This is a genomic window from Mesorhizobium sp. WSM4976 (assembly GCF_029625685.1).
Taxonomy (GTDB): domain Bacteria; phylum Pseudomonadota; class Alphaproteobacteria; order Rhizobiales; family Rhizobiaceae; genus Mesorhizobium.
This window is the reverse complement of record NZ_JARTVT010000024.1, coordinates 1-55,793: the sequence shown is the minus strand read 5'-3', so window position 1 is coordinate 55,793 and position 55,793 is coordinate 1. Positions and strand designations below refer to the sequence as shown.

Annotated in this window: 57 protein-coding genes and 1 pseudogene (1 of these 58 running past the window's edge); 34 read left to right on the top strand and 24 right to left on the bottom strand. The window is 64.0% G+C overall.

The annotated features are described in order from the left end of the window. Nucleotides 1-719, top strand: partial view of a phenylalanine 4-monooxygenase gene (gene phhA / locus P9272_RS26155; RefSeq protein WP_278162773.1) — the 3' portion only. 118 nt of this gene lie to the left of the window's left edge; the window shows 719 of its 837 coding nt (coding positions 119-837); its start codon lies beyond the left edge, outside the window; the stop codon is at nt 717-719. Between the two features lie 156 nt (nt 720-875). Here the strand turns inward: phhA and P9272_RS26150 are convergent, their stop codons facing one another. After that, a complete protein-coding gene (locus tag P9272_RS26150; protein ID WP_278162771.1) occupies nt 876-1,637 on the bottom strand; it encodes a GGDEF domain-containing protein in 762 nt (253 codons plus the stop codon). A gap of 150 nt (nt 1,638-1,787) precedes the next feature. Here P9272_RS26150 and P9272_RS26145 point away from each other — a divergent pair, with 150 nt between their 5' ends. Then, nucleotides 1,788-2,495, top strand: a complete 708-nt coding sequence (locus P9272_RS26145; RefSeq protein ID WP_128258636.1) for a pyrimidine 5'-nucleotidase — start codon at nt 1,788-1,790, stop codon at nt 2,493-2,495. A 227-nt stretch (nt 2,496-2,722) separates the two neighbouring features. Here P9272_RS26145 and P9272_RS26140 read toward each other — a convergent pair whose 3' ends face one another. After that, nucleotides 2,723-2,968: a hypothetical protein gene (locus P9272_RS26140; RefSeq protein WP_278162770.1), complete on the bottom strand. Its 246-nt coding sequence runs from the start codon at nt 2,966-2,968 to the stop codon at nt 2,723-2,725. Between the two features lie 136 nt (nt 2,969-3,104). Then, nucleotides 3,105-3,944 carry an LOG family protein gene (locus P9272_RS26135; RefSeq protein WP_128258638.1) on the bottom strand — a complete coding sequence of 280 codons (840 nt, stop codon included), beginning with the start codon at nt 3,942-3,944 and terminating at the stop codon, nt 3,105-3,107. 144 nt (nt 3,945-4,088) lie between these two features. Between P9272_RS26135 and dapD the strand changes: the two genes are divergently transcribed. The 3 genes from dapD (at nt 4,089) to P9272_RS26120 (ending at nt 6,151) form a co-directional block, all read left to right on the top strand. Then, complete coding sequence (gene dapD, locus P9272_RS26130) at nt 4,089-4,943, top strand: 2,3,4,5-tetrahydropyridine-2,6-dicarboxylate N-succinyltransferase (protein WP_128258639.1); 855 nt, start codon at nt 4,089-4,091, stop codon at nt 4,941-4,943. A gap of 127 nt (nt 4,944-5,070) precedes the next feature. After that, nucleotides 5,071-5,442, top strand: coding sequence for a DUF805 domain-containing protein (locus tag P9272_RS26125; protein WP_128258640.1), 372 nt, complete (start codon nt 5,071-5,073; stop codon nt 5,440-5,442). Nucleotides 5,443-5,449: 7 nt separating this feature from the next. Then, entirely contained in the window at nt 5,450-6,151 is a 702-nt protein-coding gene (locus P9272_RS26120) for a hypothetical protein (protein WP_278162769.1), read from the top strand. On the opposite strand, the gene P9272_RS26115 is transcribed toward P9272_RS26120, so the two are convergent. Continuing rightward, nucleotides 6,126-7,190 carry a 2-dehydropantoate 2-reductase gene (locus tag P9272_RS26115; RefSeq protein WP_278162768.1) on the bottom strand — a complete coding sequence of 355 codons (1,065 nt, stop codon included), beginning with the start codon at nt 7,188-7,190 and terminating at the stop codon, nt 6,126-6,128. The two genes, P9272_RS26120 and P9272_RS26115, sit on opposite strands and share 26 nt — an antisense overlap. A gap of 170 nt (nt 7,191-7,360) precedes the next feature. On the opposite strand from P9272_RS26115, the gene dapE reads away from it, so the two are divergent. From dapE to P9272_RS26090, 5 genes are all read left to right on the top strand, one after another. Further along, nucleotides 7,361-8,560: a succinyl-diaminopimelate desuccinylase gene (gene dapE / locus P9272_RS26110; protein WP_278162767.1), complete on the top strand. Its 1,200-nt coding sequence runs from the start codon at nt 7,361-7,363 to the stop codon at nt 8,558-8,560. Nucleotides 8,561-8,562: 2 nt separating this feature from the next. After that, the gene (locus tag P9272_RS26105; protein ID WP_128258715.1) at nt 8,563-9,168 is read left to right on the top strand and encodes a transporter; all 606 of its coding nucleotides are present in this window, start codon (nt 8,563-8,565) and stop codon (nt 9,166-9,168) included. A 419-nt stretch (nt 9,169-9,587) separates the two neighbouring features. After that, complete coding sequence (locus tag P9272_RS26100; protein ID WP_278162766.1) at nt 9,588-10,781, top strand: hypothetical protein; 1,194 nt, start codon at nt 9,588-9,590, stop codon at nt 10,779-10,781. A 298-nt stretch (nt 10,782-11,079) separates the two neighbouring features. After that, nucleotides 11,080-11,547 carry a DUF47 family protein gene (locus tag P9272_RS26095; protein ID WP_347404068.1) on the top strand — a complete coding sequence of 156 codons (468 nt, stop codon included), beginning with the start codon at nt 11,080-11,082 and terminating at the stop codon, nt 11,545-11,547. After that, on the top strand, nt 11,544-13,148 hold the full coding sequence (locus P9272_RS26090) for a PEP/pyruvate-binding domain-containing protein (protein ID WP_278162765.1): 1,605 nt from the start codon (nt 11,544-11,546) through the stop codon (nt 13,146-13,148). The genes P9272_RS26095 and P9272_RS26090 overlap by 4 nt, the downstream gene beginning before the upstream one ends. Before the next feature lie 106 nt (nt 13,149-13,254). Here P9272_RS26090 and truA read toward each other — a convergent pair whose 3' ends face one another. The 4 genes from truA to def form a co-directional block, all read right to left on the bottom strand. Next, nucleotides 13,255-14,016, bottom strand: a complete 762-nt coding sequence (gene truA, locus P9272_RS26085) for a tRNA pseudouridine(38-40) synthase TruA (protein WP_278162764.1) — start codon at nt 14,014-14,016, stop codon at nt 13,255-13,257. A gap of 95 nt (nt 14,017-14,111) precedes the next feature. Then, a complete protein-coding gene (locus P9272_RS26080; RefSeq protein ID WP_128258646.1) occupies nt 14,112-14,618 on the bottom strand; it encodes an N-acetyltransferase in 507 nt (168 codons plus the stop codon). Next, a complete protein-coding gene (gene fmt, locus P9272_RS26075; protein ID WP_128258647.1) occupies nt 14,615-15,550 on the bottom strand; it encodes a methionyl-tRNA formyltransferase in 936 nt (311 codons plus the stop codon). Before fmt ends, P9272_RS26080 begins: the two co-directional genes overlap by 4 nt. A gap of 59 nt (nt 15,551-15,609) precedes the next feature. Next, nucleotides 15,610-16,140: a peptide deformylase gene (gene def / locus P9272_RS26070; RefSeq protein WP_278162763.1), complete on the bottom strand. Its 531-nt coding sequence runs from the start codon at nt 16,138-16,140 to the stop codon at nt 15,610-15,612. Between the two features lie 103 nt (nt 16,141-16,243). Between def and P9272_RS26065 the strand changes: the two genes are divergently transcribed. Next, nucleotides 16,244-17,491 (top strand): DNA recombination protein RmuC, encoded by a 1,248-nt coding sequence (locus P9272_RS26065; protein ID WP_278162762.1) that lies wholly within the window; start codon nt 16,244-16,246, stop codon nt 17,489-17,491. 3 nt (nt 17,492-17,494) lie between these two features. On the opposite strand, the gene P9272_RS26060 is transcribed toward P9272_RS26065, so the two are convergent. Both P9272_RS26060 and P9272_RS26055 read right to left on the bottom strand, forming a co-directional pair. Continuing rightward, a complete protein-coding gene (locus tag P9272_RS26060; protein WP_128258650.1) occupies nt 17,495-17,899 on the bottom strand; it encodes a GFA family protein in 405 nt (134 codons plus the stop codon). A gap of 40 nt (nt 17,900-17,939) precedes the next feature. Continuing rightward, nucleotides 17,940-18,899 (bottom strand): cation diffusion facilitator family transporter, encoded by a 960-nt coding sequence (locus P9272_RS26055; RefSeq protein WP_128258651.1) that lies wholly within the window; start codon nt 18,897-18,899, stop codon nt 17,940-17,942. Nucleotides 18,900-19,112: 213 nt separating this feature from the next. On the opposite strand from P9272_RS26055, the gene P9272_RS26050 reads away from it, so the two are divergent. Then, the gene (locus P9272_RS26050; RefSeq protein WP_095819016.1) at nt 19,113-19,238 is read left to right on the top strand and encodes a hypothetical protein; all 126 of its coding nucleotides are present in this window, start codon (nt 19,113-19,115) and stop codon (nt 19,236-19,238) included. Between the two features lie 195 nt (nt 19,239-19,433). Further along, nucleotides 19,434-19,748, top strand: coding sequence for a quaternary ammonium compound efflux SMR transporter SugE (sugE, locus tag P9272_RS26045; RefSeq protein WP_128258652.1), 315 nt, complete (start codon nt 19,434-19,436; stop codon nt 19,746-19,748). A gap of 71 nt (nt 19,749-19,819) precedes the next feature. Here the strand turns inward: sugE and P9272_RS26040 are convergent, their stop codons facing one another. After that, the gene (locus P9272_RS26040) at nt 19,820-20,248 is read right to left on the bottom strand and encodes a DUF6481 family protein (protein ID WP_128258653.1); all 429 of its coding nucleotides are present in this window, start codon (nt 20,246-20,248) and stop codon (nt 19,820-19,822) included. Nucleotides 20,249-20,581: 333 nt separating this feature from the next. Here P9272_RS26040 and P9272_RS26035 point away from each other — a divergent pair, with 333 nt between their 5' ends. The 5 genes from P9272_RS26035 (at nt 20,582) to P9272_RS26015 (ending at nt 25,770) form a co-directional block, all read left to right on the top strand. Beyond that, nucleotides 20,582-21,634 (top strand): LLM class flavin-dependent oxidoreductase, encoded by a 1,053-nt coding sequence (locus tag P9272_RS26035; RefSeq protein WP_278162761.1) that lies wholly within the window; start codon nt 20,582-20,584, stop codon nt 21,632-21,634. Nucleotides 21,635-21,765: 131 nt separating this feature from the next. Further along, complete coding sequence (locus P9272_RS26030; protein ID WP_278162760.1) at nt 21,766-22,935, top strand: AI-2E family transporter; 1,170 nt, start codon at nt 21,766-21,768, stop codon at nt 22,933-22,935. Between the two features lie 87 nt (nt 22,936-23,022). Then, nucleotides 23,023-23,844, top strand: a complete 822-nt coding sequence (locus tag P9272_RS26025; RefSeq protein WP_278162759.1) for an arylamine N-acetyltransferase — start codon at nt 23,023-23,025, stop codon at nt 23,842-23,844. A 3-nt stretch (nt 23,845-23,847) separates the two neighbouring features. Next, complete coding sequence (locus P9272_RS26020) at nt 23,848-24,846, top strand: LLM class flavin-dependent oxidoreductase (protein ID WP_128258656.1); 999 nt, start codon at nt 23,848-23,850, stop codon at nt 24,844-24,846. A 123-nt stretch (nt 24,847-24,969) separates the two neighbouring features. Continuing rightward, entirely contained in the window at nt 24,970-25,770 is an 801-nt protein-coding gene (locus tag P9272_RS26015) for an inositol monophosphatase family protein (protein WP_278162758.1), read from the top strand. Here the strand turns inward: P9272_RS26015 and P9272_RS26010 are convergent. After that, a complete protein-coding gene (locus tag P9272_RS26010) occupies nt 25,760-26,779 on the bottom strand; it encodes a LacI family DNA-binding transcriptional regulator (protein ID WP_278162757.1) in 1,020 nt (339 codons plus the stop codon). The genes P9272_RS26015 and P9272_RS26010 overlap by 11 nt on opposite strands. Nucleotides 26,780-26,996: 217 nt before the next feature. On the opposite strand from P9272_RS26010, the gene P9272_RS26005 reads away from it, so the two are divergent. The 9 genes from P9272_RS26005 to P9272_RS25965 all read left to right on the top strand — a co-directional run bounded on the left by P9272_RS26005 (nt 26,997) and on the right by P9272_RS25965 (nt 37,076). After that, on the top strand, nt 26,997-28,577 hold the full coding sequence (locus P9272_RS26005) for a sugar ABC transporter ATP-binding protein (protein WP_278162756.1): 1,581 nt from the start codon (nt 26,997-26,999) through the stop codon (nt 28,575-28,577). Then, nucleotides 28,574-29,869 (top strand): ABC transporter permease, encoded by a 1,296-nt coding sequence (locus tag P9272_RS26000; RefSeq protein WP_128258660.1) that lies wholly within the window; start codon nt 28,574-28,576, stop codon nt 29,867-29,869. The genes P9272_RS26005 and P9272_RS26000 overlap by 4 nt, the downstream gene beginning before the upstream one ends. 18 nt (nt 29,870-29,887) lie before the next feature. After that, complete coding sequence (locus P9272_RS25995) at nt 29,888-30,856, top strand: substrate-binding domain-containing protein (RefSeq protein ID WP_278162755.1); 969 nt, start codon at nt 29,888-29,890, stop codon at nt 30,854-30,856. A gap of 463 nt (nt 30,857-31,319) precedes the next feature. Further along, nucleotides 31,320-33,236, top strand: a complete 1,917-nt coding sequence (gene dnaK / locus P9272_RS25990; RefSeq protein WP_128258662.1) for a molecular chaperone DnaK — start codon at nt 31,320-31,322, stop codon at nt 33,234-33,236. Nucleotides 33,237-33,436: 200 nt separating this feature from the next. Beyond that, a complete protein-coding gene (gene dnaJ, locus P9272_RS25985) occupies nt 33,437-34,564 on the top strand; it encodes a molecular chaperone DnaJ (protein ID WP_128258663.1) in 1,128 nt (375 codons plus the stop codon). A gap of 148 nt (nt 34,565-34,712) precedes the next feature. Next, nucleotides 34,713-35,318 carry a phospholipid N-methyltransferase PmtA gene (pmtA, locus tag P9272_RS25980; protein ID WP_128258664.1) on the top strand — a complete coding sequence of 202 codons (606 nt, stop codon included), beginning with the start codon at nt 34,713-34,715 and terminating at the stop codon, nt 35,316-35,318. A 115-nt stretch (nt 35,319-35,433) separates the two neighbouring features. Beyond that, nucleotides 35,434-36,030 (top strand): NADPH-dependent FMN reductase, encoded by a 597-nt coding sequence (locus P9272_RS25975; protein WP_278162754.1) that lies wholly within the window; start codon nt 35,434-35,436, stop codon nt 36,028-36,030. A 23-nt stretch (nt 36,031-36,053) separates the two neighbouring features. Then, entirely contained in the window at nt 36,054-36,752 is a 699-nt protein-coding gene (pyrF, locus tag P9272_RS25970; protein WP_278162814.1) for an orotidine-5'-phosphate decarboxylase, read from the top strand. A gap of 36 nt (nt 36,753-36,788) precedes the next feature. Further along, nucleotides 36,789-37,076, top strand: a complete 288-nt coding sequence (locus P9272_RS25965; RefSeq protein ID WP_128258666.1) for a DUF1330 domain-containing protein — start codon at nt 36,789-36,791, stop codon at nt 37,074-37,076. On the opposite strand, the gene P9272_RS25960 is transcribed toward P9272_RS25965, so the two are convergent. The 6 genes from P9272_RS25960 to P9272_RS25935 form a co-directional block, all read right to left on the bottom strand. Next, nucleotides 37,073-38,125, bottom strand: a complete 1,053-nt coding sequence (locus P9272_RS25960) for a D-alanine:D-lactate ligase-like protein (RefSeq protein ID WP_278162753.1) — start codon at nt 38,123-38,125, stop codon at nt 37,073-37,075. The genes P9272_RS25965 and P9272_RS25960 overlap by 4 nt on opposite strands. Before the next feature lie 108 nt (nt 38,126-38,233). Beyond that, on the bottom strand, nt 38,234-39,112 hold the full coding sequence (locus P9272_RS25955) for an SMP-30/gluconolactonase/LRE family protein (RefSeq protein ID WP_278162752.1): 879 nt from the start codon (nt 39,110-39,112) through the stop codon (nt 38,234-38,236). Next, nucleotides 39,109-39,744, bottom strand: coding sequence for a 2-dehydro-3-deoxy-6-phosphogalactonate aldolase (locus P9272_RS25950; protein WP_128258669.1), 636 nt, complete (start codon nt 39,742-39,744; stop codon nt 39,109-39,111). Before P9272_RS25950 ends, P9272_RS25955 begins: the two co-directional genes overlap by 4 nt. After that, nucleotides 39,744-40,676, bottom strand: coding sequence for a 2-dehydro-3-deoxygalactonokinase (locus P9272_RS25945; protein WP_128258670.1), 933 nt, complete (start codon nt 40,674-40,676; stop codon nt 39,744-39,746). The genes P9272_RS25950 and P9272_RS25945 overlap by 1 nt, the downstream gene beginning before the upstream one ends. After that, nucleotides 40,673-41,440 carry an SDR family oxidoreductase gene (locus tag P9272_RS25940; protein ID WP_278162751.1) on the bottom strand — a complete coding sequence of 256 codons (768 nt, stop codon included), beginning with the start codon at nt 41,438-41,440 and terminating at the stop codon, nt 40,673-40,675. The genes P9272_RS25945 and P9272_RS25940 overlap by 4 nt, the downstream gene beginning before the upstream one ends. A 140-nt stretch (nt 41,441-41,580) precedes the next feature. Continuing rightward, a complete protein-coding gene (locus P9272_RS25935; protein WP_128258718.1) occupies nt 41,581-42,930 on the bottom strand; it encodes an EAL domain-containing protein in 1,350 nt (449 codons plus the stop codon). On the opposite strand from P9272_RS25935, the gene P9272_RS25930 reads away from it, so the two are divergent. After that, nucleotides 42,844-43,047, top strand: coding sequence for a hypothetical protein (locus tag P9272_RS25930; protein ID WP_278162824.1), 204 nt, complete (start codon nt 42,844-42,846; stop codon nt 43,045-43,047). The two genes, P9272_RS25935 and P9272_RS25930, sit on opposite strands and share 87 nt — an antisense overlap. A gap of 150 nt (nt 43,048-43,197) precedes the next feature. Here the strand turns inward: P9272_RS25930 and P9272_RS25925 are convergent, their stop codons facing one another. After that, nucleotides 43,198-44,997: a GtrA family protein gene (locus P9272_RS25925; protein ID WP_278162750.1), complete on the bottom strand. Its 1,800-nt coding sequence runs from the start codon at nt 44,995-44,997 to the stop codon at nt 43,198-43,200. 127 nt (nt 44,998-45,124) lie between these two features. Here P9272_RS25925 and P9272_RS25920 point away from each other — a divergent pair, with 127 nt between their 5' ends. From P9272_RS25920 to gshB, 3 genes are all read left to right on the top strand, one after another. Continuing rightward, the gene (locus P9272_RS25920; RefSeq protein ID WP_128258673.1) at nt 45,125-46,129 is read left to right on the top strand and encodes a glycosyltransferase; all 1,005 of its coding nucleotides are present in this window, start codon (nt 45,125-45,127) and stop codon (nt 46,127-46,129) included. After that, the gene (locus P9272_RS25915) at nt 46,129-46,503 is read left to right on the top strand and encodes a GtrA family protein (protein WP_278162749.1); all 375 of its coding nucleotides are present in this window, start codon (nt 46,129-46,131) and stop codon (nt 46,501-46,503) included. The genes P9272_RS25920 and P9272_RS25915 overlap by 1 nt, the downstream gene beginning before the upstream one ends. A 134-nt stretch (nt 46,504-46,637) precedes the next feature. After that, a complete protein-coding gene (gene gshB / locus P9272_RS25910) occupies nt 46,638-47,582 on the top strand; it encodes a glutathione synthase (RefSeq protein WP_278162748.1) in 945 nt (314 codons plus the stop codon). 67 nt (nt 47,583-47,649) lie between these two features. Here gshB and P9272_RS25905 read toward each other — a convergent pair whose 3' ends face one another. From P9272_RS25905 to P9272_RS25895, 3 genes are all read right to left on the bottom strand, one after another. Next, on the bottom strand, nt 47,650-48,255 hold the full coding sequence (locus P9272_RS25905; RefSeq protein ID WP_278162747.1) for a TetR/AcrR family transcriptional regulator: 606 nt from the start codon (nt 48,253-48,255) through the stop codon (nt 47,650-47,652). 12 nt (nt 48,256-48,267) lie between these two features. Further along, entirely contained in the window at nt 48,268-48,687 is a 420-nt protein-coding gene (locus tag P9272_RS25900) for an ester cyclase (RefSeq protein ID WP_278162746.1), read from the bottom strand. A 75-nt stretch (nt 48,688-48,762) separates the two neighbouring features. Further along, nucleotides 48,763-49,173, bottom strand: coding sequence for a hypothetical protein (locus P9272_RS25895; RefSeq protein ID WP_278162745.1), 411 nt, complete (start codon nt 49,171-49,173; stop codon nt 48,763-48,765). Nucleotides 49,174-49,561: 388 nt separating this feature from the next. Between P9272_RS25895 and P9272_RS25890 the strand changes: the two are divergent. After that, nucleotides 49,562-50,203: pseudogene (locus tag P9272_RS25890) on the top strand (magnesium chelatase domain-containing protein); the annotation flags it as partial. Nucleotides 50,204-50,510: 307 nt separating this feature from the next. Here P9272_RS25890 and P9272_RS25885 read toward each other — a convergent pair. Beyond that, entirely contained in the window at nt 50,511-51,305 is a 795-nt protein-coding gene (locus tag P9272_RS25885) for an FkbM family methyltransferase (RefSeq protein ID WP_278162744.1), read from the bottom strand. Between the two features lie 754 nt (nt 51,306-52,059). Here P9272_RS25885 and P9272_RS25880 point away from each other — a divergent pair. Beyond that, entirely contained in the window at nt 52,060-52,983 is a 924-nt protein-coding gene (locus P9272_RS25880) for a sulfotransferase domain-containing protein (RefSeq protein WP_278162743.1), read from the top strand. Between the two features lie 149 nt (nt 52,984-53,132). Further along, the gene (locus P9272_RS25875; RefSeq protein ID WP_278162742.1) at nt 53,133-54,167 is read left to right on the top strand and encodes a methyltransferase; all 1,035 of its coding nucleotides are present in this window, start codon (nt 53,133-53,135) and stop codon (nt 54,165-54,167) included. 160 nt (nt 54,168-54,327) lie between these two features. Here the strand turns inward: P9272_RS25875 and P9272_RS25870 are convergent, their stop codons facing one another. Next, nucleotides 54,328-55,551 (bottom strand): HipA domain-containing protein, encoded by a 1,224-nt coding sequence (locus P9272_RS25870; protein ID WP_278162741.1) that lies wholly within the window; start codon nt 55,549-55,551, stop codon nt 54,328-54,330. Nucleotides 55,552-55,793: the final 242 nt, after the last annotated feature.

The window sequence follows — 55,793 nt, the reverse complement described above, 5'->3', positions numbered from 1 at the left end:
AGGAGCAGGCGGTGTGGCGCACCCTTTGCGACCGCCAGACGAAGCTGACCCAGAAGCTCGCGCACCGTTCCTATCTCGACGGCGTCGCGGCGCTCGGGCTGCTGGACAGGATTCCGGATTTCGACGAGGTAAGCCAGAAGCTCACCAAGCTGACCGGCTGGGAGATCGTCGCCGTGCCCGGCCTGATCCCGGCCGGACCGTTCTTCGACCATCTCGCCAATCGGCGTTTTCCGGTGACCAACTGGCTGCGGACGAAGAAAGAAATCGACTACATCGTCGAGCCGGACATGTTCCACGATTTCTTTGGCCATGTGCCGATCCTGACCCAGCCGGTGTTCGCCGATTTCATGCAGATGTATGGCGAGAAGGCCGAGGACGTGATCGCGCTCGGCGGCGACGAGATGATCACGAGGCTTTACTGGTACAGCGCCGAATACGGCCTCATCCAGGAGGAAGGTCAGCCGTTGAAGGCTTTCGGCGCCGGGCTGATGTCGTCCTTCACCGAGCTGCAATTCGCGGTCGAGAGCAAGGACGCCCACCATGTGCCGTTCGACCTCGAGACAGTGATGCGCACCGGTTATGAGATCGACAAGTTCCAGCGCGCCTATTTCGTGCTGCCGTCCTTCGATGCGCTGCGTGATGCTTTCGCGAAGGGCGACCTTGCGGGCATCGTCTCACGCTTCAAAGGCGAGCCGGCGCTCGATCCTGCCACGGTCTGAGGTCGGTTTTCGCCCAACCGACATTCAGGGCGGTTCAGTTGCCGGAGGCAGCTGGGCCGCTTTGAGCTTCCGCACACATCCTGTGTCAGACGGCGATCACGTTGCCGAGGTGCTCACCCAGCCGGCAAGCGAGCGCGGTGCGCCCGCGACGCGTCCTCAAGCCGCTTCGGGAAGCTCGCGGTCGAGAATCGAAAGGTTGCGGCCGCGGTTCTTCGCCTCGTAGAGCCTGCGGTCGGCCGCGCGCATCAAATCGGAAACGGTTGCGCTCTCGCCGCAAGTTACGCCTCCGATCGAGACGGTGAGCGGCAAGGTGCGCTCGTCGCCGGGGCGGAAACGGATCAGCTCGACCTCGCGGCGGATGCGTTCGGCGACATGCTTGGCCTCACGCTCGCTGGCGCCGACCAGGAAAGCCGCGAATTCCTCGCCGCCGATGCGGCCAAGCACGTCGCCGCTGCGCACGCCACGCTCGATGGCGCCGGCGATCAGAAGCAGCGCCTCGTCCCCCGTCAGATGACCGTAGCTGTCATTGATCCTCTTGAAGTGATCGGCGTCGATGATGAGCAGCGCGCCGCGATCGCTCTTGCGTCGCGATCCGTCGAGCGCGGCAAAGAAGGTTTCGCGGTTGAGCATGCCTGTCATGTGGTCGCGGCTTGCCTTTTCGGAGAGGCGACGGTGCGCGGCGGCGAGCTGCGCGTGTGCACGGGCAAGCTCGCGATGGGCGTTCTGCAACCGGTCGCTGTGCCAGAAGCTGCCGGCGCTGGCGGCCCAGGCGAGCACGAGCGGGCAGACGGTCGACGCCAGCCAGACGGTGCGGCTCATCGGAAAGCCCATCGCCGGAACCACAATCATCGTCAACAACAGCGAGCCAGCGACCGAGGCGAACGCCACGGCAGCGGCCTTCAGGAATATGCGACTCATCACTTGCTCCCAACGGAGAGCCTCTGTGCCAGCAAGCGTTAAAGGTGACCTTTCCGAGACTTTTAAAATTTGAACCGAGAGCTCATTTTCACATTTCGTGGCGCGCATAAGTTGTGGATAAAGTCAGCGCCGGCGTGCCATAAGAAATCCATGACAACGACACCCGATCCCTCCCGCTTCGCCCATGTCACGGACTGGGTGTTCGACCTCGACAACACGCTCTATCCGCATCACTCGAACCTGTTCGCGCAGATCGACGTCAAGATGACCGCCTATGTCGGCGAGCTGCTGACGCTTTCGCGCGACGACGCGCGAAAGCTGCAGAAGGAGCTCTACCTGGAGTATGGCACGACGCTGAACGGGCTGATGAAGCGACACGGGATCGATCCCGACGATTTCCTCGAGAAGGTGCACGACATCGATTATTCGAGGCTGGTGCCGGATCCGGTGCTGGGCGCTGCGATCCGCCAACTTCCGGGGCGCAAATTCATCTTCACCAATGGCGACCGCAGGCATGCCGAGCGCACCGCGCGTCAGCTTGGCATATTGGAGCATTTCGACGCCATCTTCGACATCGTCGCGGCGGGGCTAAATCCCAAGCCGGAGCGCCAGAGTTATGAACGCTTCGCCGAACTGCACTCGGTGACCGGGCACAATGCGGTCATGTTCGAGGATCTGGCGCGCAATCTGGCCGTGCCGAAATCGCTCGGCATGACGACCGTGCTGGTGGTGCCGCGCAATTTCGAACCGACCTTTTCGGAAATCTGGGAACGCGACCCGGCGAATGATGACGACGTCGATTTCGTCACCGACGACCTCTCCGGTTTCCTGACCGCGATCATCGACGTAGCGGCCTGACCAACTCCAGATTGCCTGTCGCCGTCCGCGCGCGAGCACTGTCGGCGCGGATGACGGAATCTAGTCGAAAACAGGAATCGTGCCGGGCGGCAGTCCCAGCCAGCCGTTCAGCTCCCTCAAGAATCGGCACAGGTCCGGATTGCCCGCGGCTCCCGTACCATTGCCGTTGCCGGGGACGCGTATCCATTTCCGTGGCCGTCGCCGCAATGGCGTTGCCGTTGAAGCTGCTACCATTGAAATTGCTGCTGAAGCTGCCGGCATTGCCGTTGCCAGTGAAATTGCCGGTGTTGCCATTTGCCGTTGGTGACGCCGGCGTCGATCGGAAGGTCGGCAATCCTGACTGGGGTCGAGGCATCGGCCGCCAGCAACGCGGCAAGCGGGGTGCCGAGCGCGAGGCCGTTGCCATCAAGCAGCCTCGCCGCCACCCGGCGCTCGTGTGGCCGGATGGGCCTGGATGATTTCAGGCCGTTCATCAGCGATTCCCCCGGCCGTTGAAGTTGCCGTCGAACGCGCCGCCACTGCCAGTGCCCGCTGTTGAAGGCGCCGACATTGCCGCTGCCGATCGAAACTGCGGATGCCGCACCGGGGCGGCAGGCAGCCTGGCCGACCCTAGAGCTCGTAGAAGCGTCGGATTATGTCCCAGGCTTCCTCGGCCGTGTCCACGAAATCGATGATATCCTGATCGCCGGGCGAGATCGTGCCCTGCTCGGCGAGGAAGTCGAGGTCGATCACCCTTCGCCAGAAGGCCTTGCCGAACAGGATCACCGGCACGCGCTCCATACGGCCGGTCTGGATGAGGGTCAGGGCTTCGAAGAACTCGTCCATTGTACCGAAGCCGCCCGGAAAGACGGCGACCGCCTTGGCACGCATGACGAAATGCATCTTGCGGATGGCGAAATAGTGGAAGTTGAAGCAGAGTTCCGGCGTCACATAGGCATTCGGCGCCTGCTCATGCGGCAGCACGATGTTCAAGCCGATCGACGGGGCGCCGACGTCGTCGGCACCGCGATTGCCGGCCTCCATGACGCCGGGCCCGCCGCCCGTGGCAACGACATATTCACGATAATAGGAGGTGGCCGATTGCTGCGAGCAGAGACGGGCGAATTTGCGCGCTTCCTCGTAATATTTGCTGTTCGCCTCGAGGTTCTTCTTCTGCGTCTCATTCTTCGCCGCCCAGGCCTCGCCGCCCGGTTCGGGCAGGCGGGCGCCGCCGAACAGGATCACGGTCGAGCGGATGCCGCGTTCGGCCAGGATCATCTCCGGCTTCAAGAGTTCGAGCTGCAGCCGCACGGCCCGCAATTCGCGCCGCGTCATGAAGTCAGGATCGTTCCAGGCCAGCCGGTACGTCTCGGCACGAGTTTGCGGGGTATCCGGCACGCTTTTCGCGCGTTCCAGGTCCTCGTCCGAATGCGGCAGCGGCGTCCACCCTGCCTTTTCCATGGGAGTCATCGAATCCACCCGTCCAATTCCCTTACTTGCGGCGTCCCGTGACGCTGGCGCGATTGACCCCCTTTCAGCCTTAACATAGGGTCCGCGCGACTTTTAAACAGGTTAAGGCTGAGCCCCTTAACAGCTTGGTAATGGAGCGAAATCATGTCGAAGCCCGATCTGGCGAGCCTCGAAACGACCATCGAAAAGGCCTTCGAGGAGCGCGACACGATTTCGAGCGCCACGCGCGGCGAGACACGCGAGGCCATCCTCGCGGCGCTCGAGCTGCTCGACCGCGGTGTCGCCCGCGTCGCGGAGCGGCAGGACGACGGCAAGTGGCATGTCAACCAGTGGCTGAAGAAGGCGGTGCTGCTCTCCTTCCGGCTGAATCCGATGGAGATCATCAAGGGGGGGCCCGGCCATGCCGTGTGGTGGGATAAGGTGCCGTCGAAGTTCGACGGCTGGAGCGCCGTCGACTTCGAGAAGGCCGGCTTCCGCGCCGTGCCATCCTCGATCGTGCGCCGCTCGGCCTATGTCGCGCCGGGCGCCGTGCTGATGCCGTCCTTCGTCAATGTCGGGGCCTATGTCGATTCGGGCACCATGGTCGACACCTGGGCCTCGGTCGGCTCCTGCGCCCAGATTGGCAAGAATGTGCATCTGTCCGGCGGCGTCGGCATCGGCGGGGTGCTGGAGCCGATGCAGGCCGGCCCGACGATCATCGAGGACAATTGCTTCATCGGCGCGCGCTCGGAAGTGGTCGAAGGCTGCATCGTGCGCGAAGGCTCGGTGCTCGGCATGGGTGTGTTCATCGGGCAGTCGACCAAGATCGTCGACCGCGCCACCGGCGAGGTGTTCTACGGCGAGGTGCCGGCAAACTCGGTGGTGGTCGCCGGATCGCTGCCGGGCAAGCCGCTGCCCAATGGCGAGCCCGGTCCGAGCCTCTACTGCGCCGTGATCGTCAAGCGTGTCGATGCCAAGACCCGTTCGAAGACCTCGATCAACGAGCTGCTGCGCGATTGATCCTGCCTAAAGCGCGTCGCGATCTTTCAGATTCGCTCCCTGCGCTTTAGGCTTTTGATCTGCGCATGTCTTTGTCGCGAAACCGGTTCCCACTTTCGGGAGACATGCTTTAACGGAGCGGACGCGATTGTCTGAAAGATCGCAATTCCTCTGGCTGTTCTTCAGCCTTTCGGGGCGGCTGAGCCCGGTCGCCTATGCGCTGGCCGGCGTCTTGCTGGTGCTCGTCCAGTTTTTTCCGTTCTACCAGTTCGCGCGGGTGGAGTTGAACACCAGCGCCAGCCAGAACTGGGCCATGATCTGCTGGGGCGTGCTGCTGATCTCGGCCTGGGCCACCTTCGCGGTCACGGCAAAGCGCTTCCATGATTTCGGCAAACCGACCTATTTTGCGCTGATCTCGCTCATCATCGGTCCCATCCTGCTGATCATCCTCTCCTGTTTCCGCAGCGATCCCGGACCGAACCGCTACGGCAGGCGCACCAACGCGCCGGCCGATTCGTGAGGCCGTCATGCGCTACCGCGCGCTTGATCCGCAACTGATCATCGAGACGGCCGAAAGGCTGGAGGAGCGGATCGGCGAGCGTTTTCCAGATGCCGGCCTGCGCGGCGTCGCCGCCGAACTGGTGTCGCTGTCACGGGACCTCGCCGGGGCGGCCAGGGAACTGGAGACGCCGATCTGGTGGCTGCGCGGCGTCATCGTTGCGGCCTTCATCGCCGGCGTGGCGGTGTTCCTGTTTGTCGGCACGATCCTGCCGCTCGACCGCATCTCGGGCGCCGATGACGCCGTGCAGTCGATGCAAGGCATCGAAGCGACCATCAACACCGTCATCCTGGCCGTGCTCGGGCTGCTGGCGCTGGTCCGCACCGAGGAGCGCATCAAGCGCAAGAAGGTCTTCCGCCAGTTGCACGGGCTGCGCTCGCTGATCCATGTCATCGACATGCATCAGCTGACCAAGGACCCGGCGGCGCTATCAGCCGAGTTCAGGCCGACCGCGCACTCGCCCGCCCGCCTTACCAACGCCGCGGACCTTGCGCGCTATCTCGACTATTGCTCGGAGATGCTGTCGATCACCGGCAAGGTCGCGGCGCTGTTCGCGCAGTCGGTCAATGACGATGTCGTCATTGACGGGGTCAATGACATCGAGAACCTGAGCTCCAACCTCTCTCGCAAGATCTGGCAGAAGATCACGCTGATCGAGGGCCGCCGCTAGAGCAATTTCCCTCCCTGGATGTGCCCTTAACCGCTTCCGGCCCCAGCCCGGGCGGGCCGCGCCCTTCCGTTTCAGCCTGACGGACCAGAGCTGCGACTCGTTCGTTCATCGGCGTAGGGATGCCGGCCTGCCTGGCCAGACGAATGACCGCGCCCTGCAGCTCATCGATCTCGGTCTGGCGGCCCCGTTTGAGATCGTCCCACATCGACGAGCGAGCTTCGAGATCGATCGCAAGCATGTGGCGCGCCAGGAGGCCGAACAGCCAGTCGGGCAGCCGCAGCACTTTCGGCAGCAGCGCTGGCGGCAGCCCCGTGATGCGCGCCGGCACGATGCCCGCCGCCCTGATCGCGGCGAGCGCTTCGTCGATCTGGGCGGCCAGGATCACGCGCCAGCTCCGGTCGGCCAGTTGCCTCGCCAGCGGCAGGTCAGAGAGCGCCACCAGTGCATTGTTGAGGTTCATCAGCAATTTGCTCCACTGCACCGCTTTCATGTCGGCGCGCGCCTCGACAGCAAGCCCGTCGACATTGAGCAGCTCGGCAAGGCCGTCGAGGCCGGCATCGATCATCATCTCGCCCTGGCTGGCGCGATGCGCACGCAGCGGCGCGTCGCCATCGGGCGACAGGACAACGTTGAACATCACCATGCCGGTCAACACCTGCCGTCCAGGGAGCGCGGAACGCAGCCGGTCGGCATTGTCGACGCCGTTCTGCAGGCTGACCACCACGGCATCCGGGCGCCCATGGGCGGCGATCACTTTCGCCATCTCTGCGGTCGCGCCGCTCTTCACCGTCACCAGGACGATATCCGCGTCGCGCAGCGCCATCGCCGGATCGTCGGAGACCGCAATCGCTTGCGCCTCGATGCGGCGGTCGCGGCCATCAAGATCGCTGATCCGCAATCCGCCCTCGCGCATGGGCTCGACGAGGCGGCCGCGGCCCAGGAAGACGACCTTGCGTCCGGCGAGCGCCAGGCAGCCGCCGACATAGCAGCCGATGCTGCCGGCGCCGGCAATCGCGATGGTGCTTGCTTCACTGGCCATGCATTTTTCCTCGCGTGGTCTGCTTCGATGCATGTCGTATTCCCGGAACCGCCGCATATGCTTCCAGGGCAACGTGCATTTATACGTCATGAAAACCATATTGTCGGCGGCATGACCGGCGATCATCTGCCACCGTGACACGACAAACGCTTTCGATTATCGCTTTGCCCATGACATTGCCGACCGATCCCGCCGCGAATCTTGCTGCCCTGATCCGCTGTCCGTCCGTTACACCCGCAGAAGGTGGGGCGCTTGCCGCACTGGAGGACATGCTGAAGCCGCTCGGCTTCTCGGTCGAGCGACCGGTCTTCTCGGAAGACGGCACGCCGGACATCGAAAACCTCTATGCACGGCGCTCGGGCAACGGCCCGCATCTGATGTTTGCCGGCCATACGGATGTAGTGCCGACGGGGGACGAATCGGCCTGGACGCATCCGCCCTTCGCCGCCGAAATCGCCAATGGCGAGATGTATGGCCGGGGCGCCGTCGACATGAAGGGCGGCATCGCCTGCTTCATCGCCGCGGTGGCTCGCCACGTGGAGAAAAACGGCGGCCCGAAAGGCTCGGTCTCGCTGCTCATCACCGGCGACGAGGAAGGGCCGGCGATCAACGGCACGGCCAAGCTGCTCGAATGGGCGGCGGCCAAGGGCGAGAAGTGGGACGCATCGCTCGTCGGCGAGCCGACCAATCCGGACACGCTGGGTGACATGATCAAGATCGGACGGCGTGGATCGCTGTCTGGCAGCGTGATCGTCAACGGACGCCAGGGCCACGCCGCCTACCCGCAGCTTGCCGACAACCCGGTACGCGGGCTGATGAGCCTGGTCGACGCTCTGCTGCATCCCGTTTTCGACAAGGGGACGAAGGATTTCCAGCCGACCAATCTCGAAGTGACGTCGATCGATGTCGGCAATCCGGCGACCAATGTCATCCCGGCCAGGGCGACGGCGACGTTCAACATCCGCTTCAACGACACCTGGGACGCGGAATCGGTGCAGGCCGAGATCCACAACCGGCTCGACCAGGCGGCGGGGCGCAAGAAATACCGGCCGGGCAGGAAGACGCCCGTCGACTACGAGCTTGTCTGGCGCGACCGGCCGAGCCATGTCTTCCTCACCCGCGACGACAGGCTGATCGATACGCTGGGCCGCTCGGTCAAAGCTGTGGTCGGCAAGACGCCGGCGCTTTCCACGTCCGGCGGCACGTCCGACGCCCGCTTCATCAAGGATTACTGCCCGGTGGTCGAGTTCGGGCTGATCGGCAAGACCATGCATATGGTCGACGAGCGCGTCGCGCTTGCCGATCTGGAGACGCTGACCCAAATCTACGAACGCTTCATCGACGACTGGTTCAAAAAAGGCGTTTCGTGACCATGCTTTCGGCGGACGAAACCTATGCTTCGCTGGCCGGCGCCTGGCGGCTGATGTTCGGCAAGGCCGACGGCCTGCGCCTGCTCGACCTTTCGGCGGACGGTTTTTGGAATTCCTTCTTCGCCATCATCGTGGCAGCGCCGGCGCTGATCGTGGGCTGGGTCGGGATCGCCAATGAGATCAGCGATCCGGATGCCTTTGCCGGGCGGTTCTCGATGTTGATCCGGCTGGCGGCGGTGGATATCGGCTCCTGGGTGCTGCCGCTGGTGGCGCTGGCGCTGATTGCGCCGCGCGCCGGCATCGGCGGCCGCTTCGTCCACTATGTCGTTGCCTCCAACTGGGCGTCGGCGATCATCGCCTGGCTCATGCTGCCCTCGGCGCTGCTCAGGCTGTTCCTGCCCTCCACCAGCGAGATCAGCAGCCTTGTCTCGCTGTTCCTGTTCGCGCTGTCGGCACTGCTGACATGGCGCATGACCAATGCGTCGATCGGCAAGGGCGCCGCCGTGGGCACTGCCGTCTTTGTCGGCATGTTCGTCGCCTCTCTGCTCGTCCTGTTCGGGCTGCAGGCTCTGCTCGGCATCGACATACCCAGCGACGCCGGAACCTAGATCAATGAAGTTCGGCGCGCCTTCGCCGTAGCCTTCCGGCCGGAATTGCATCAGATCTGAGAGACAGGAGCTTATCGCGCTCCTGCGATCCTGTCCTGGCGCCGCCGCCTGCCCCGGATCGTATCAGCAGTTCCCTTCACAAATCCGACCGGATGATCCGAAGGGCATTGACCCCGGGCGATATTCATCATCGCAGCTTCTTTCGCGAACAATCGCGCGCCGGACAATCCTCTTTCGGGTGTTTTGCGCTGGATCAATGGTCGAACCTTGGTCCCGGAGTAGATTCATCGTGACAAGATTGTCACAATTCTTCGATGTCTTTTCATAAGTCGGCTTATGATTTCGGAGACATTTCGGAAAAGGACGAACCGGCAATGAACGAGACCGCAAAGCTTCACGACAGGATGAATGGCTGACAAATGGAAAAGGTGGATGTCGTCGCCGCGCTCGGTCAATCGAAACTGCTCCTGCCGGGCCTGATAAAGGGCGCGCTCGCGGCCAATGACCGGTTGAAATTCGCGCTGACCGCACTGCAGGCCGCCGCTGCCCATGCCACCGACGGCGCGGCGCCGCTGGCCGATCTGCGCCGCGACTATGCCGCCGCGCATGTTAACGCGCCCTGGATGCTGGAGATGCAGGAAGCGGCCTGGTCGGAGGGCGGGAAGCTGCATCTTCCCGAGCTGCCTCGACTGGGCAAGCTGCTCGGCGATGACATCCGCCTGATGGCGCGCCCGCTGGAGAGCAGCGCGGATGCCGCCCACCTGGCGCTGATGGCGCGAGTCGACCACTGGTGCGATTGGCTGGACCGATTGAACGCGGGCGTGCTCGACGACGCCCAGATGGTCGCGCTGACCGGCGGCAGGCGCGGTGAGGACGATACATTCCACATTCTGGTAATGGATCTGCACAAGAGCCTGAACCGGATGGCGGCCGAGATGTCCGACGACACTGTCGACGGCGCCCATGTCTGGCAGCTCGATGCCGGCGACCGCCCCCGGGTCGCCGCGTTCATGCGCGGGCTGAACCGCACGCGGAAGCTCAAATTCGACCATCCCGGCCTCGACACCGCGGCGACCCGGGACGGAGCGCGGCTGCTCATCCAGAATGACATCGGCACCAACGACGCGCATGTGCTGGTGATCCAGATGGAAGGCCTTTCGATAACGCTCACCTATTCGGACCTGCACGAGCGGCGTTTCGCTTTCTTCCAGGAATCGCTGGCGGAAATCGGTGCGCAATGGTCGGGCGTCGGCGCGCGGCGCCACGCCGGGCTGAACGCAGGCGTCGACTATGTCGTCGGCACAGCCCGTTTCGATTGCGCCGATCTCGGTGCGGCGGACGCGGTGCTTGAGGGGCTGGGCTCACGCATCGTCTTCCTGATCGACTGGAACCGGGCGCGCAAGCGGTTGAACCGGCTGGTGGCCAAGCCGCTTTCCGTCGCGGTGCTGACCGAGACTGCCCATCGCGAGGCAGGCCACATGGGCTGGCTCATGGCCGGGGCCGAGCAACTGGTCTTCGACGCGATGGAAGCGCTGTCGCCGGACCACTTTCGCGTCGGCGACCGGCTGGACGGCGTGCTGGGCGAAGCCGAGGCGCGGGATTTCCTGACCTAAGCGCTGGTCCTTTCCTCCAATGCCATGCAGGCAGGCCAGACCGCCGCCCTGGTCGCCGACCAGATCCGGCTGCTTCTGTCGCGCCATGTCGGCCGCCACCGGGACGAATTCGCCTTGCTCGGTGAGCATGCCGCCTTCTGCCAAGCGCTGGCGGAAGGCATACGCGATGCGCTGGCCCATGGCCACGAAGCGGACGTCAAGGCGGCGCGAAAGCTCTCGGAGCGCGCCAAGGTCTGGGAGCGCAAGGCCGATCATCTGGTGATGCGCCTGCGCGACCAGGCCGGGCAACGCGCGCTGGCTGCCCTTCCTGCGGCTGATCGAATGCGCCGACGATGCGGCGGACGAGCTCGAGGAGGCCGTTTTCGTCCTGTCGCTGATCGCCGAGCACAACCATCACGGCTGGAACGACGAATTGCGCGCCGCGCTGCGCCGGCTGGCCGACAAGGTGCTCGACGCGGCACAGGATCACGTCAAGGCGCTTGCCGTTGCGCGCACGCTCAACGAAGCGAGTCTTGCCGAGGATCAGGATGAATTCCTGGCCGCCTGCTGGCGGGTGGTCAATGCCGAGAAGCTGTGCGACGCGCTGACTCGCGATGTCAGGCGGCTGTTCGTGCGCCATGTCTCGGACGCCGCCGCGCTCAGCCTCGGCACCGATTTCGCGGCCGCGCTGGAGGCATCCACCGACGCGCTGCTGCGCACGGGCTACGCAATGCGTGGCCTGGTGTTCACACGGGTCGGCGCGAACCATCAGGAGAGGCGGGCGTGAACGACACATCGATGGGCATTCCGGCTGAAGGGGCTGCTGGCCTCATCGTGCCCGGCGCGCCGCTCGCCAAGGCGGCCTCGCCCGAGACGATGGGCTTCAAGGCCTATAATCTCGCACGGATGGCGGCGCTTGGGTTGAACGTGCCGCCGGCTTTCGTGCTGGGCACCAGCCTCTGCGCCCATCCGGAGGCGGTTACGCCCGCGCTCTGGCGCGATGCGCTGACGCGGCTCGAAGCCGCGACCGGACTACGCTTCGGCGATCCGCGCCGGCCGCTCCTCCTGTCCGTCCGCTCCGGGGCGCCGGCGTCGATGCCGGGGATGATGGAGACACTGCTCAATATCGGCCTCACCGACGCGACGCTGCCGGGGCTGATCCGTTCGACCGGCAATCCGCGGCTGGCCTGGGACGCCTATCAGCGCTTAATAGCCGGCTATGGCGAGGTGGTGGCTGGCATCGAAGCGGCCGCGTTCGAGGCCGATCTCGGCCAGGTGCGCATGGGCGAGGATGAGCGCGCTCTGGACTTCGCCGCGCTGCGCGATCTCGCACAGCGGCATCTGGAAACCTACCGGCGGCTGACGAAGGAAGCCTTTCCACAGGACCCTGTCGCGCAGTTGCAGGCGGCGATCGCTGCGGTGTTCCGCTCCTGGTTGAGCGCCAAGGCGGTCGCCTATCGCGAGATGCGCGGATTGAGCCATGGCATGGGCACGGCGGTGACGGTCCAGCGGATGGTGTTCGGCAATGCGGGCGGGCTGTCCGGAGCCGGCGTCGGCTTCACCCGCAACCCCAGCGACGGTGATCCCGCCCCTTGGGTCGATTTCCTGTTCAACGCGCAGGGCGAGGACGTGGTCAGCGGCCGGCGGAGCGCACAGGGCCATGACCGGCTGGCCGCGATCGCTCCGCGCGTCTGGGAGGAGCTGGTCGAGGCGACGAAAGCACTTGAGCGGCATTTTGGCGACATGCAGGATTTCGAGTTCACAGTCGAGGACGGGAAGCTCTTCCTGCTGCAGACCCGCGAAGGCAAGCGTACGCCCCAGGCGGCCGCCCGCATCGCTCTCGACATGGCGGACGAGGGGCTGATCGACCGCGACACCGCGCGCAACCGCACCGCCGGCCTTGACGCGGCCGCGTTGACCACGCGCGTCATCGTGGCCGAGGACGGCGCGGCGGCAGCGACGCTCGGCCACGCCGCCACGGCCTCCAGCGGCGTCGCCAGCGGCGTGGTCGCGCTCAACGAGGAGCAGGTGGCGGCGGCCGAGGCGGCGCGAAAACCGGCGATCCTGGCGCGAGAGAACGCCGAGACGCATGACGTCGCGCTGATCGACCGCGTGCGGGGTCTGCTCACCCGGCACGGCGCGCGCACATCCCACGCGGCCGTGGTAGCGCGGCAGCTCGGCAAGGTCTGTCTTGTCGGCTGCGAGGCTATGCGCATCGACGAACCCGGCGGGCGGATCGGTTTCGGCGAGGAATGGCTAGACCCCGGGGCGGTGATCACGCTGGACGGCAACAGCGGCACGATCTTCGCTGGCGCGTCGCGCACCGCCGAGCAGGTGCCGACGGAGTTGTTGCGGCGGCTCGACCGCCTGCACGGGAAGACGGGATGACATTCTTGGGCCTCTGATGGCCAGCGTCCCGCTTGGTTCGGCCGACTGGTGCCTTCCGTCGAGTGCCCTGCTCAGGCCCAAGCTGTTCCGGACCGACGGCTCGGGATCATGTGCGGCTCTCTTCCGGATAATCGACGCCGACAAGAAAAAGCCCGTCCGACGGAGCCACCTGGCCGCAAGCGGCGCGATCGCGCGCTTCGAGCGCCGCCTTGAGATCGTCCGCGCCCCAGGAACCGTCACCGACGCGCCGCAAGGAGCCCACCATCGAGCGAACCTGGTTGTGCAGGAAGGAGCGTGCCGAGCTGCGCACCTCGATGAAATCGCCATTGCGGCCGACGTCGAGGCGGTCAAGCGTGCGGACCGGGCTTTCGGCCTGGCACTGGGTGGAGCGGAAGGTGGTGAAGTCATGCTTGCCGAGCAGCACTTTCGCCGCCTCGTGCATGGCATCGGCGTCGAGCCGCTTCGGCACCCACCAGACCTTGCCCTTTTCCAGCGCCGCCGGCGCGCGGCGGTTGAGGATGCGATAGAGATAGTGGCGGCCGGTGGCGGAAAAGCGCGCGTCGAAATCGTCGGGGACGATCGCCGCTTTCAGGATGACGACGCGCGCGCCGGCCGCCTGCAGATGGGCATTCACCGCGTCGCGCACCTTGTCGCCCGACCACGCCTTGGCGAGATCGACATGCGCCACCTGGGCAGTGGCGTGCACGCCGGCATCGGTGCGGCCGGCGGCCCGTATTCTTAGGCCTTCACCGCAGAACTTCTCGATCGCCTGCTCGATCGCCTGCTGCACCGTGGGCTGGTCGGCTTGATGCTGCCAGCCGGCGAACTGGCTGCCGTCATATTCGATATCGAGCCGAAAACGCGGCATGTTCAGACAATTACCGATGTCTGAGACGAGACCTTGTTTTCTCGGTGGAGCATGATCTTACCCGAAAACCGGTTCCCACTTTTCGGGATCATGCTCTAAGCGGCCAAAGCGGTGAAAGCCGAAGCGTATACCAGCCTGCCGGTCTCGGGCGCGTCGCCCCAGGCCAGCGCCTGCAGCGCCTCGCCCTGATACTCGCTGTCGAACCTTGCAGCGCGGGCATGGCTGTAGCCGAAGCGGCCGTAATAGGTCGGATCGCCGAGCACCACGGCCAACGTCTCGCCGGCTTCCTTGAGGCGGACATGCGCCTCAAGGATCAAGGCGCCGCCGATGCCTGTGCCGTGGAAGGAGGGCTCGACCGCCAGCGGCGCCAGCGCGACAGCCGCGAAACGCTTGCCGCCATTCTGGACGTAAAGCCTGGAAAACAGGATGTGGCCGACGACCTGGCCGTCTTCCTCTGCAACCAGCTCGACGACGGCGTCGCCGCCGGTGACCAGGGCGTCGACCAGCCCGGCTTCCGCCTGCTGGCCAAAGGCATGCTCTTCGACGAGGCGGATCGCCTCGCGATCCCGCGGCGTCGCCGCGCGTATCGACATCATGCTCATGTGAGTTTCGTTCCTTTTTCGATCTTGGCTCCGCGCAAAAACTCCTGCGCGGCGGCAGGCTTTCCGCCCGCCCGTTGAACTTCGACCAGCCTGACCGCGCCCGACCCGCAGGCGACCGTCAGCCGGTCATCGAGAATTCCTCCCGACTCGCCGACGCCATCAGAAAGCGTCGAGCGAAGCAGTTTCAGCCGCTCCATGCGGCCGCCAATTTCGACCTCGCACCACGCGCCCGGAAAGGGCGAGAGGCCGCGAATGTGATTGTGGACTTCGCCAGAAGGCCGCGTCCAATTTACGCGTGTCTCCGATTTATCGATCTTTCGGGCGTAGGTCACTCCTTCCGCCGCCTGCGGGGTAAATGTCAGACAATTTATCCCCAACTGCGCAAGCGCCTCGACCATCAGCGAAGCGCCCTGAACCATCAGGCGGTCATGCAATTCGCCGGCCGTGATATCGGGTGCGATGGCGCATTTTTCAACCAAAGCCACCGGCCCGGTATCGAGACCCTCTTCCATCTTCATGACCATCATGCCGGTTTCGCTGTCGCCGGCCATGATGGCGCGCTGGATCGGAGCAGCACCACGCCAGCGTGGCAAAAGCGAGGCATGTCCGTTGAGGCAGCCGAGCCGCGGGGCGTCCAAAACGGCTTTCGGCAACAGCAGTCCATAGGCGATAACCACGGCGACATCGGCTTGCAGGGCGGCGAAAGCCGCCTGCTCCGCCTCACTTTTGAGCGATGTCGGCGTGCGCACTTCGAGCCCCAGCCGCTCGGCCTCGCGATACACCGGGGACGGCGTCAACTCCAGCCCGCGGCGGCCGGCGGCGCGCGGCGGCTGTGTGTAGACGGCGGCGATCTGGTGGCCGGCCTCGGCGATGGCGCGCAAGGTCGGCACGGAAAAATCCGGCGTGCCCATGAAGATGACGCGAAGCGGCATGAGGTCCTGCGATCCTGTCTTGCGGTGGCTTCAGGTGCTCGCGCGGCCAAAAAGGCCCCTTAGCCCACCATCTTCCCCGGCGCCTTGTCCTTGGCGAGTTTCTTGAACTTCCTCACCACCATGTCGCGCTTCAGCTTCGAGATGTGGTCGATGAACAGCACGCCGTTGAGGTGATCGATCTCGTGCTGCAGGCAGGTGGCCATCAGGCCTTCCGCCTGCATCTCCTGCAATTTGCCGTCGCGGTCGAGATATTTCACCCGCACCGAGGCCGGGCGCTCGACCTCGGCGTAATAGTCGGGGATCGACAGGCAGCCTTCCTCATAGACGGAACGCTGATCGGAACTCTCGAGCACTTCCGGATTGATGAAGACATGCGGTTCGGGCGGCTCGCCTTCCTTGGCGAGATCGATGACCAGCAGCCGCCGCGGCTCGCCGACCTGGATTGCCGCAAGGCCGATGCCCGGCGCGTCATACATGGTCTCCAGCATGTCGTCGGCGAGCTTGCGCAGATCGGCGTCGACGCGCTCCACCGGCTTGGAAACCTGGCGCAGGATGGAATCGGGAAGAATGATGAGCGGCTTGATCGACATGGCGTCTCACCTAAGACTTCGCTTGAGAAGCGTCAACGGGGGCAGCCTTTCCCTGTTCACGTTTTGATCTGTGCCGGCGATGCGAATCGGTTATGCTGCGCGCATGAACGACGTGACCTCCATCCTTTCGCAACCGGTCGCGCGGCTCGGCGCCACCACGATCACGCTCGGCCAGGCGCTTGGTATCGTCGCTGTCCTGTTCGTCGTGCTGTTCGCCGCGCTCGTCATCGCCCTGTGGCGCGCGGCCAAGGCGCGCGCGGTTGCCGCTGTGGAAGCGGCCGACCAAGCCCGCGACACCGAGGCGCGGATGGCCGACATCATGCAGGCGCAGGCCGAGATGCAGGGGCGCATGGGCGCGATCGCCGACGTGTTCGGCGCCAGGCAGGCGGAGCTTACGCAATCGCTCGGGCAACGGCTCGACGCCATGACCGGCCGCATCGGCCAGACCATGGCCGAGCAGACCAAGTCGACGCATGAAAGCCTGGCCAAGCTGCAGGAGCGGCTTGCGGTGATCGATACCGCGCAGGGCAATATCCAGTCCCTGGCCGGGCAGGTCGTGCAGTTGCAGGCCATCCTCTCCAACAAGCAGACGCGTGGCGCCTTTGGCCAGTCGCGGATGGAGGCGATCGTCGCCGACGGGTTGCCGCACGGCGCCTACGAGTTCCAGGCCAGCCTCAGCAATGGCAGCCGGCCCGACTGCCTGGTGCGGATGCCCAACGGCGCGCCGATGCTCGCCATCGACGCCAAGTTCCCGCTGGAAGCGTGGAACGCCATCCGCGCCGCCGAGGGCGCCGACATGCAGAAGGTGGCGGCGCAGGCCTTCCGGCGCGACATTGAGGTGCATATCCGCGATATCGCGGAGAAATACCTGATCCAGGGCGAGACGCAGGACACTGCCTTCATGTTCGTGCCCTCCGAATCGGTGTTCGCGGAAATCCACGAGAATTTCGAGGCGGTGGTGCAGAAGGCGCACCGCGCCCGCGTCGTCATCGTCTCGCCTTCGCTGCTGATGTTGTCGATCCAGGTGATCCAGGCGATCCTCAAGGACGCCCGCATGCGCGAGCAGGCGCATTTGATCCAGGGCGAGGTCATCCGGCTGATGGAGGATGTGGCAAGGGTCGACGAACGGGTGCGCCGACTGCAGACGCATTTCGGCCAGGCGGCCAAGGACATCGACGACATCCTGGTGTCGACGTCGAAGGTCACCAAGCGCGGCCAGAAGATCGAGGCGCTGGAATTCGCCGAGGGCGAGAACGAGCAGCAGCGCCCGGCGAAGGCCGAAGGCGGCGCGCGGGTGGCCGATTCAAAGACGGGACAACTCAGGCTGCGGGTCGTCGAGGACGGCGACTGACCCCTACTGCTCCTCGATCGTCGTCATGCCTTCGAATTCTGGCAACCAATGCAGCGCCGAGCGGTGCCAGACCTGTCTTCTCGGAACGAGATCTTCGCGCTGGCGCGCTGTGCCGACCCTGATGCCATAGATTTTGGGTCCGTCGCCGGCTGAAGTTGCATAGAGGTGCGAGCCGCAGTCGCCGCAGAAGCCTTGCGCCCGCTTGGCGCCGCTCGATCCGGTCTTGATATAGACTTTCGGCGTGCCCTTGGTGATCCGGTAATGCTCTTCTGGCGCCCCCACAGTCACGCGAAAGGCTGTTCCCGTCAGCTGCTGGCAATCCGTGCAATGGCAGATTCCGGTCTTTTCCGGATCGACCTCTGCCTCATAGGTGATCGCGCCGCAGTGGCATCCGCCGTCGATCTTCATCGGCCTTCCTCCTTACGAAGTTCGTTGTGCTGCATTGAGCTTAGTCCTCGTCCGAAGCCTCGGCCATGGCCTTGCGCCGCTGCTCCCATGTGCCAGTCGCCTGCGGCTTGACGAATAGCCTGGAGATTTGCGGCATCTCCTTTTTGAGCCTTGCCTCCAGGCGCTCGACGCAGGCTTCGATCTCGGGCGCGGTGAGGTGATCCTCGAATTCGATGCTCAACCCCGCGACGATCTCTTCCGGTCCGATATGGACGCTGAGGATGCCGTTCGCCCGCTGCACCGCCGGATCCTGCTGGGCGATGGCCAAGACCTCCTTCTGAATCTCGGGTGACGCAGGCTCGCCGAGCAGCAGGCCCTTGCTCTCGCGTGCCAGGAAGATTGCGGTGGCGCCAAGGATGACGGCGATACCGATCGAGCCGACGCCATCGAGCTCCGGCATCTCCAGAAGTTGCGCCGAGAGGATACCGGCGAAGGCAACGATGAGGCCAAGCAATGCGGCGCTATCCTCGAACAGCACGGTGTAGACGCTCGGATCCTTGCTCGATTGTACGGCCTGCAGCCAGCCCCGCTTGCCTTTCTGCTGGCGAAACTCCCTCAGCGCCACCAGCCAGGAGCTGCCCTCAAACAGGAAGGACAGGCCGAGCACGATGTAGTTGACCTTGGCGTTGGCGACAGGTTCGGGCGCCATGATGTGGATGACGCCTTCGTAGAAGGAAACGCCGGCGCCGAGCGCGAACACCAGAAGCGCGACGATAAAGCTCCAGAAATAGAGCTCTCGTCCGTGGCCGAGCGGATGCGAGCGGTCGGGCGGCCGCGCGGCGCGGCGCATGCCATAGAGCAAGAGCCCGCCATTGCCGGTGTCGACCAGCGAATGTACGCCTTCCGACAGCATGGCGGACGAGCCGGTGAAGAATGCGGCCGCGAATTTGGTCGCCGCAATCGCCAGATTGCCGGCAAGCGCGGCGTAGATGACCATTTTCGAGCCGGCATGCCCTGCCATTGGCTTTTGACCTCTGTGCGACGCATCGAGCTTAGCGGGCCGCCCGCCGAAGCTCCACAGACAATGCGCCAGCAGGACCGAGGTTCAAGCCGGCCGCGGCGAAAGGAAAATCGGTTGACATCCAGCCGGGCGGCTTCGCGAAGCCGCACAGCCTCTTGCAGTCCGTCATTTCTGTTGTTTCACTCGGATTGCCCACAATCGGAGGAGCGAATCATGGCTAAAGGTGCGATGAAGGCGGGCAAGGAAGCCCGCAAGCCGAAGAAGGATGCCAAGAAGCCCGCCGCGGCCCCGGCTCCGAAGGCGCCGCCGGTCAAGGCGATGCGCATCAAGGAAAAGTAGGCGGCCGAATTCGGTCGATCCGGCTCCCTGCAGAATCTGAGCCGGCGGCATGAGAATGCTGCCGGTATTTTGTTGATCGCGGGACAGGCCACTCCCATATCGCAGGGCGAGGACGACCTCGCTTCGCCGAAAAACCGGCCGGGACGACCCGCCAGCCGAGCATCCCGACCGATGCCGGAATGACGGAGTGCGTTGATGTCGTGGATTTTTCTCTTCTTCGCCGGTCTGTTCGAGATCGGCTGGGCGATCGGCCTCAAATATACCGACGGCTTCTCCAGGCCGCTGCCGACCCTTCTCACCATCGCCTCGATGATCGTCAGCCTCGGCCTGCTCGGCCTGGCGCTAAAGACGCTGCCTGTCGGCACGGCCTATGCGGTATGGACCGGCATCGGCACCGTCGGCACGGCGCTGCTCGGCATCTGGCTGCTCGGCGAACCGGCAACCGCGGTGCGGCTCGCCTGCATCGGCCTGATCGTTTGCGGCATCGTTGGGCTGAAGCTCGTCGCTTAAGCGCAAACGCGTTCAGGGCCGCTTTCGGCGACCCTGGCTTACTTGTCCAGCAAACCCGAGCTAGAATTGCTCTAGCGGGCGGAGAAGCCCGGAGGCGTCCTGCCGACACGCGCCTTGCGGGCGGCGTAGCGTGCGTCACGCTTGGCCTTGCGCGCGGCCTCATCGGCAAGCTCGAGCGCGATGCGCTCTGCTTCCTCGGCCTCGCGGATTTTGGCCTCGGCCGCAGCGGCCTCTTCAGCGGCGATACGTGCCGCTTCAGCTGCTGCTTCACGTTCGGCCTTCTCGGCCGCTTCGCGCGCCAACTTTTCCTGCTTCAGCCTTGCCTTCTCCGCTTCGCGGATGGCGCGAGCCTCGAGGATCGCCTTGCGTTCGGCCTGGCGCGCCAGAACGACAGGATCATCCGCCGCCGGCTTTGCCTTGAAGCGCGCGAGCAGCGCCTTCTTTGCCTCGTTCGCGGCATTGCGCCGCTCGAAAATGTCTTTTTCCCTGTAGATAGCCAAGTGTACTTCCCTGCAGTCTATTCGCGACGCTTACATACGCGTGAAAGCGGCGAGTTCAAGCGCCAAAACGGTATGCCAGCCATGAAAAAACCGGGCTTGTTGCCGCAGGGATACGGCCCGGCACCATGCGATGGACTGTTCACCGATCGCGCCTCTGGCGGGCGGCAAGGCAGATCGTTACCTCTAGCGCCGACAAGCAACATCCATGAACGCCCTTAAAGCGCCTGCGATCTTTCAGATTCGCTCCATGCGCTTTAGGGTTTTCGATTTACGCATGTCTTTATCCCGAAACCGGTTCCCACTTTCGGGAGACATGCTTTAGGACACAACCAGATGGAACTCGGTCTCTACACTTTCGCTGATGTCAGCCCGGAGCCGGGTCCCGGCGCCATCGGCCCGCATGAGCGGCTGCGCAACCTCATCGAGGAAATCGAGCTGGCCGACCAGGTCGGCCTCGACGTGTTCGGGCTCGGCGAGCATCACCGCCCTGACTATGCCGCCTCCGCGCCCGTCGTGGCGCTTGCCGCCGCGGCTGATCGCACGAAGCGGATCCGCCTTAGCAGCGCGGTCACGGTGCTCTCCTCCGACGATCCGGTGCGCGTCTTCCAGCAATTCGCGACTCTCGACCTTCTGTCCAACGGCCGCGCCGAGATCATGGCCGGGCGCGGCTCCTTCATCGAATCCTTCCCGCTGTTCGGCTACAAGCTGGAAGACTATGACGAACTCTTCGCCGAGAAGCTCGACCTCTTGCTCGCCATCCGGGACCAGGTGAAGGTGACGTGGCAGGGCAAGCTGCGCGCGCCGATCAATGGCCGGGGCGTCTACCCGCGTCCGTTCCAGGAAAAGCTGCCGATCTGGATCGCCATCGGCGGCACGCCGCAATCCGCCGCCCGCGCCGGCGTGCTCGGCCTGCCGCTGGCCTTGGCCATCATCGGCGGCGAGCCGGCACGTTTCGCGCCGCTGTTCGATATCTATCGCGAGGCGGCGCGCCGCGCCGGCACCGATACGGCAACGCTTGCCACCAGCATCAACGTGCATGGCTTCATCGCCGAGACGACCGAGCAGGCGGCCAACGATTTCTACGAGCCGCAGGCCGAGGTGATGAACCGCATCGGGCGCGAGCGCGGCTGGGGCCCGACCTCGCGGGCGCATTTCGATCAGGCGCGGGGTCCCAATGGGGCCCTCTTCGTGGGTAACCCCGAGCAGGTGGCTGAAAAGATCGTCGCCCAGCACAGGATCTTCAACAACGACCGCTTCCTTCTGCAGATGGCGATCGGCACCATGCCGCACGCCAAGATCATGAAGGCGATCGAGCTCTACGGCACCAAGGTGGCGCCACTCGTGCGCTGGGAGACGGCCAAGGCGGCGCCAGCGCCGGCTGCCTGACGATCGGCCCGCTCGAAACCGGCTTCCGGATGCCGGGAAAGCCGGCTCTTGGAACCTTGCCCGGAACTCCCGCGTTTCGGGCACAGGCCCGCCATGCATTCATTGTCGGCTGGCGGCTTGCAAGGGAACCGATGGAAGCCGAACAGATCGCTTCGGGCGCAAGCGCTGCCGAAAGCCCTGACCCGCGTACCGATGCCAGGGCGGATATGCGCCTGATGCGGTCGCTGGTGATCGGGATCTTCATTCTGATGACGGCGGCGGCGCTTTACTTCGCCCGCGCCTTCTTCATGCCGGTGATGCTTGCCTTCCTGCTGGCGCTGACACTGACGCCGATCGTGCGCTTCCTAAGAAAACACGGGATTCCGGAGGTGGTCTCGGCAACGCTTTTGGTGCTGCTGTCGATCTTCATCTTCGCCGCCGCCGGCTATCTGCTCAGCGGACCGGTCATCGAGCTCATCAACAACTCCTATTCGATCGGCCAGCAGTTGACGGAACGGCTGGCGCCGTTCAAGCGGCCGCTCGAACGAATGATGGATCTCGCCCATCAACTGGAAGCGTTGACCGAGACCTCGCAGGAGCCCGGCCTGCAGCGGGTCGCGGTGGCGCCTTCCGGCATCCTCTCCACCGCCGCCAGCAACATCCTGGAAGCAGGCACCGCGATCACCATCGTCTTCGTGCTGTCGCTGTTCCTGCTCGCCTCCGGCACATTGTTCTACGAGAAGATCGTCCAATCCTTCGCCAGCATGACGCAGAAGAAGCGGGCGCTGCGCATCGTCTATGACGTCGAAAGCGAGATTTCGCACTATCTGCTCACGGTCTCCATCATCAATGTCAGTCTCGGCACGGTTATCGGGCTGGGTCTCTGGGGGCTCGGCATGCCCAACCCGCTGGTCTGGGGGGCGATGGCGGCCTTGCTCAATTTCCTGCCCTATGTCGGCGCGCTGATGACCATCCTGATCGTCGCGGTCATTGCGCTGATCAGCTTCGACACGATCGCCTACGCGCTCTTGGCGCCGGCATTCGTGGTGCTGTGCGACATCGTCGAAGGCCAGTTCGTGACGCCGATGGTGGTCGGGCGGCGCCTTGAGATCAACGCTGTTGCGATCTTCATCGCAATCGCCTTCTGGTCCTGGCTGTGGGGCTTCGTCGGCGCGCTGATGGCGGTGCCGATGCTGGTCGTCATCAAGGTTTTTTGCGATCATTTCGAAAGCTTGAGCCCGTTCGGCAATTTCCTGGCGGCGCAGCAAACGCCTGTCGTCGATGAAGCGCCGGCCGAGAACAACCACAATCAAGCGGCTTGAGGCTGGCCCAATCTCAAACCTCGCTCATTGTTTGCGGCACCGGTGACCAGTGCCTATATCGGACCGGTCAAGCCGGACCCGTCCTGAATGAGCGACTTCGATCTCGATGGCTATTTTGCCCGCATCGGTTACGGCGGGCCGACCGACGCTTCGCTGGCCACGCTTCAGGCGCTGCACGCCGCGCATCCGCGGGCGATCCCGTTCGAGAACATCGATGCCTTGATGGGCGTTTCCGTCGGCCTCGACGTCGCTTCACTGCAGGAAAAGATTTTTCGCCAGGGCCGTGGCGGCTATTGCTTCGAGCACAATCTCGTCTTCATGCACGCGCTTGGCGCTCTGGGCTTCACAGTCAACGGGCTTGCCGCCCGCGTGCTGTGGGGCCAGCCGGAAGACGCCATCACGGCGCGCAGCCATATGCTGCTGCGCATCGAGCTCGGCGGCCGCACTCACATTGCCGATGTCGGCTTCGGCGGCCTGACGCTGACGGCGCCGCTGCTTGTGGAAGCCGGGCTGGAGCAGCAGACGCCCCACGAGACCTTCCGCCTCGTCAAGACCGGTGACCAGTTCCGCCTGCAGGCCAATATCGGCGAGGACTGGCGCACGCTCTACCGTTTCGACATGACCCAGGCCTATGAAGTCGACTACCGCGTCGCCAGTCATTTCCTGTCGACGCATCCGAGCTCGCATTTCCTGTCGACGCTGGTCGCGGCGCTCGCTTTGCCCGACCGGCGCTATGCGCTGCGCAACAACCGCCTGTCGTCGCATCATGCCGGCGGCCGCAGCGAGCAGCGCGAGATCGCGACGGCCGCCGAGCTCGCCGACGTGCTGGAGAACCAGCTCGCCATCGTCATTCCCAACCGCGCCGCCTTCGAGGCGAGGCTCAGGGAAAAACGCGTCGTGGAGACCTGACCAATGACCGCCCTTTCGGTTCTCGACCTGTCGCCGATCACGCAAGGCAGCACCGCCTCGCAGTCGCTTGCCAATTCGCTCGACCTTGCCCGCCATGCCGAGCGACTGGGCTACAGGCGCTACTGGCTGGCCGAGCACCACAACATGCCGGGCATCGCAAGTGCGGCGACATCCGTCGTGATCGCGCATGTCGCAGGCGGCACCAAGACGATCCGCGTCGGCGCCGGCGGCATCATGCTGCCTAACCATGCACCGCTGGTGATCGCCGAGCAATTCGGCACGCTGGCAGCACTTTTTCCCGGCCGCATCGACCTTGGCCTCGGCCGCGCGCCGGGCACCGACATGCTGACCGCGCGGGCGCTGCGCCGCAACCTCGAAAGCGCAGACAACTTCCCGCAGGATGTGGTCGAGCTGATGGGCTATTTCCAGCCGGCCGATGAAGGCCAGCGCATCCGCGCCGTGCCGGGCGAAGGCCAGACGGTGCCGGTCTGGATCCTCGGCTCCAGCCTTTATGGCGCGCAGCTCGCAGCACTTCTCGGCCTGCCCTACGCCTTCGCCTCGCATTTCGCGCCGGCCGAGCTGGACCACGCGCTGGAGGTTTATCGCACGCGCTTCCAGCCGTCGGCTGAGCTGGAAAAGCCCTATGTCATGCTCGGCCTCAATGTCTCCGCCGCGCCGACGGACGCCGAGGCGAAGCTGTTGTTCAGCTCGCTGCAGCAGGCCTTCGTCAATCTGCGCAGCGGCAGGCCCGGGCAATTGCCACCGCCGGTCGAGAATTACGACCGCGATCTCGACCCCATGGCGAAGAGCATGCTTGCCCAGGCGCTGTCCTGCGCCGTCGTCGGTTCGCCGGAGACGGTGCGCCAGGGCATCGACGCTTTCATCCGCCGTACCGGCGCCGACGAATTGATGGTGACGGCGCAGATCTTCGATCACGCGGCGCGCGTGCGCTCCTACGAGATTCTCGCCGAGGTGCACAAATCGATGGCGAAGGCGGCGTGATGTCGGCAGCTTTTGCCTGACATACTCCTCTGCTAACGCGTCTCTCGTCTTTTATTTCAACGCAATTCCCTCGGAAAACCGCTTCACACTTTTCCTGGAATTGCTCCAGCGCGAGACCTGCCCGTGACCCATGACATCGACGACCGCATGCATTTCGCCATCGACCTAGCGCGGCGCGCCGGCGAGCTGGGGTTGAAATATTTCCGCGACCTCGACAATCTGACGGTCGAGAGCAAGGGTCATCAGGACCTGGTTTCGGAAGCCGATCGCGAGGTCGAGCTGTTCATCCGCGCGGCCATCGACGCAGCCTATCCGGACGACGGCATCGTCGGCGAGGAGCACGCGGCGGTGACCGGAACAACCGGCCATGTCTGGGTGATCGACCCGATCGACGGCACCGCCAATTTCGTGCGCGGCATTCCCGCCTGGTGCGTGGTGATCGCCTGCGCCCGAGATGGCGAGACGGTGGTCGGCGTCATCCACGAGCCTTCGACCGGCGAGACATTCTACGGCCGCCTGGGCGGCGGCGCCTTCCTCAACGGCAAGCCGATCCAGGCCAGCAATGCGGCGTCGCTTTCCGAGGGCGCGGTCGGCACCGGGCTTTCCAACCGCGCCTCGACTGGGAATGTCGTCACTCTCATCGGCCTGATCATGGCCCAGGGCGGCGTCTTCTACCGCAATGCTTCGGGGGCGCTGATGCTTGCCTATGCGGCGTCCGGCCGGCTGCTCGGCTATGTCGAGGAGCACATGAACGCCTGGGACTGCCTCGCCGGCATGCTGCTGGTCGAAGAGGCCGGCGGCACGGTGCTCAAGGCCGATCCGAAGACGGTGGTCGGCCAGGGCACACAGGTAATCACCGGCGGCAGCCATATCTTCCCGAAATTGCAGGCGCTGTGCGCGGAGGCCTTCGAACCTAAGCGCTGACGCTCTGCGCGAGCGCGCCCAGCGGCCGGCAGGAATTGCGGATCATCAGCCGGCCCTTCAGCACCAGCTTGCGCGGCGGCGCGTCGCGATTGCCGGCCAGCCGGTCGAGCAGGAGGTTTGCCGCCTGCTCGCCGATCGCCTGCACCGGCTGCGCCACGGTGGTGAGCTGCGGCACGAACACGTCGGACCAGGGAAAATCGTCGAAGCAGGCGACCGAGATGTCTTCGGGGCAGCTGAGGCCGATGTCGCGGATCGCCTTCATGGTGCCGATCACCATGGGGTTGTTGGCCGAGAAGATCGCGCTCGGCCGGTCGTGCAGCGACAAGAGCTGCATTGTGGCGTTGTAGCCGTCGATCTCGTGGAAATTGCCGGAGCGTATGAGCTCCTCCGCCACCGGCAGGCCGGCCGCCTGCAGCGCCTCGCGGTAGCCGATCATGCGGTCGTGCATGGGAGAGATGTCGGAGGTGCCGGTGATGTAGCCGATGCGCCGGTGGCCGAGATGGATGAGATAGGTGACGGCGTCGAACACGGCGCGCCGGTTGTCCAGCACCACCGCATCGGTGTCGACGCCTTCGCAGAGGCGGTCGAGCAGCACCACCGGCACATTGGCGTCCTCGACAATGCCCTTCAGAAGGCCGCCGTCGCCGACACGCGCCACGATCAGCCCGTCGATCATGCGGTCGAGCAGCAGGCGGATCTGCTCGTCCTGCGTGTTCAGGTCCTCGTCGGTGCAGCACAGCATGACGGCATAGCCAGCGCGGTCGAAAGCCTGCTGGATGACCGAGACGACATCGGTGAAGAACGGATTGGTGATGTGCGGCACGGTGAGGCCGATGGTGCGCGTGGTGCCCATCTTCAGGCTACGTGCAATGGCATTGCGCTTGTAGCCGATGTCGCGGATCGCTTGCTCGATGCGCTGGGTCAACTCGGGACTGACGGTGGCGGTGCCGTTGAGCAACGCCGACACGGTGGCCACCGACACACGCGCCGCCTCGGCTACGTGCAGCATGGTCGGCGCCGTGGATTTCCGCTGCTTTTTCCGTCCTGACGCCGTCATTATCGAAACGTTTAGCCTCCCTCATTTAGCCAAACCTACGTAAACCAAGCGTTTTCCGCAAGAATTGAAATGCATCAATCCTGAGCAGCCAGATAGCCGCTTGACACGTTCGAAACGTTTAGATTAGCGTTCAGGCATCGAAGACGACGGAGGGAGGCCGTCCTTTGTCATGCAGCAGCGCGCGGATTCCATAACGACTGGCAATGCGGCCACCGACGGTTCCGCCGTCCTGAGCGCGACCGGCATTTCCAAGCGGTTTGGCGGTATCACCGCGCTGTCGGATGTGAGCCTGGACCTCAGGCCCGGCGAAGTGCATGCGCTGATGGGCGAGAACGGCGCTGGCAAGTCGACGCTGATGAAGATCTTCTCGGGCGTCTATACCGACTACGAAGGCACTGTCGCCATCGACGGCCAGGCGGTCCGTTTCGCCGGCGTGCGCGACGCCGAGGATGCCGGCATCGCCATCATCCACCAGGAACTCAACCTCGTCCCCGAGCTCAGCGTCGCCGACAATATATTCCTCGGCCGCGAAAAGCTGATCGCCGGGGTGGTCGTCGACCGTAAGGCGAGCAGCCGCGCGGCTAAAGCGCTGCTTGAGCGGCTCGGCATCGAGCTCGATCCGGAAGCGCGCGTCGGCAGGCTCAGGGTCGGCGAGCAGCAGCTGGTGGAGATCGCCAAGGCGCTGTCGAAGTCGGCGCGCATCCTGATCATGGACGAGCCGACCTCGGCGCTGTCGCCGGCCGAATGCGAGCGGCTGTTCCGCATCATCCGCCAGCTCGCGGCAAGCGGCGTCGCCATCGTCTACATCTCGCACCGCATCGACGAGGTCATGCATCTGGCAAGCCGGGTGACAGTGCTGCGCGATGGACGCCATGTGTTGACGCGGAACATGGCAGGAGTGAACGAAGACGCCATCATCTCGGCCATGGTCGGGCGCGACCTCCTGGCGTCCTCCGACCACGAACGCGGCCCCGGTGGCAAGGCTGCGCTCTCGGTCAGGGACCTGTCGCTGTCCAAGCCCGACCGGCATGGCTGGCACACGGTGATCGAGGGCGTGAGTTTCGACCTTTGCGCGAGCGAAATCCTCGGCATAGGCGGGCTGCTGGGTTCCGGCCGCACCGAAATCCTGGAAGCGATCTTCGGCTCCAGCGACGGCCGCACCGGCGGCGAGATCAAGCTCGACGGCGCGCCGGTCGAGATCGGCTCGCCACGCGAGGCCCGCCAGCTGGGCATTGCTTTGGTCACCGAGGACCGCAAGACGCAAGGCCTGCATCTCACGGCCTCGATCACCGACAATGTCGCGCTGCCGCTGGTCGGCGCGCTGGCGCGCTTCGGGCTGCGCTCGCGTTCGGGCGAGCAGGGCCTGGCGCGTGAAGCGGTGAACGCGCTCGGCATACGCTGCGAAAGCATCGAGCAGGCCGCGGGCACGCTGTCGGGCGGCAACCAGCAGAAGGTGGTGATCGGCAAATGGCTGGCGACGCGGCCGCGCGTGCTCCTGCTCGACGAGCCGACGCGCGGCATCGATGTCGGCGCCAAGCGCGAGATCTACGACCTCATCTTCAAGCTCGCCGGCGACGGGCTGGCGATCGCCGTGATCAGCTCCGAACTGCCCGAGCTCCTGCATCTGGCCGACCGCATCCTGGTCATGGCGGAGGGCCGCCAGCGCGGGATCCTGTCGCGCACTGAAGCCAGCGAGGAGGCGATCATGCGGCTTGCCGCGCCGCGACGTACTACGAGACCTGCCGCATGAGCCTCATCAGCCTTGTCTCCCGCACCAAGCTTTACTGGGGGCTGATCGCCATCTTCCTGATCGGCGTGTTCGGCTCGCCGATCAGTTCCAAGGGCAACAACATCTTCCTGTCCTACGGCAACCTGCTCGACGTGCTGCGCCAGGTGTCGACCACCGGCCTCATCGCCACCGGCATGACGGCGGTGATCCTGACCGGCGGCATCGATCTGTCCGTCGGCTCGCTGATGGCGATCTGCTCGGTCGTTTGCGCCATGCTTCTCACCGTGCCGGGCGTCACGCCGTCGGCGGCGCTCGGCGTGCCGACGACCGCGCTGGTCGCCTTGTGCCTCGGCGCGCTCGTCACCCGCTTCATCCTGCTCAACATCCAGAAATCTCGCGCCGGCGCGGACGCCGGGCGCGACGTGCGGCTGGACACGACGCGAGGGCTGATCATTCCGGGCGTCGTCGGCGTGATCCTGTGCTGCCTCTCGCTGTGGTATCTGCTGCCGCAGGTCGAGACCAAGTTCGGCGTGCTCGGCGTGCTTCTGGTCGCGCCTTGCGTCGGCCTGCTGTTCGGCACCGTCAACGGCTTCATCATCGTCGCCGGCCGCCTGCAGCCCTTCATCGTGACGCTTGCGATGATGGTGACGGCGCTCGGCATCGCCAGGTTGACCGCCGGCCAGAACAATGCCGTGCTGCCGGTCTATACCGGATCCAACGCCACGGAAGAGTTCGAGATCCTGCGCTCGCTGGTGTTCGGCGTCGTGCCTATGCCGGGCCTGTTCTTCCTCGGTGCGGTCGTGATCTATGGCGCGGTGCTGCGCTTCACGCCTTTCGGCCGCTATGTCTACGCCATCGGCGGCAACGAGGAGGCGGCCAGGCTTTCCGGCATCGCTGCCGGGCGCGTCAAGATCGCCACCTATGCCGTGTCCGGCCTGCTCGCCGGCATCGCGGCGGTGCTTTACGTGGCGCAATACCGGCAGGGCAAGCCGGATGCCGGCGCCGGGCTCGAGCTCGACGCCATCGCCGCCGTGGTCATCGGCGGCACCAGCCTGATGGGCGGACGCGGCAGCCTGATCGGCACCTTCTGCGGCGTGCTGATCTTCGGCCTGCTGTCGAACATCCTGCAGCTGCACAACATCAATTCCAACCTTCAGCTGGTGCTGAAGGGGGCGATCATCATCGGCACCGTGCTCGTGCAGGAGCGCAACGCCGGCGACATCTTAAGTTATCTGCGCCTGCCCGGCGTACGGGCCGCGCAAAAGGAAACGGCCGCGGCCAAGCGGCCGTCACAGGAGACCTCGTCTCTATAATCCGGAGGAAACAGGACCATGAAACGACGTGACATGCTGAAGCTCGCCACCTTCGCGGCGGCACTTCTGACGACCACCGCTCTCTTTTCCAGTGACCACGCCATTGCCCAAAACAAGAAGTGGAAGATCGGCTTCTCGCAGGTGACGACCATCGAACCCTGGCGCGCCCAGTTCAACAAGGACATCATCGCGGAGGCCGCCAAGCATCCGGAAGTCGAACTGATCATCACCGACGGTGAGGACAAGACCGAGAAGCAGGTGGCCGACGTCGAGAACCTGATCCGCCAGGAGGTCGACGCGCTTCTGGTGTCGCCCAAGGAATCGGCCGGCCTCACCGGCGTCGTGCAGCAGGCGATCGACGCCAAGATCCCGGTCTTCGTGCTCGACCGCAATGTCGACACCAAGGACTACACGCAGTTCGTGGGCGGCGACAACAAGCTGATCGGCCGCGCGGCCGGCGAATACGCGGTCGAGCTCCTGGGCGGCAAGGGCAAGGCCGCCGGCAACGTCGTCGAGATCTGGGGCGGCATGGGCACGCAGCCGGCGCATGACCGCCATGACGGCTTCCATGAATTCACCGACAAGGAGCCGGGCATCAAGTATCTGCTCGACCAGCAGTCGGGCGACTGGAAGCAGGACCAGGCCTACAACATCATGGCCAACGCGCTGAAGACCAACGAGAAGATCGACCTCGTCTACGGCCACAACGATCCGATGGCCTATGGGGCCTATCTGGCGGCCAAGGATGTCGGGCGCGAGAAGGACATGAAGTTCATCGGCATCGACGGCCTGCCCAATGAGGGCGTGCAGATGGTGAACAAGGGCGAGCTGACCGCGACCTTCACCTACGTCACGCCGGGCGCCGAGGGCCTGCGCCAGGCGATCAAGTTCCTGAACGGCGAGAAGGTCGAGAAGACCATCACGCTGCCTACGGAAAGGATCACCAAGGAGAACGCCGCCAAGATCCTCAAGGACAACGGGCTCTGAGCTCCGGATACCCTGCCGGGCCACCCGCCCGGCAGGGTATAGCTCGAGCGCCCGGCGCTCCTCAGCCCTGCCGCCGGATGCGCGTAGCGTCGCCGCGACGCCGATTTTCCAGCCTTTCGCGACCGAAAGTCACGCCCGCCGAGGCGAGCGTTGCCCTCGCCGGATGACGGTTCCAAGCGCCGCCAGCGGCACCATGTCTAAAAAAGCCAGCCGGAACAATGCGATAGCGCGAGCTCGCGCCGAGCGTGCCGCAACGCGCGGCGGATCGCTGCCAAAGCCTTGCCGGGACAACGAACAGCTTGCGCAGAATGCTTGCGCCCCGTATCGGCTGTTCTTATATACGCCCCAGCCGTCCGGGCCTTCGCGAACCGGTGACCTTGACGGAATTTCTTGTGAACAGGGGCTTTCGTCGGAACGCCTTTTGAAGGGTCCTGAAAGCCTGCTTAGAGGAGAGACTAGAACAATGGCAAAAGTTATCGGTATCGATCTCGGCACCACCAACTCCTGCATCGCCATCATGGATGGCAAGGACCCCAAGGTGATTGAGAACGCTGAGGGCGCGCGCACCACGCCTTCCATCGTCGCCATCTCGAATGACGGCGAACGCCTCGTCGGCCAGCCGGCCAAGCGCCAGGCGGTCACCAATCCTGAAAACACCATCTTCGCGGTCAAGCGCCTGATCGGCCGCCGCTATGACGACCCGGTGACGGAGAAGGACAAGAAGCTTGTCCCCTACAAGATCGTCAAGGGCGACAATGGCGACGCCTGGGTCGAGGCCGGCGGCAAGAAGCAGTCGCCCAGCCAGATCTCGGCAATGATCCTGCAGAAGATGAAGGAGACGGCGGAAGCCTATCTCGGCGAGAAGGTCGAGAAGGCGGTCATCACCGTTCCGGCCTATTTCAACGACGCCCAGCGCCAGGCGACCAAGGACGCCGGCAGGATCGCCGGCCTCGAGGTGCTGCGCATCATCAACGAGCCCACGGCCGCGGCCCTCGCCTACGGCCTGGAAAAGAAGGACGGCAAGACCATCGCCGTCTATGATCTTGGCGGCGGCACCTTCGATATTTCGGTCCTGGAAATCGGCGACGGCGTCTTCGAGGTGAAGTCGACCAATGGCGACACCTTCCTCGGCGGCGAGGACTTCGACATGCGGCTCGTCGAATATCTGGCGGCCGAGTTCAAGAAGGAACAGGGCATCGACCTCAAGGCCGACAAGCTCGCGCTACAGCGCCTCAAGGAAGCGGCCGAAAAGGCCAAGATCGAGCTGTCGTCGACGACGCAGACCGAGATCAACTTGCCCTTCATCACCGCCGACGCCACCGGCCCGAAGCACCTGACGATGAAGCTCACCCGGGCGAAGTTCGAAAGCCTGGTGGAGGACCTCGTGCAGCGCACGATCGAGCCCTGCAAGGCGGCGCTCAAGGACGCCGGCCTGAAGGCGGGCGAGATCGACGAAGTGGTGCTGGTCGGCGGCATGACCCGCATGCCCAAGATCCAGGAGATCGTGAAGCAGTTCTTCGGCAAGGAGCCGCACAAGGGCGTCAACCCGGATGAGGTCGTCGCGCTCGGCGCCGCCATCCAGGCCGGCGTGCTGCAGGGCGACGTCAAGGACGTGCTCTTGCTCGACGTGACGCCGCTGTCGCTGGGCATCGAGACGCTGGGTGGCGTGTTCACCCGACTGATCGAGCGCAACACGACGATCCCGACCAAGAAGAGCCAGACCTTCTCTACCGCCGAGGATTCGCAATCGGCGGTGACGATCCGCGTCTTCCAGGGCGAGCGCGAAATGGCGGCCGACAACAAGCTGCTCGGCCAGTTCGACCTGGTCGGCATCCCACCGGCCCCGCGCGGCGTGCCGCAGATCGAGGTCACGTTCGACATCGACGCCAACGGCATCGTCAACGTCTCGGCCAAGGACAAGGGCACCGGCAAGGAGCACCAGATCCGCATCCAGGCTTCGGGCGGCCTGTCCGACGCCGACATCGAGAAGATGGTGAAGGACGCCGAGGCCAATGCCGACGCCGACAAGAAGCGCCGTGCCCTCGTCGAAGCCCGCAACCAGGCCGAGGCGCTGGTGCACTCGTCCGAGAAGTCGCTGAAGGACTATGGCGACAAGGTCTCGGAGGCTGACCGCACCGCGATCTCCGACGCCATTGCCGCGCTGAAGACCGCCGCCGAAGGCGACGACCCGGCTGCTATCGAGGCCAAGTCGCAGTCGCTCGCCGAAGTGTCGATGAAGCTCGGCCAGGCCATGTACGAGGCCTCGCAGAAGGAAGCGGCCGAAGCCGATGCCAAGGCGGATGCCGCCAAGGATTCGGACGTGGTCGACGCCGACTTCGAGGAAATCAACGAAGACGACGACAAGAAGAAGTCGGCTTGAGCCGGCTGACGGCAGAACATGCGAAAAGCCCGGCGCAAGCCGGGCTTTTTTGCAACCCCAATCGAAAAAGTGACGAAAAACCCGGAGTGGCCCCGGCTTGGTACTAGCATCCGGGAAACATCGCTCCTAAATCCAAGGCCATGCCGGCAGACGTCGCCAACAATGCTTGAAGACATTGAGCATCCGGACAGCGGGAAAAAATGAAAGCTGATTTCTACGAAACGCTGGGCGTGCAAAAAGGCGCCGACGAGAAGGAACTCAAGAGCGCTTTCCGCAAGCTCGCCATGCAGTTCCATCCCGACCGCAACCCCGGCGACCATGCCTGCGAGCACAAGTTCAAGGAAATCAACGAGGCTTACGAGACGCTGAAGGACCCGCAGAAGCGCGCCGCCTATGATCGCTTCGGCCACGCCGCCTTCGAGGGCGGCATGAACGGCGCGGCGCACGGTTTTGGCGCCGGCGGTTTCGCGGACATCTTCGAGGACATCTTCGGCGACATGATGGGCGGCCGCCAGCGCCGCTCGTCGGGCGGCCGCGAGCGCGGCGCCGACTTGCGCTACAACATGGAAATCACGCTGGAAGAGGCTTTTTCCGGCAAGACCGCGCAGATCCACGTGCCGGCTTCGATCTCCTGCTCGGAATGCTCCGGCAGCGGCGCCAAGCCCGGCACGCAGCCGGTGACCTGCTCGATGTGCCACGGCCACGGCAAGGTGCGCGCCACGCAAGGCTTCTTCTCGATCGAGCGGACCTGCCCGCAATGCCAGGGCCGCGGCCAGACGATCAAGGACCCTTGCCCAAAATGCGCCGGCCAGGGCCGCGTCACCGAGGAGCGCTCGCTGTCGGTCAACATCCCGGCCGGCATCGAGGACGGCACCCGCATCCGGCTTGCCAACGAGGGCGAGGCAGGCCTGCGCGGCGGACCGTCCGGCGACCTCTACATCTTCCTTGCGGTGAAGCCGCACGAATTCTTCCAGCGCGACGGCGCTGATCTCTATTGCAAGGTTCCCATCTCGATGACGACGGCCGCCCTTGGCGGCTCCTTCGAGGTCACCACGCTGGACGGCACGCAGACCAAGGTGAAAGTGCCGGAAGGCACCCAGAACGGTCGCCAGTTCCGCTTGAAGGGCAAGGGCATGCCGGTGCTGCGCCAGCCCAATGTCGGCGACCTTTACATCCAGACGGCGGTCGAGACGCCGCAGAACCTGACGCGCCGTCAGCGCGAATTGCTGGAAGAGTTCGAGCAGCTCTCCTCGAAGGACAATTCGCCCCAGTCGAGTGGCTTTTTCGCACGCATGAAGGACTTCTTCGAGTCGTTTGGCGAAAGCTGACCGCCATAGTCCCGCGTTTCGCACCAGCATTTGGAACAGCGATCCGCTTCCCAAGCGTCATCAACATCTTATGCCAGCTTGACGCCTTGCCTTGTCCCACCCACCTGCTAAGTAGCGGATCGGGGGACGAGCATTGAGGAGAACTCGGATGGCACGTAGTCCCGGATTGCGCAAAGCGCTGGCGGAAAAATTCGACGACGAGCTGAAGTTCTTCAAAGGTTGGATCGACAAGCCGAAAACGGTCGGCTCGATCGTTCCCACCAGTTCCATCACCGCCCGCAAGATGGCCTCGATCGTCAATCCGAGATCGGGCCTGCCCGTGCTTGAAGTGGGGCCCGGCACCGGCGTCATCACCCGCGCCATCCTCGCCCAGGGCGTGAAGCCCGAAAACCTCTACGCGGTCGAATATTCGACCGACTTCGTGCGTCACCTGCGTGGGCTCTATCCGGGCGTCAACGTGATCGAGGGCGATGCCTTCAATCTCGATGCCACGCTCGGCGAAAAGCGCGACATGGTGTTCGATTCGGTCGTCTCCGGCGTGCCCTTGCTCAATTTCCCGGTCGCCCAGCGCATCGCCTATATCGAGAGCCTGCTCGACCGCATCCCGCATGGACGGCCGATCGTGCAGCTGACCTATGGCCCACTGTCGCCGATCCCGGCCGGGCGCGGCGACTATACGGTCGAGCATTTCGATTTCATCTTCCGCAACATCCCACCGACGCAGCTGTGGATTTATCGGCGGCCGTCGCACTAGGGATAAGGGAGTATGGGAGTAACGCAGTGGGGGAATAGGAAATGAACGGTTCAGCATCCGCACTATCCTACTGCCCTATTCCCTTACTCCCCTACTCCCTTAGCGAAGCAGGCCAATGGCAATAATCCCACGAATCCTCGTCTTCGCAGGTTCGGTCCGGACCGGCGCCTATAGCGGCCGGACCGCCGATGTGGCGCAGAAGAAACTGGCCATGCAGGGCGCCGAGGTAACGCGCATCTCGCTCGGCGACTATCCGCTGCCGATCATGGACGAGGACCTTGAAAAGGAAAAAGGCATCCCCGAGAGCGCCATCAAGCTCGGCCATCAGATCGCGGCGCATGACGGGCTGCTGATCGCGACGCCCGAATATAACGGCTCGATCCCGCCGCTGCTCAAGAACGCGATCGACTGGGTGAGCCGGATACGGCGTGAAGGCAGCCGAACATTCAGGCCGCTCTACGGCAAACCCGTCGCTCTCTGCTCGTCCTCCGAGGGCACGTTTGCCGGCATACGCTGCATCAACCATCTGCGCGCGGTGCTGGTGCGCTGCCAGATGGAGGTGATCACGCCCGAATGCTCGGTTTCCGAGGCCGACGAAGCCTTCGCCGAGGACGGACAATTCAGGGACGCCAGACTGCACCAATCGATGGAGCGCCTATGCCGTACACTGATGGAAACCTCGCGCATGCTGTCCACCCGGATCGAGGCGTGATCAATTTCGCGGAGGCCGACACGATGCGGGCCAAATCCATGCAAGAAAGGCTGATCGTGGGGCTCGACCTGCCGACGCTGAAAGAGGCGGAGCGAGCCGTGCAGGAACTCGAAGGCGCCGTTTCCTTCTACAAGATCGGCTATCAGCTTGCCTTCGCCGGCGGGCTGGACTTCGCGCGGGAACTGGCCAGCGGCGGCACGAGAGTGTTCCTCGACATGAAGCTGCTCGACATCGACAACACGGTGGCCAAGGGCGTCGAGAACATCGTCAAGATGGGCGTGACGATGTTGACGCTGCATGCCTACCCCAAAACCATGAGAGCGGCGGTCGAGGCGGCCAAGGGCAGCGAGCTCTGCCTGCTTGGCGTGACGGTGCTGACCTCAATGGACAAGCAGGACATGATCGACGCCGGCTATGAATACGATCCGCACACGCTGGTGCTCAGGCGCTCCGAACAGGCGCTGCATGCCGGCATGGGCGGCATCGTCTGCTCGGCGGAGGAGGCCGAAGCGGTGCGCCGTATCGTCGGCCCCGACCTGGCGGTGGTGACGCCCGGCATACGCCCGTCGGGCAGCGACCATGGCGACCAGAAACGCGTGGTGACGCCGGCGCAGGCCATTCGCAACGGCTCCAGCCACCTCGTCGTCGGCCGGCCGATCGTCGCCGCGCCGGACCGCCGCGCCGCGGCCGAAGCGATACTCGCCGAAATGCAGTCGGCCTGAGGACCGGTTCGCTCGGGCACAAACAGGAGAGAAAGAATGCCAAAGGGATATTGGATCGCCCATGTCGATGTGCGCGACGCCGAGGGGTACAAGGATTATGTCGCCGCCGCGAAGCTCGCCTTCGACCGCTTCGGCGCGAAGTTCCTGGCGCGCGGCGGCGCGCATGAAAAAGTCGAAGGGCCGGGGCGCGCCCGCAACGTCATCATCGAGTTCGATTCACTGGCGTCGGCGCATGATTGCTACCACTCGCCGGAATATCAGCGCGCCGTCGCCATCCGTCAGAAAGTGGCCGATGGCGAGATCGTGCTGGTGGAAGGTATTTAAGAAACAAACCTGTTGGCCGCCGTCTGCGCCATCGCATCGGCAAGGCTCATGTCCCACTGCCTGCGGCAATAGTCGCGAAAATCGAAGCAGGGCAGGCCGGGGCAGACTTCGAACTCGATGAGGTGCACGGTGTCGTCGGCCTCAACCCGGAAGTCGACGGAGAAGACATCTTTCAGGCCGAGACCGCTGATCAACTTTTGCGCAATGGCGCGGATTTTCCGATCCGCCTCCGGCTGACTGGCGCCGACGGCCTCGAGTTCCGGCTCGGCATAGGTGCCCGCATCCTTCGCCGCCTGTCCGGTGTCGCCATAGAGCGCCATCGAGTCGGCCATGGTCTGAAAATCGCCGCCGGAATCGACGAAGAAGATGCCGAGCGCCTCAACGCCGGTTTCGGGCTTCAGCCCAAGGAAGCTTGCGCGCACGTTGCGGCCGGCGACGTAGGCCTGCACGACGACGTCGTCGCGGTAGTGCGCAAAGACACGCCGGCTAAGCTCCAGCGCATGGCCGAGATCGGTGATGCGCGAATCCGGCCAGATTCCGATCTTGGCACCGAGCCGGTTGGGCTTGACGAACCAGCCTTTGGGCGAGGCCGGCGGCTCGACCAGCCATGCCCCGTTTCGCGCTAAGCCCGCCGCCGGCACCGGCAGGCCGAGCGCGCCGAACACGGCGCCCGAGCGCAGCTTGTCCTGGCAGAGCGCGAAAAGCGAATCGTCGGCGCCGATGGTGCGCAGCCCGTTCAGGCGGGCGAGCGCCGGCGAAGCGCCGCCACGGAAATAGGCAATGCCGTCGGTCAGCGTCCAAACCAGCGTTGTTGCGGGATCGGCCTTTGCCAGAATCGACGCCGCGTCGTCGAGCTCGACAGGCTTGAAAGCGAGGCCGCGCTTCTCGCATGCGGCGGCGAGCTGGCCGAACTCCGGCCTAAGATCGGTCGACTGCGCCAGATAGGACGAGATCTCGATGGCGCGCTCGGTCGGGTAGCCCTGCGCGACGAGCCGGTCGAAACAGGGCTGTTCCGGCTCGTAGACAAGGATCAGCGTCGACTGCGGCATCGAATGCTCCGGGGCGAAATCAGGCGCTACCATCGCATGGCCGCAGCGGCCGGCTTGCGGGAAACCGACCGGACCAAGGCGATTGCCTGATAGTGCTGAACCTGGGCCTTATGCGATCAGCACGCGTGGCTCGAAGCGCCCATTGACCGGGATATCGAGCAGGAAGGTCATGCCGGCTTGCGGATCGAGAGCGCGCTGTTTCTCGTCCTTGCCGCTCCAGGCCGAAGTCACCGCCAGGCGATCGCCATTTGCGCCGACAAAGGCGGGGCAGGAAGCCTGCGTGACCGGCATGGCGATCTCGCGCAGCAGCGTTCCGTCCGGCGCATAGGCCTTCACCGCCTTGCCGCCCCAGACAGCGTTCCACAGAACCCCGTCGCGGTCGACGACCGAACCGTCGATATAGCCTTTCGAGGAGCGATGATCGACGAACACTTTCACTTCGCCGGCCGGCAGGCCGGTCGCCGGATCGCAGGCAACGCGCATCAGAAGCCCGGTCGCTGTGTCGGTGTAGTAGGCAATCGTGCCGTCCTCGGAAAAACAGATCGAATTCGAGACAGTGATGCCGGAAAACAGCCGGCGCAATTCGCCCTTGAAGAACCAGTAGATCGAGCCCGCGCTCTTCTCCTCGCCCTTGCCCATCGTGCCGGTCCACAGCGCGCCGCAGGGATGGACGCGGGAATCGTTGGAGCGCGTGAGCGCATTGTCGGCCTCGATCGGCGTGTGCCGCGTCAGCCTGCCGGTTTTCACGTCCCTTACCTGCAGGCCGATCTCGGTGGCGATGAGCTGGCGGTCGGCGTCGATGACGGCGATGGCGCTGGCCATGACGCCGAGGTCATGCACCTTCAACGCGCCGCCGAGCGGCTTCTCCAGCAGCTTGCCGTTGACGATGTCGAACCAGAACAGCGTGTCGGTGGCGGGATCGTAGCTCGGCCCTTCGCCGAGCTCGCAGATGTGGTCGGAAAAAACCGAAACGCCATCCATCGTCATCCTCCGAAAGCTTCGTCCCAGGCGGCGACCGCGGCGCTGGCGCGCCGCGCCACATCCTCGACCGTCGCGCCTGGCTTATAGAGGCTCGACCCCAGACCGAACACGCTCACGCCGACCGCCTTGTAGCCGGCAAAGTCCTTGTCGGAAACGCCGCCGACGGCGCCGATAAGGGTCGCGGGCGGCAGCACGGCGCGGATCGCCGCGATGCCGCTCGCGCCAAGCACGCTTGCCGGGAAGAATTTGAGCGCCGAGGCCCCTAACCGGATCGCCTGGAAAGCTTCGGTAGGTGTGAACACACCGGGCATCGTCACCATGCCGTGATGCATGGCGCGGCCCATGACCTCGGCATCGATATTGGGGCTGACCAGGAGGCGCCCGCCGGCCCTGTGCAAGGCGTCGACATCGGCGGTGGTCAGCACAGTGCCGGCGCCGACCAGCGCGCTTTGCGGCAGCGCCTTGACCAGATCGGCGATGGAGACGAACGGCTCCGGCGAATTGAGCGGCACTTCGATGGCCTCGATGCCGGCGTCGTGGATCGCCTTGCCGATCGCCACCGCCTCGGACGGCTTGAGACCGCGCAGGATGGCGACCAGGCCGCGCTTGAGCCTCGGGAAGGGTGCGGTCTGGCTCATCAAGCGCCTCCAATCATGCCGTTCTCGCGCGCGGCTTCGACAAGTCCGGCGCGCACCGCTTCATCGGCGTCGACAGTGCGAAAGGCAAGGCCAGCAAGGCTGAGCGCCTCGCCATAAAGCGTGGCCAGCGCGCCGGAGGCGATCAGCACCACCGGCGCTTCGCTGGCGCCATAGCGGCGCCTCGCCGAGGCGATCTCTCCGCCAATCAGAAGTCCGGACAGGCATGCCGCCGCCTCGGCGGGCTGCAGGTCCTGCAGAAGCCCGGCGGCGCGGATGGCAAACAGTTTCGAGGTGACATCGCCGCCTTCACCCAAGGCCCGCTCGCACCATTGCCGGAAGAACGAACTGTCCGCGGCGACGGAAGCGGGATGCTCGCCGAGCGAATGTTTCAGGATCGAGTGTGTGGCCAAGACAGAGAACAATTCGCCGGTCGGCCAAGTGCCGAAACCTTCGACGGCGCCGTCCTCGACCGCAACCCATTTCGAATGCGTGCCAGGCATGCAGACGAGGTGCCTTCCCTTTGCCGGCAAACCGGCACCTGCAAGCTGGGTTTCCTCGCCGCGCATGACGTCGGGCGCATCGGCCAGGCGCTGCGCGAGGCCAGGCACGATACGGATGTCGCGGCGCGATCCTTCGATCCGGGCGGCGCCGCGCAGGATAGCGCCGATCGGCGCCGGCACGGTGATATAGGGCGCCTCGATCCAGCCCTGCCGCGAGCCGGCCATGCCGCAGATGATGACCGGCAGCGCCTCCGGCGCGCCCATGGCGTCCAGATGGCTTTCCAGCACCTTAGCAAAACCTTTTTCGCGGGCGGTGATCAGCCCGTCGTCGCCGCGCCGCTCGGCAAGCACCTTGCCGGCGCCGTCGAGCAGCCAGGCGCGCAGCCTTGTCGTGCCCCAGTCGAACGCGGCAAACGCGGGTGCCTGGCTCACAGGAAGCCTCCGTCGACGATCAGCATCTGGGCGGTCAGCATGCGCGAGGCGTCGGACGCCAGGAACAGCACCGTGCCCACCATGTCGTCGGGCTGCATCACGTCCTTGATGCATTGCTTGGCGACATGGGCGGCAAGCCCTTCATCCGTGACCCAGAGCTCGCGCTGCCGTTCGGTGATGACCCAGCCCGGCGCCACGGCGTTGACGCGGATGCGGTCGGCGCCGAGCTTGCCGGCGAGGCCCTTGGTGAGGCCGAGTATGCCCGCCTTGGCCGCGGTGTAGGCCGGCATATCGGGATGGTTGATCAGATAGGAGGTGGAGGTGAAGTTGATGATCGAGCCGCCGCCGGCGCGCTTCATGCCGGGCGCCACGGCCTGGGCGGTGAAGAAATGCGGCCGCAGGTTGATGGCGAGATTGTTGTCCCAGAACTCGACCGTTACGTCTTCCACCGCGTGGCGATCGTCGAGCGCGGCGTTGTTTACCAGCACGGTGACATCGCCATGCGCTTCGGCCGCCTTCGTCGCGGCGGCGCGCAGCGCCGCGATGTCGCGCAGGTCGGCCTTGAGGTAGAGCGGCCGGCGGCCGAGCTCCTTCTGCAGCCGATCGGCAAGGGTGGCGCTTGGCTTGTCGGCGATGTCGATGAACGCAACCTTGGCGCCCTGCCGCATAAAACCTTCGGTCAGCGCCGCGCCGATGCCGGAGCCACCGCCGGTAATCAGCACCGAGGCGCCGTCGAGGTCGGCGAACCGTGCCGATGGCATCATGATTTCTTCTCCCTTTGGCCGGCGCGCATCCTAGCCAGACAAAGCGCAGGAGCAAGGGAGAAACGTCGGATTTGCGGCTTAATGTCTGACAAATGATCGCCGCTCCGCAGGGCGGCGCAGGTCAGGTCATTCGAACTCGGTCAGATCGCCTTGGCACGCAGCGCGCCTCGATAGGAATCGCGCAGATAGCCGAGGGTGGCGTCGGCATCGGCCGGCTTGCCGAACAGGTAGCCCTGACCGCCGGCGCAGCCGAACTGGACGAGGCGGTCGGCCTGCGCCTCGTCCTCGATGCCTTCGGCGACGACATCCATGCCGAGCCCCTCGCACATGGCCAGGATCGCTCGGATGATGTGCTCCGAGGGCCGGTCGTCCAGGATGGAGGAGACGAAGGCACGGTCGATCTTGAGCTTGTCGAAATGGAACTCGCGCAGCCGGCCGAGCGAGGACTGGCCGGTGCCGAAATCGTCCAGCGAGACGCGGATGCCGACGCGGCGGAGGTCCTCGACGATCTTCTCGGCCGAGGCCGGATCGTTCATCAGGCCGGTCTCGGTGATCTCGATCTCCAGGCGGCGCGGATCGAAGCCGGTGCGGTCGAGGATGGCCAGGATATGCAGTCCGGTGTTCTGGTCGACGAGCTGCGAGGGCGACAGGTTGAAGGACAGGAACAGATCCTTCGGCCAGCTGCGCGCCGCTTCCGTGGCCTTGCGCAGCACCAGTTGCGACAGCGGGCCGATGATGCCGCGTTCCTCGGCGATCGGGATGAAGACGGATGGCGGCACGACGCCGAGGTCGCGGTCAGTCCAGCGCGCCAGCGTCTCGAAGCCGATGGTGCGGCGGCTGTTCAAGTCGACGATGGGCTGGAAATGCGGCTCGACCTCGCCGGCCGAGACGGCGCGGCGCAGCGCCTGCTCGATGCGGGTGACGCGCTTGGCCGCCTCTTCCATCTCGCGGGTGTAGACGACGACGCGGCCGCGGCCAGAACGCTTGGCATGATAGAGCGCCGTTTCGGCCTTGTTGACGAGGATTTCGGTGGTCTCGTCGCCGGAATAAAAGAGCGAACAGCCAACCGAGGCCGACAGCCTCGCGGTGCGCTCGCCGACATCATAAGGCGCCGATAGGATCTCGATCAGCATGCGCGACTTTTCGGCGGCCTGCTCCTCCGAGAACACCATGGGGTAGAGATAGGCGAACTCGTCGGCGCCAATGCGGCAGACGGTCGAATAGCCATCCATGGAAGCGCGCAGCCGCATCGCCACCTGGATCAGGATGTCGTCGCCGGCCTTGTGGCCAAACAGGTCGTTGATCGGCTTGAAGCCGTCGAGGTCGAGGATGCCGACGGTGAAGGGCGCGGGGTCATCGGCGCGGTCGCTGATCAGGCGATCGACCTTGTCGAAGAAGCGACGATGGTTGCCGAGGCCGGTCAACGAATCCGTGAAGGCCAGATCCGTGTTTTCCCTGCCTGGCTGACCGGTGCCAAACGTCGTTTGCATCATGCCTCTGTTCTTATGTCGGTATTTTCGGCCACACTGGCAGCAAAGCGTTTAGGAAAAGTATCGGAAAATCGATTTTCCATCGTCCAAGAGTTGATCGCCTACGCTGCCGCTTGATCAGCTTCGGGCAAAGAACGCTTGTCTAGCACAAACATTCATTTATGCGTAATTTCTAATGCAAATATCTCACGATCTTTTCCCCATGCGCAGCTGCCGTTCATGCAAGTGCGGACGAAAAGCCGTTCCGCACTTTTCGGGACATTGCAATTAGCCGGCCTGCTTGACATGATAGAGTTCGATCGGACTGCCCTCGGTCTCGCTGACCGGCTCGAGCCAGTCCGGCACGCTGCCGCGCAGCAGGCCAGCCAGGAACCCCTGCGGCGCCTTTCGGGCCAGGGTCCGGCTCTCGAAATTGCCGGGGCAGATGGCGACGAGGCCGACACGATGCGCCTCGACGATCCGCCGCGCGTCATCCGCCGAGCCGAGAAATGCGTCCAGCGCCAGAAGGTTTCCGGCGACGTTGCGATGGTAGGGGCCGGCGAAGACCTTATGGCCGCTATAGACGAGGATCGGCGCGCCGAGGTTGGAGATCGCAAGCACTGTGGTGCCGGTCATGCCGCCAAGCGGCGCGAAGGTGGCCTTCGTCTCGCAGGCCCTGTCCATCGTGTCGAGGTCGGCGACAGCCGGGCCCTTTTCGAACGCCACCGAGGCGGCGGCGGCAACGCCGGTCCAGACCGGGTTGATCGAGACCAGCCATACGGCCGCAAGGCGCAGCGCCACTCCCAGCGAAGAGCCGGCTTCGGCCCGCGCCCGCCATTTCGCGATCCAGGCCGACAGCGGAATGACCGCGAACGCGATCGAGAAGGTGGTGCCGCGCAGCTGCCAGGCGCCGACCACAAAAGAGACGCCAAGCAGGGCCGCGACGAGGCTGTCCTGCCGCCGCCAGCCGCCACGGCGGAAGCGCAACGCCATCAGGATGATCGCGATCAGCGGCGTCGCATAACGCGCCGCCACGCGCGCCGGATTGTGGACGAGCAGCGTGAACAGCGACTGGGCCTCGTCGATATGGTCTAGCCACAATTCCTTGAGGCGCGGGTCGAGATTGGCATAGGGCGCCGAGAGGCATTGCGGGAACAGCGCCGCCACGACCACGCCGAGAACGAGGCCCAGCGCGGCCAGCGACGCCAGCCTGCGCCGCCAGTTACCGGCGGCGGGTTCGACCGAGGCGATCGCCGCCAGCCCGATCCCGGCGATGGTCGCGACAACGAACTGCGCAACCGAGAAGGCATCGCATTGCGCCACTGCCCATGCGGAAGGCGAGACTGTGGTGACGAAGACAAGCGCCGAGACGCCGGCGAAACCGAGGCCGAAATCCCGGGCGATCGCCCGCTCGCGGCTTGGATCGGTGACGAACAGCAGCGACACACAAGCACCGATGGCTGCGACATAAGGAGCGGTTTCCATGCCGACGGCGAGCGTCAGCGCGGCGCAGAGGCCGGACAACAGCGCAGCCCAACGCCAGGCAGGCGCCTCGAGCAGCAGAGCGAGGCTCGCCATGGTGAGCATCAGTTGGACGTTGTGATGGTCGAGCGCTCCCGGCGCATAGATGCCGACGAAATAATAGCCGGCGCCGCCGATGAGGATGGCGGGCAGCGCAGAGCCGGGCCCGCCGAAGCTGCGCGCGGCACGAGCGGTGAAGAACAGGGTCGACCAGAAGAGCAGCGCCGGCCACAGCACCTGCGCCACGTCCTCGGCAAGCGGCCTGCTGCCGGTGAGCGCCGAGGCGGCAAGCACGATCGCGGCGATCGGCGCATCCACCAGCCTGGACCAGTGCATGACGAAGCCGCCTTCCAGCCCCATACGATACTGGTGCAGGTCGAACCAGCCCTGACCGGCAAGCAGGTCGCGGACCTCAACGAGACGCAGCAGATTGTCATTGTCGCCGCCGGCGTCGGTGAGCGGCCCAAAGCCGGTCCACGCATCGACGGCGAGCGCGAGCAAGGCGGCAATCAGCGCCAGCACGAGGTCGGATTTCCAGGAGGCGGCGCCGGTGTCGGCTGTGCCCATTGCCGTGGCCTTTTGACGGGAGAGGATCGGCTTAAACCTAGCCTTAACGGCTTCAATAAATAGTAAAACGGCTCGACGGACCGGCATCAGGCCGGCCGGAGGCTGGGTCGGGCGTCCGGAGACAGACATGCCGCATGCAGTCCGCCACGAGCCGGTCATCGCCGTGCTCCTGCCTTGCTACAATGAGGAGCTCACGATCGGCGAGGTCGTGCGGCGCTTCCGCGAGACCCTGCCGTCGGCAGCGATCTATGTCTACGACAACAATTCCAAGGACCTGACGGCGCTGAAGGCTCGCGCCGCCGGCGCCATCGTCGTGCGCGAGCCGCGCCAAGGCAAGGGCAATGTGGTGCGGCGCATGTTCGCCGACATCGATGCCGACATCTATGTGATGGCCGATGGCGATGGCACCTATGCGCCGGAAGACGCGCCGCAGCTGATCAACGTGCTGCAGACCGAGCGCTCGGACATGGTGGTGGGCACCAGGCGCGGCGTGACCGACGATGCCGGCCGCAACGGCCACGCCTTCGGCAACCGCATCTTCAACCGGCTCTACAAGGGCCTGTTCGGGGCCGATTTCACCGACATCTTCTCCGGTTACCGGGTGTTTTCGCGCCGCTTCGTGAAGAGTTTCCCGGCCGTCTCGGGCGGCTTCGAGATCGAGACCGAGATGTCGGTGCATGCCTCGCAGCTGAAGCTGCCGGTGAGCGAGATGGCGCTGGATTACGGCCGCCGCCCGGAGGGCTCGTCGTCGAAACTGTCGACCTTCCGCGACGGCGCCAGGATCCTGTGGATGTTCGCCATGCTGGTGAAGGAGACGCAGCCGCTGCGCTTCTTCGGCACGTTCGCGCTGTTCTTCCTGGCGGCGAGCATCGGCCTGATGATCCCGGTGCTGATCGAATTCGCGGAGACCGGATTGGTGCCTCGCATGCCGACCTGGGTGCTGTCGATCGGCATGCTGCTCCTGGCCATGCTCTCCATGATGACCGGGCTGATCCTCGATTCGGTGTCGCGCGGCCGGGCCGAGCAGAAGCGCATCTTCTATCTGTCGATCTCGTCCCGCCGGGCGGAACGCGGGACACCGGCGCAAGCCTCACCGAAGAGCGAGCCGGGCAAGGCCTCGCGGGCAGCATAGTGGGCCGCCTCGTCCGCTTCATCCTTGCCGGTGGCATCGGCTTCGCCGCCGACGCGACGGCGCTGTGGCTGCTGCTTGCCACGTCACCGCTTGGCGCGCTCTCGGCGCGCGTGCTGTCGATCGGCTTCGCGCTCTGCGTCACCTGGCAGATCAACCGCCATCTGACCTTTTTCCCGTCGAGCCGGAGCATAGCTGAGGAAGGCGCGCGCTATGGCGGCGTCGGCATCGCCACCAGCATCGTCAATTACCTGGTCTACTGCGCCGTCCTGCTCGCGCTGCCGGCGCTGCCGCCGCTGGCGGCGCTCGCCATCGCCTCGATCGTTGCCATGTCGCTGTCCTTCCTCGGCTATTCCAGGCTGGTCTTCGACCAGTAAGCTTCTGCACCAAGCAGGCACGATTGGCAGACGCTAACGAGTTCCGTATATCGACGGCTTGCCTTAACGCAATTCCGGACAGGAAGCCCGCTGTATATCTTTCTCGGAATTGCCCGCCTCGTCGGAGACCTAAAATGCCGCTCAAGATCGCCGTCCAGATGGACCATGTCTCCACCGTGTCGATCGCCGGGGACACGAGCTTCGCGCTGTCGCTGGAGGCGCAGCGGCGCGGCCACAAGCTCTTCCACTACACGCCCGACCGGCTGTCGATGCAGGACGGCAAGGTGTTCGCGCGCATCGAGGAGATGCAGGTGCGGGACGAGAAGGGCAACCACTATTCGCTGGGCGAGAAGGTGCGCACCGACCTCTCCGAGATGGACGTGGTCCTGCTCAGGCAGGATCCGCCCTTCGACATGAACTACATCACCACCACGCACATACTGGAGCGCATCCATCCGAAGACACTGGTGGTCAACGACCCGGCCTGGGTGCGCAACAGCCCGGAAAAGATCTTCGTCACCGAATTCCCCGACCTGATGCCGGAAACGCTGATCACCAAGGATCCCCAGGAAGTCGCCGCCTTCCGCAAGGAATTCGGCGACATCATCGTAAAACCGCTCTACGGCAATGGCGGTGCGGGCATCTTCCACCTGCACGAGGCCGACCGCAATCTTGCCTCGCTGCTCGAGATGTTCGGCCAGCTGTTTCGCGAACCCTATATCGTGCAGCGCTACCTCAAGGACGTGCGCAAGGGCGACAAGCGCATCATCCTGATCGACGGCGAGCCGGTGGGCGCCATCAACCGCGTGCCCGCCGAGCACGATTCCCGCTCCAACATGCATGTCGGCGGCCGCGCCGAGAAGACCGAGCTGACGGAGCGCGAGCGCGAGATCTGCGCCCGCATCGGCCCGGCGCTCAGGGAGCGCGGCTTCATCCTCGTCGGCATCGACGTGATCGGCGACTGGATGACCGAGATCAACGTGACCTCTCCGACCGGCATCCGCGAGGTCAAACGCTTCGGGGGCGCGGATATCGCCCGCCTGTTCTGGGATTGCGTGGAAGGTAAGCGGGGAAAGTAGCCCGGGCAGCCGCGACAGTGCTCACAAGGCACCCCCGAGACGGCGCGTGATACGGTCGCGCCGTCGATCAATGCTCACGTTTTTGCGCCGCCGTGACCAGTGTCTTTATGGCCCAGCGCTTCACTTCACGCGCTTCCGCATCATCGATTTGGAGGACGTCCTTGCAGACCACCATGGCCTCCGGTCCCAGGAGGATCGCCAGCGACTTCGCCAGCCTGTCGAACTCTTCCGGGTCGTACCGGCCGCGCGCGGGTTCGAGAGCGGCTTCGATCAGGGGCGTGCGGCGGTTCTGGCGCGCGGGGAGATCGCTGTCCTCGCCCGCCTTGGTCCGTCTATCAATGGACTGCGCCAGCATTGCACGGAGCGGAGCCTCGTTAGCGAGGATCATGTCGTGCAGCGCATCGTCGGCGCGCGCGACGCGCACCACCGGATCGGCCGAGGATTCATCGGCGAACAGCTCTTGTGGATCGGGCACGGCGATGTCGATGGAGGCTTCCAGGAGCAGCGCGTCGATGCTCGGGAAGTAGCGGTAGGCCGTCGCCCGTGAGACCAGCGCCTCCGCCGCGACATCTTCCAGCGCCGGCTGGCGGCCCTGTTTGATCAGCCGTGTCGCGGCCTCAAGCAGGTCCTTGCGAGTCCGGCGCCGTTGGTTCGACCTTCCGGCCTTACCCACTCCAGTCATTGGTCAGTCCTGTGGCAGTTGCCGAATGATCGCGGCAAGATCGAGCCAGACGTTTTCCCGCCTGATGTCGCCTTGATCGTTGAACTCTATGACATGGAGCAGCCGGAACTCCAAAGCCCGATCGCGACCTTCAAGCCCAAACGGCCGACCTGGCGCGCGGCCCCGCCATAGCGACTCGTCGACAAGGAAACCGTCGCCGTAAAGCCTCCTGATGCAACTGACCGAGCTTTCCGCCAGGTCGGAAAACGTAGCCTCGTAGAAGGCGCGGGCGGCGTCGCGTCCATGGGACGGGCCGAACGGCCAGCCGACGACGTCATGCTCGACGTCCTCGGATAGCGTCCGCAACACGCCTTCAACGTTGTCGCTTGCCTCGAAACCGAAATGCTCGTCGATCTTCCGATCCATGTCCTGGGTGGTAAGCATTATCCTGGTACTCATTTCTTCGCTGTGAATTGAAGGGAACGCCGCAGCCTCGCGCCGCGGACGTGGAACACGGTCCTACTTGGTTGAAAGTTTATCCCCGGCCCGGCGAGCCTGCGGCGACAGGAAATACATGTGAATGTCGTAGTGCGGGATCTCGTAGCCCTGGTGGCCGTTTGGTTCGAACCCGATGTCCACGTGGTTGATCGCAGGTTGCCGCTTGCCGCCAAACCAAGGCGCAAGCTTGTTGTGCGAAACGCCTTCGGCGAAATCCTTCTGCGAGATCATGTATTCCATGCAGGTGATGTGGCCCTGAACGACGCAATAGATCGGGCCGAACGGCAGATTGGCGGGGTTTGCCCAGTGCTCGCCCATGCCGGGCACATAGGGTGAGACCTGCACCACGCCGGCCGGCAGGACCTCGGTTCTCGGCAGCCGACTGAGTTCAGCCTTCAGCGATCCGGCAGCCGCAGGGCCCGCTACGCCCATGGGAGTTACAATCGCCAGCGTCGCTGCGACGATCGTTCGGGTGGCGGGCCGCGGGCGCGTCCACCGATTGCGCTCAGAGATTTGGCGATGGAGTGGTCTGGTCGAGAGCATATGGGATTCCTAGTGAGGTTGGTGATGGGGTGCCTCATAATGAGACTTTTGTCTCATTGCAATATTAATCTTACTAAGAGATTCGTTCAAACGCACCAGCCTCTTCTTGGCGCCGACGGACGACGCCCCCGAAGCGCGCGATGACGCGCGGGAGGCAAAAGAGATGTTCCCCTAATGTTCTTGCCCAAACCGGAAATCTGTGGTTGTTTAGCCTGATCTCGCTCGCGGTCTGATGGCAGAGCCGCGTGCGGGCATGTATCCGGGGGCTAGAGACGAGATGGTGGCGCGGGTTCGCACGGTGGCTTTCCAGGGCATCGAGGCCTTGCCGGTCGATGTCCAGGTGATGGTCGGGCCGGGCAAGGTCGGCATGCAGATCGTCGGCCTGCCGGACAAGGCGGTGGCCGAGAGCCGCGAGCGTGTGCAGGCCGCGCTCCACGCGTCCGGGCTGTCGATGCCTTCGAAGAAGGTGACGGTGAATCTCGCGCCGGCGGATTTGCCCAAGGAAGGCAGTCATTACGACCTGCCAATCGCGCTCGGGCTGATGGCGGCGCTCGGCGCTATCCCTGGCGACATGCTCACCGGCTATGTGGTGCTGGGCGAATTGTCGCTCGACGGCACGATCGCCGGCGTAGCCGGGGCGCTACCGGCGGCGATCGGCGCCAATGCCGACGGCAAGGGCCTGATCTGCCCCTTCGCCTGCGGACCGGAGGCCGCCTGGGCCGGTAAGGATTTCGATATCCTGGCGCCGCGCAGCCTGATCGCGGTCGCCAACCATTTTCGCGGCACGCAGGTGCTGTCGCGGCCCGAAGCCGGCATCCAGCTTGCGGCGCGCGACCTGCCGGACCTCGCCGACATCAAGGGCCAGGAAAGCGCCAAGCGGGCGGTCGAAGTGGCTGCCGCCGGCGGCCACAACCTCCTAACATTGTGGCTAATTAAACGGCGCGATGATCGCCGCCCAAAAGTGACCGTTAGATCAAATTCCAGGGAGAATGTGAGCTTTTTTCCGTCCGGAATTGCGCAAAAAACCAAAGAAATAATGCTGGCCAACGAGCCGTGTCGATTTCCTTGGCCATCGAAGTAGCATCAAATGCTAACCACGCAGTTCAAGCAAGGTCCGTATCAGACCCGAAAGCCGAAATTTGGCCGGCGAGGTCGCCTTGCCGCCGGCGCTTCGCTTCGACTGTCGACACCACCCTTGATAGCGAGTTCGGCCGTTCGCGCACCAACTATGTGGTGCTCCAAAGCCGGCAGGCTTTTTTTTCCAACAATGGCCGCATAAGGCCGTCAGGGCGTCTGAAGGCGACAATGTCCTCGGAGAATTCCGGATCGTTCGGCTCGGCCAAGCGCACCATCAAGCGCTCCCATCCAATTGGTTCGATGGAAACGGCGTTCTGATCTATGATAGCCGCCGCGAAGCCGTTTGCGACAAGCAACTCGCAGAGATCATCTACACTCGCTCCGCATTCCTTGAGCATCACCGGCGCTATTTCGCAAAGCAGTATGATCTCGTGTTGATGGGTGCTGAGCAGATTCAGGCTGCCGCGAAGAACGTGCCATTCGCTACCCTGCACGTCGAGCTTGATGACGAGCGGACGGCAACGGACGCCGGTATAGTCGTCGAGGCGGCGGACCTCTACACTCACGGTGCGACGCCCGGCACGCAACGGTCCCAGCCGGTGGTCCCCCAGGTTGTCCGCGCTCAGATTCAGGACATCGACACGACTGCTATCCGACAGCGCCCATTCGTTTACGACGACATTTCCGAGGCCGCTTAGCGCGACGTTCGTGCGCAGTTTCTCAAGGTTCTGCTGCTCCGGCTCGAAACTATGAACTTGCCCTCTCGCGCCAAGTTGGTGGCCGGCGACTACGCTGTGCCAGCCAATGTTGGCACCGACATCGATTAAATCCACGTCATTCCGGAGCAACTCAATGAGCAGGGCGGTCGTGGCCTTCTCCCACATGCCGCCGTGAATGATCGACTGAGAGACGTAGATATCTTTCGGACCGTGGGTTTCAAACAAGAACCGAGGGAGTCCACTAAGCGCAATCGAGCGCCGGTTTTGGCTTACAGGCCGATGGAACCTGTCCCTTATCCAGCGCAAAGGTTTCACAATGACCCCCTATTCCTTGGTAATCGACGTTACTCCCGTCTTGGCCTTGTCTTAACATCGATTTGCAGGCAGGCACGATGGCCTCCCCGGTGATAAAGACTTGCGCTTCGTGGCCGCACCTAAGCCGATCGAATGGACTTCTGTGACCTGGGGTGTATCCGGCCGCTTCGTCGGCGGCAGCGGGTGGATTGACTGCGCTAATGGTGTGGTCAATTAAGCGGCGGGGACAATCGGGGCCAAAGCGGCGCTAGGGCACCACCTGCCGGTCTGGTTACGACCGCAAAATGCGAAGGTCGGCGCATGCTACGTCAGCGGGGCACATCGATCTCATACAAACGAGGCTCGACCGTATTCGCTTTCATGTACTGGCCAATCCGTAACCGCACCGCAGCATCGATTTCGTTACCTAAGCGCCTGCTAATGTGATAAGTGCTGGTCAAGTTTGCAGCCGCCGAGTGCCAACGAAAGTCTCACGTGTCGCTGCGAGCAGAAAGGGTCAATCGCCTACCCTGCGGCTGGTCCTCGTCCTTTTTCATTTATTCACAACTGTCGCGCTGGCCACACGCGCCCTCCGCACAGGACCGGGTGCGCGTGCCCAAAACGCCAAAAGACGAGCGAAAACATTCGCATGACTTGGCAACTTGCCTATAGGGAGAGAGATAGAATGAATGATTCTGTGGAAAGCGCCGCCGCCCGCAGGGGACCGCCGTGGATCGACCCCGGAATACAACAGAACATTGAGTGGCGCGATGGTGACATCGTGATCTCGGTGCCGCCCAAGAGCGGCACGACATGGACGATGAATATCGTCCATCAGCTGCTCGCCGGTGGCACCACGGAGTTCCGGGACATTTACGAGGAAGTGCCCTGGATCGAATTTCTGAGCAATCCCAGACAAGCTCATCAGGAGGTTCTGGATCGCATAAGCGCTATGCCTACCGATCGCCGCCGCGCGTTCAAGACACATTCCGCGCCGCCACAGGTGCCGTTTCTGACAACAGGATCAGACCGAAAGGTGAAATACATCGTCGTTTTTCGCAATCCTGAAGAGGCCCTCGTCTCATTATGGCCGTTCCTCGAGAAACACGCAGACGAATGGTTTGACCTCTGGCAGATGCCGAGGGCGGCGCTGTGTCGACCGGACTTCCCATCCTTTTACTCCGAGGTCGTCGAGAACCATGGCATGCAGGGAGCATTCTTCGGCTTCCTGGCTGCCTGGTGGCCACTCCGGGAAGAGCGGAACGTCCTGTTCATCCATTTTTCGGATATGAAACGGGATCACGAAGCATCTATCCGAAGGATGGCCGGTTTCCTGAACGTCGATCCGAGTGACGATCAGTGGCGGGCGATCCTGGAATACACCTCGTTCCCGTGGATGAAACGGAATGAAGATAAATTCGAGGCGAGAACTGCCGGCAAGGTTCCAATTCTCAAGTCGGGCGCAATGCTACGGAAGGGGGAAGCCGGCAAGGCGAAGTCCGACGGCATGACGGACGATATTTCGCGACATCTGCGCGAAATCGGCGGCCAGATTTGCCCCGATACCGCCGCCGTAAACTGGCTTTACGAAGGGGGCGAGCTTCGCTGACCGGCCCCCCGGGCGGTGCACGCCGGAACTCCTGACGATCGGCGGCCTCGTCCTGGATCTGGGATTCCACGCGGACGGGTGTTCATTGCCCATTGTGGGACGGATAGCTCTGTCGTGATATTGTCGTGCCGGTCACAATGTGGGGAACTATGACCGAGACGCTCAAAACTGACGTCGACCGCGAGGAACTGGATCTGCTTTTGCGCGGATTTCAGGTGTCGCGCATGCTCAGGCTAATCGCCGATCTCGGGGTAGCGGACAAGATCCCTCCGGATGGGCTGGTCATGGTGGAAGTTCTCGCCGCCGCTTGCGCCGTTCTGCCCGAGCCTATGCTGCGTGTTCTGCGCGCGCTGGCTGCGTTCCGGATTTTCGAGGTTACAGCCGACGGAGCCATTGCACATACGCCGCGCTCGCGTCTGCTTCGGACGGACACGCCAAACAGCCTGCACCACGCGGCCCGCTTCTGGACCGGACCTGGTTCATGGGGCGCCTGGGACAAACTGGACGTTGCGATGACGGGCGGCACGCCGCATGAGGCCGCCTGGAACATGGGCCGCTTCGCCTATCTCAAACAACACCCCGAGGAAGCCCGCCTGTTCGACGCCATGATGGCGAATTTCCCCGACAACCGGCACGCCGCCGTGGCCGCCGCCTATGATTTCTCCGGTGCAGGTCTCATCGCCGATATCGGGGGCGGCAATGGTGCGGCGTTACGACAGATCCTCGCACGCTTCACCACGCCGCGCGGCCTTGTCTTTGACCGCGAGGACGTCGTCGCTGCCATCACTCCCGATGACCTGATGAAGGGGCGCATCGCCGCCGAGGGTGGTAGCTTCTTCGACAAGGTGCCGGACGGCGCCGACATCTACATGCTGATTCGGGTGCTGCATGACTGGCCCGACGAGGATTGTCTGCGCATCCTGCGGGCTTGCCGTGCGGCGATGGGAGCGCACGCAAGGTTGCTCCTGGGCGAACAAATCCTGGAACCAGACCCCGCACGTGGTCGGGCAACCGGCTATCTCATCGACGTCCAGATGATGGCCATGTTCGGTCGCGCCCGCCAGCGTAGCGAGGCTGATTTTCGCTGCCTGTTAAATCAATCCGGGTTTTCGTTGTACCGGGTCATTCCCACAGCTTCGCCGGTCTCGATCATCGAGGCTGAGCCGATCGCTGGCCCTTCTTAGGGCTCGGAAAGTGTCGTGAGGTAGTGTGTCCGGCTCAGGTCAAGCCTCGACACTCAGACGGCGGACGTTCCATGCTGACATTGCGGCTAATTAAACGACGCCTTCAGAGCGTGAGATTGGCCAACGAAATTTCCCATCGGGTGGGCAGTTAGGCGTTGCCTCACGTTTCTGAACAGGTGCCCAGAATCCGTGTCATGACCTTTATATGCTCGTCGATGCGCTCCAGAACCATCGCGGGCACCACTTCGCGCTCAGGCAGACGCCACCATCGCTCGTTGACGAGCGTGACGGTCTCCACCACAGCTGCCAAGACGGCCATCTCGGTCAGCGCTGCGCGGCTTGCGAACGTTTTCCATCTCGATGCTGTCAGGGCCTTGAAAGACCGTTCTTTGCCAAGCGACAGTGCCATAGCGTCGGTCGGGATGTAGGGCACGGTTGATAGCACGTCGTAGACCGGGGCAAGTGCGGGTGTGTCGCCATCTTCAGCGTAGATCAGCGACCAGTTCTTGAGATGCATATCACCATTGCCGGTTAGGGCTGCGAGGGCTAATCGACGAACAAACTCAAGAGCCGCACTAGGTGAAACGGCCCCGTTCAATATGGCTGCTACATCGTGAAAAGCGGCACCCTCATATTTCCTTGAGGGGTGGATGCCGAAGACTTGGGCGAAGTCCTCAACGTGGATTCTTTGGCCAATGGGACTTCTGTCAAAACGCTTGACCAGCAGAACCTTGCGCTCGGAGCGCATCGTAAATTCCTCAGGCAGCTCCTCGAACTTAGATTCCTCAACCAGCTCGTGAGCTGGAACCTCCATCCCGATCGCCGCTGCAAGAGCCAGGTTGGCGAATTCGTTCTCTGAAAGACCCGGGAAGGCTGCAGGCGGAAACTTTGCGATATAACGCCCAAGCGTCCCATCCATCGGCAACGAAAGGGCGCCAGTTTTCGTGTTCCTCGTGACGGACAATTTCAGTTGCACGCCCGCCAAGGAGAAACGAGCCTTCGGCCTCTCATCTAAGTGTGGGCCATCGCTGGGCAAAACTTGCACTGCCCCGGACAGATCAGCGCCAAGAATTGCAAGGAGATCGAAATCGTTCCGTCGCCTTGCAGTTGGATGGTGCCGTTCCATCGCCTCGCGCAGCCTACCTTCCGGCAGAAGGTTGGCAAAATAAGGCGGCAGGATGCCTGCAAGGGGCTTCGGAGTACGAAGCCTTCCAGTCGGCGAGCGAAATGAGAGGCTAAGAATCGGAGAGCCGCCCGCTGCGCGATAGTCATCCTCGAATTGGAAGGTATAGACGGGACTGCGAACAATGGTACCGATCTTGCGGTCACTCAAAAGCACATCAAGGGAATGTATCGACTTCAGCGATTGTGAACCGTGGACCATCGAAGAACCGAGAAAACAAAAGGCGGAGTTTAGGCTGGCTTCACGCCTCTTTCGCCGTGAGGCTTCGAAGGTCGATAACGTAAGCCTTCTCGCAGCAGTCGACGTGCCCTTAGCCGGCCGTCACGAACGGTTTGTCCTCTGGTAGTTGGGAAGCCTGCCAACTCGTACGCCTTCAGCATCGATCCAAAGCGTTCGTCGAAAACGTGATGCTTGGGGAGATTCGGATCCCCATCCACTAGGGC

Bases quoted from the DNA above. Each gene is read 5' to 3' on its own strand.
- P9272_RS26150 (WP_278162771.1), bottom strand. From the start codon at position 1,637: ATGAGTCGCATATTCCTGAAGGCCGCTGCCGTGGCGTTCGCCTCGGTC.
- P9272_RS26145 (WP_128258636.1), top strand. From the start codon at position 1,788: ATGACAACGACACCCGATCCCTCCCGCTTCGCCCATGTCACGGACTGG.
- P9272_RS26140 (WP_278162770.1), bottom strand. From the start codon at position 2,968: ATGAACGGCCTGAAATCATCCAGGCCCATCCGGCCACACGAGCGCCGG.
- P9272_RS26135 (WP_128258638.1), bottom strand. From the start codon at position 3,944: ATGACTCCCATGGAAAAGGCAGGGTGGACGCCGCTGCCGCATTCGGAC.
- dapD (WP_128258639.1), top strand. From the start codon at position 4,089: ATGTCGAAGCCCGATCTGGCGAGCCTCGAAACGACCATCGAAAAGGCC.
- P9272_RS26120 (WP_278162769.1), top strand. From the start codon at position 5,450: ATGCGCTACCGCGCGCTTGATCCGCAACTGATCATCGAGACGGCCGAA.
- P9272_RS26115 (WP_278162768.1), bottom strand. From the start codon at position 7,190: ATGGCCAGTGAAGCAAGCACCATCGCGATTGCCGGCGCCGGCAGCATC.
- dapE (WP_278162767.1), top strand. From the start codon at position 7,361: ATGACATTGCCGACCGATCCCGCCGCGAATCTTGCTGCCCTGATCCGC.
- P9272_RS26105 (WP_128258715.1), top strand. From the start codon at position 8,563: ATGCTTTCGGCGGACGAAACCTATGCTTCGCTGGCCGGCGCCTGGCGG.
- P9272_RS26100 (WP_278162766.1), top strand. From the start codon at position 9,588: ATGGAAAAGGTGGATGTCGTCGCCGCGCTCGGTCAATCGAAACTGCTC.
- truA (WP_278162764.1), bottom strand. From the start codon at position 14,016: ATGCCGCGTTTTCGGCTCGATATCGAATATGACGGCAGCCAGTTCGCC.
- P9272_RS26080 (WP_128258646.1), bottom strand. From the start codon at position 14,618: ATGAGCATGATGTCGATACGCGCGGCGACGCCGCGGGATCGCGAGGCG.
- fmt (WP_128258647.1), bottom strand. From the start codon at position 15,550: ATGCCGCTTCGCGTCATCTTCATGGGCACGCCGGATTTTTCCGTGCCG.
- def (WP_278162763.1), bottom strand. From the start codon at position 16,140: ATGTCGATCAAGCCGCTCATCATTCTTCCCGATTCCATCCTGCGCCAG.
- P9272_RS26065 (WP_278162762.1), top strand. From the start codon at position 16,244: ATGAACGACGTGACCTCCATCCTTTCGCAACCGGTCGCGCGGCTCGGC.
- P9272_RS26060 (WP_128258650.1), bottom strand. From the start codon at position 17,899: ATGAAGATCGACGGCGGATGCCACTGCGGCGCGATCACCTATGAGGCA.
- P9272_RS26055 (WP_128258651.1), bottom strand. From the start codon at position 18,899: ATGGCAGGGCATGCCGGCTCGAAAATGGTCATCTACGCCGCGCTTGCC.
- P9272_RS26050 (WP_095819016.1), top strand. From the start codon at position 19,113: ATGGCTAAAGGTGCGATGAAGGCGGGCAAGGAAGCCCGCAAGCCGAAG.
- sugE (WP_128258652.1), top strand. From the start codon at position 19,434: ATGTCGTGGATTTTTCTCTTCTTCGCCGGTCTGTTCGAGATCGGCTGG.
- P9272_RS26035 (WP_278162761.1), top strand. From the start codon at position 20,582: ATGGAACTCGGTCTCTACACTTTCGCTGATGTCAGCCCGGAGCCGGGT.
- P9272_RS26030 (WP_278162760.1), top strand. From the start codon at position 21,766: ATGGAAGCCGAACAGATCGCTTCGGGCGCAAGCGCTGCCGAAAGCCCT.
- P9272_RS26025 (WP_278162759.1), top strand. From the start codon at position 23,023: ATGAGCGACTTCGATCTCGATGGCTATTTTGCCCGCATCGGTTACGGC.
- P9272_RS26020 (WP_128258656.1), top strand. From the start codon at position 23,848: ATGACCGCCCTTTCGGTTCTCGACCTGTCGCCGATCACGCAAGGCAGC.
- P9272_RS26010 (WP_278162757.1), bottom strand. From the start codon at position 26,779: ATGCTGCACGTAGCCGAGGCGGCGCGTGTGTCGGTGGCCACCGTGTCG.
- P9272_RS26005 (WP_278162756.1), top strand. From the start codon at position 26,997: ATGCAGCAGCGCGCGGATTCCATAACGACTGGCAATGCGGCCACCGAC.
- P9272_RS26000 (WP_128258660.1), top strand. From the start codon at position 28,574: ATGAGCCTCATCAGCCTTGTCTCCCGCACCAAGCTTTACTGGGGGCTG.
- P9272_RS25995 (WP_278162755.1), top strand. From the start codon at position 29,888: ATGAAACGACGTGACATGCTGAAGCTCGCCACCTTCGCGGCGGCACTT.
- dnaK (WP_128258662.1), top strand. From the start codon at position 31,320: ATGGCAAAAGTTATCGGTATCGATCTCGGCACCACCAACTCCTGCATC.
- dnaJ (WP_128258663.1), top strand. From the start codon at position 33,437: ATGAAAGCTGATTTCTACGAAACGCTGGGCGTGCAAAAAGGCGCCGAC.
- pmtA (WP_128258664.1), top strand. From the start codon at position 34,713: ATGGCACGTAGTCCCGGATTGCGCAAAGCGCTGGCGGAAAAATTCGAC.
- P9272_RS25975 (WP_278162754.1), top strand. From the start codon at position 35,434: ATGGCAATAATCCCACGAATCCTCGTCTTCGCAGGTTCGGTCCGGACC.
- pyrF (WP_278162814.1), top strand. From the start codon at position 36,054: ATGCGGGCCAAATCCATGCAAGAAAGGCTGATCGTGGGGCTCGACCTG.
- P9272_RS25965 (WP_128258666.1), top strand. From the start codon at position 36,789: ATGCCAAAGGGATATTGGATCGCCCATGTCGATGTGCGCGACGCCGAG.
- P9272_RS25960 (WP_278162753.1), bottom strand. From the start codon at position 38,125: ATGCCGCAGTCGACGCTGATCCTTGTCTACGAGCCGGAACAGCCCTGT.
- P9272_RS25955 (WP_278162752.1), bottom strand. From the start codon at position 39,112: ATGACGATGGATGGCGTTTCGGTTTTTTCCGACCACATCTGCGAGCTC.
- P9272_RS25950 (WP_128258669.1), bottom strand. From the start codon at position 39,744: ATGAGCCAGACCGCACCCTTCCCGAGGCTCAAGCGCGGCCTGGTCGCC.
- P9272_RS25940 (WP_278162751.1), bottom strand. From the start codon at position 41,440: ATGATGCCATCGGCACGGTTCGCCGACCTCGACGGCGCCTCGGTGCTG.
- P9272_RS25930 (WP_278162824.1), top strand. From the start codon at position 42,844: ATGGTTGCCGAGGCCGGTCAACGAATCCGTGAAGGCCAGATCCGTGTT.
- P9272_RS25935 (WP_128258718.1), bottom strand. From the start codon at position 42,930: ATGCAAACGACGTTTGGCACCGGTCAGCCAGGCAGGGAAAACACGGAT.
- P9272_RS25925 (WP_278162750.1), bottom strand. From the start codon at position 44,997: ATGGGCACAGCCGACACCGGCGCCGCCTCCTGGAAATCCGACCTCGTG.
- P9272_RS25920 (WP_128258673.1), top strand. From the start codon at position 45,125: ATGCCGCATGCAGTCCGCCACGAGCCGGTCATCGCCGTGCTCCTGCCT.
- gshB (WP_278162748.1), top strand. From the start codon at position 46,638: ATGCCGCTCAAGATCGCCGTCCAGATGGACCATGTCTCCACCGTGTCG.
- P9272_RS25900 (WP_278162746.1), bottom strand. From the start codon at position 48,687: ATGCTTACCACCCAGGACATGGATCGGAAGATCGACGAGCATTTCGGT.
- P9272_RS25895 (WP_278162745.1), bottom strand. From the start codon at position 49,173: ATGGGCGTAGCGGGCCCTGCGGCTGCCGGATCGCTGAAGGCTGAACTC.
- P9272_RS25880 (WP_278162743.1), top strand. From the start codon at position 52,060: ATGAATGATTCTGTGGAAAGCGCCGCCGCCCGCAGGGGACCGCCGTGG.
- P9272_RS25875 (WP_278162742.1), top strand. From the start codon at position 53,133: ATGACCGAGACGCTCAAAACTGACGTCGACCGCGAGGAACTGGATCTG.
- P9272_RS25870 (WP_278162741.1), bottom strand. From the start codon at position 55,551: ATGGTCCACGGTTCACAATCGCTGAAGTCGATACATTCCCTTGATGTG.